Here is a 49,792-nt window from a genome sequence, read left to right as displayed (position 1 = left end):
CGGGGGCAAACCCCGGCTTGACTTCTACTCCAGCCAACCCGCTAGCATATGGCCGCCCTGATCCAGAGCAACCCTGCAAACTTACCTGAACCAAACTCGCAAGGCAAGCCGAGCCAGGTAGATCTTTTACGGGGTGGTGCCGCCATGGTTCCGGCCGCGCCCACGCGTCATCCACCCTGAGGTGGGGAGATCGGGGAGATGGCCGGTCGGTTGCCGACAGGAAAAGATTAGCAGGGTTCCGGAGGTCCTCGATCCAATACGGGTCACGATCAAGGGAAGCCCTTCCGGCGGGGCGCGGACGGCAGTACAACAGGCGGATACGTGCGGCGAGGCTCCGATCCGAGCGAGGCGACAGCGTGAACGAACGAGCGGTACCCCGGGCCCTGATCGTGTTGCTGACCGGTGCGGCCGCCATCGTGATTCTCGCGGGGATCAAGGCGGTGAGCTCCATCGTGGGGCCGTTGCTGCTGGCACTGGTGCTTACGGTGGCGGTCGATCCGATCAGGGACTGGCTGGCGCGCCGGGGGGCGCCGCACTGGCTGGTGGTGGGGGTGCCGTTCGCGGCGGTCATCGTGGTGCTGCTGGGGATGGTCGGCATCCTCACCGCGGCGGTGGTGCAGATGGCGGTGCTCGCGCCGAGTTACGCGCCGCAGTTCAACCGGCTGGTGGCGGACCTGCAGCGGCTGGCGGCGGAGCACGGGCTGGCGCCGCAGGTCAGCAAGGCGATCCAGTCGCTGGACCCTGGCAAGATCTTCGAGTTCGCGCAGGGACTGCTGTCCAGTGTGCTCGGGGTGGTGTCCAGCCTGCTGCTCATCGTGGTGCTGCTGCTGGCGATGAGCCTGGACGCGCCGATCGTCTCGCGGGTGCTGGACGCGGCCGCGGCGGAGCGGCCGGCGTTCGCGGCGGCGTTGAGCACGTTCGCGCGCCGGACCCGGCGTTACCTGCTGGTGTCCACGGTCTTCGGGATCATCTGCTCGGTGCTGGACGTGATCGCGCTGTTCTTCGTCGGTGTGCCGCTGCCGCTGCTGTGGGGCGTGCTGGCGCTGATCACCAACTACATCCCCAACATCGGCTTCGTGATCGGCCTGATCCCGCCGGCCCTGCTCGCGCTGCTGACCGGCGGGGTCCGGCCGATGATCCTGGTGATCGTGGCGTACATGGTGATCAACGTGGTGGTGCAGTCGTTCATCCAGCCGAAGTTCCTCGGCGACGCGGTGGGCCTGACCACGACGGTGACGCTGGTGTCGCTGATCATCTGGGCGACCGTGCTCGGGCCGCTCGGCGCGCTGCTGGCGATCCCGCTGACGTTGCTGACCCGGGCGCTGCTGATCGACAGCGACCCGTCGGCGAAGTGGTCCGCGGCGCTGATCTCCGGGGAGGTCCCGAAGACCGGCGGACCCGGCTGATCAGGACGTCGACGCGCGCACCGGTGAGCGGGGCTGGTCGTCGACGGACGTGTCCAGGACGATGCCGCCGGTCCGGCGGGCGCCCCAGGGCAGTGCGGCGGCCAGCACGGGCAGCAGCACGATGGAGCTCATCGCCCATGGCGCGTGCAGCGCGGCCCAGTCGGCGGCGGTGTACTGCGTGAGGTACAGGTACCCGATCGCGGCCCATGTGCTCGTGCCGATGATCGCGGGCCAGGCCAGGCGGGTGGGCCGGGCGACGAGGAACGGCATGAACCACAGCAGGTACTGCGCGCCGAGCCGCGGGGTGACGACCATGAAGGTGAGCAGCAGCGCGGTGGTGAGGTCGATGGGGTCGGCGCGGCGCCACAGGATGCCGACGATCAGCAGGGAGCCGTAGATCATCCATTGGCCGTACCGGGCGAGGTCGGCGTCCAGCGTCCAGTGCCCGCCCACGGCGATGGCCGTCCAGCCCCATTCGCCGATGATGGGGCGCACGTCGCCGATGGTCTTGATGACCTCGGGGAGCTGGGACAGCGAGGTGCCCGCGCCGATCGGCAGGGTGGCGAGGAAGAACAGCGGCGGGACGCCGGTGGCGAAGAGGCCGTACAGGCGGGAGCGCAGGCCGGGCAGGAAGAGCAGCATGCCGGGGACGAGCCAGATGGGCCAGCTCTTGGCGCACAGCGCGAGGCCCATGAGCAGGCCGGCGACGATGGCGTTGCGCACCGGGCGGGAGGTCCTGGCGTTGCGTGCGACGACGAACGCCGCGACGCCGAACACCAGGGACACCGGCTCGACCTGCCCGTGGATGGACGCCACGAGCAGGGCCAGCGGGTTGCAGGCGTACTGGAACGCCCGCAGCCTGCCGTCCCCGCGGCCGGCGAGCTTGCCGACCAGGGGGATGAGGATGATGTCGGCGACGACGGTGACCAGGCGCCCGGCGATCTCCCAGGGGATGTTCAGCCAGAGCAGCAGCCCGTAGATGTAGGGGATCGTCGGCAGGAAGTGCCACCCGCCGTTGCTCTCCAGTACGGGGTCCTTGTGGGCGAGGATCGCCTCACCGGCCGGTTTGAAGCTGTTCACGAAGTCCACCGGCTGCCACACGCTGATGACGGCCAGGATCATGATGGCCACGCGGAAGCCGATGCCGACCGCGAGCGTGACGGCGAACGACGGCTTCCAGCCCTTCCACTGAGCGAGGAGGGCGAGCACGACACCGGTGACGAGGAGGCACCCCGTGAGGATTGCGTTGTCCATGACGGTCCCTAGCCTGCCGGACGACGGGCCAAACCGACCACTCGGGCACCAAGATTGCCATCATCTATCCAGAATTGCTCCGTCAAAGAACCCTTTTGAGGCCTTTGGTGGACTTCGTCATGCGGTGTACGGCCCGCACGCTCCGTGGGGGGTCGAAGGCGTGCGGGCCGTACGATCCGGGGACCCGGCGGCGGGTGGCCGGCCGAGGGCCCGCGGTGGCGGGACAGGCGGTGATCCCGCGCCGGACGAGAGTGGCCGGGCCGGCCGGAACCCGCGGTGGCCGGGACAGGTGGGTGAGGGACGAGGAGGGCGAGGAGGGGTCAGAAACCGGCGGTGATCGAGGTGAACTGCCAGTCGTTCTGGGCGATGCCGCTGCAGGCCGCCTGGACGCCGCCGCCGGGGCAGCCGCGGTCGCGGTTGACCGACCAGAAGGCGAGGCGGGCGAGCCCGCGGGCCTTGGCCCAGTCGCGGATCTGGGTCCAGGTGGAGGGGGTGGTGAGCTCCTGCTGGTCGGACAGGCCGTTCATGCCCGAGATGCCCATGTGGGCGTAGGCGGTGGCGTCGGACCAGCCGAAGGCGGTCTTCAGCGCGTTCTTCAGGCCCTCGGAGGCGTTGACGGTGCTCTGGTACATGTCGGCACCGCCGCCGAAGTCGAACGGCATGATCGTGAACACGTCGATGTTCGCACCGAGCGCGGCGGACTGGTTGATGAGGCGGGTGCCCCACCAGCTCGGCCCCGAGGTGGTCGTGCCGAACGTGATGATCGTCTTGATGCCGGGGTTGTTCTGCTTGACGATCTTCAGGGCGTTCAGGATGCGGTCCTGCACCGCCTCGTTCTCGAACTCGTCGGTGTTCTCGATGTCGATGTCGATCATCTTGAGGTTGTAGGCGTTGATGACCTGCTGGTAGGCGGTGGCGAGCGCCTGCGGCGTCGAGCAGTTCGGCCCGAGCTTGTTGCCGCTCCAGCCGCCGAACGACGGCACGATGTCGCCGCCCGCCGCCTTGATCTGCGCGATCGTGGAGGCGTCCACGCCGCCCTGGAGCGGCCGCTGGCCGTCCCACGCCGGGGTGCAGCCGCCGCCGGACAGGATGAACGCCATCGTGAACCACTTGACCCCGGTCGCGTTCATGACCGTCGCGGGGCTCGGCGGGTTGCCCCAGCCGAGGTACAGGTACGGCGCGCCGCGGCCGCCGGGCTGCGGGTTGGTGCAGCCGGTGGTGGTGCCGGTGACGGAGCCGCTGGCGGCCGACTCGCCGGTGGAGTTGTACGCCCGCACGGTGTAGGTGTGCGTGGTGCAGGTGCCGAGCGACCCGATGGTGGCCGTGGTGCCGGTCACGGTGGCGCGCACGGTGGTGCCCTCGTACACCCGGTAGCCGGTGACCGTGCCGCTGGACGCGGTCCAGGACAACGAGATCGAGGAGTTGCCGGAGGCGGTGACGGTGGGCGTGCCCGGGGTGCCGGGGGCGCCTGGGTTGGTCGTGCCGCCGGAGCAGGGGGCGCCGTTCAGCGTGCAGTTGGTGGGGGCGCCGAAGTCGCCTGGGCTGCCGTTGAAGCCGAAGCTGATGCTCGCGCCGGGGGCCAGGGTGGGTGCCCAGCTCGGGTTGGCGAAGCTGAAGCGCTGGCCGTTCCTGGTCATGACCGCGTCCCAGGCGGTGGTGACCTGGTAGCCGGAGGGCAGGTCGAACGCCACCGTCCAGCCGTTCATCGTGGTGGTGGTGCCGTTGGTGATCGTGTACTTGCCCTCGAAGCCGGTGCCCCAGTCCTGGGGCTTGGTGAACACGGCGGTGGCGGGCGCCGCGAGGGCGGGTGTGCCTGTCATGACGAGTACGGCGGCCGCGGCGACCAGGGCCGCGACGCACAGTCGGATGAACCGCATGAAAGCTCCTCGGCGGGCCGGCACGGCCGGGGCGTGCACGTGCCGGCGGTGGGGGGGTGTCGGCCGTGAAGGCCGGGGAGATCGAGGCGAAGTCGTACGGGTGTGGCCGTTGCCGTCGCGCGATGGGCATATCTTTTAGGAAAGTTTCCTAAGAGTTGTGCCCGATCGTAGCCCCGCCCCCATCCCGCCACAAGACCCAAACTCCCCGCTTTTCCCCGAGACAGGATTTCTGTCCACACACCGGATGATCGGTACGTCCAGCCCACCCGCCCCTGCGGAATCGGGCGGACTTTACCGATATATGGTGATGAGCCGTAACTGAGCACGGAGTCAGGCGGCACATTGTTCCTCGGCATCACCAACATCTGGGCGTACACCGTCGGCGCGTTTCTGATCATCTTGCTGCCCGGCCCGAACTCCCTGTTCGTCCTGTCGGTCGGCACGCGGCGCGGCGTGCGCGCCGGATACCGGGCCGCCGCCGGTGTCTTCCTCGGCGACACGGTGCTGATGGCGCTGTCGGCGGCCGGGGTCGCGTCGCTGCTGCGCTCCACGCCGATGTTGTTCAACATCGTCAAGTACGCCGGGGCCGGCTACCTGGCGTGGATCGGCCTGTCCATGATCCGTGCGGCGTGGCGCTCGCGGCGGGAGGCGGCCGAGGGGGCGCCCGCGCCGGTGGCGGACCTGTCCGACCCGTTCCGCAAGGCGCTGACGATCAGCTTGCTCAACCCGAAGGCGATCCTGTTCTTCGTGTCGTTCTTCGTGCAGTTCGTGGACCCCGGGTACAGCGCGCCCGCGCTGTCGTTCCTCGTCCTCGGCGCGATCTGCCAGCTCTTCAGCGTGCTCTACCTGTCGACGCTGATCTTCACCGGCGTGCACCTGGCCACCCAGTTCCGGCGCCGCCGCGGGCTTTCCGCGGGGCTGACCTCGGGCGTGGGGGCGGTGTTCCTCGGCTTCGGCGCCAAGCTGGCGACCACTAGTCTCGGCTGACCGGCGTCTCGCGGTTGGCCTTCAGGGCTACGCTGACCAGCGACAGGAACATCTCGACGTCGTTCTGGTCCTCGATCTCGACCTTGACCCACCCGTCGGCGTGCCCCTGGGTGACACGCTGCGAGCCCGCGAGCACGCGGGCCCAGCGGTCGATCACGGAGGTGGTCAGCAGGAGCTCCGCCGTGTGGTCGCCGGGCATACGAATGATCTCCCGGCCCATGGTGCGGAACCTGACGACGTTGCGGGTATGGCTCACCGCGAGGTCGGGCCAGCGCGCGAGCTGACCGGCGACGTCGGCCACGCACGCGGCCGATCGACCTGTGCGTGAAAGCACTGCCATGCCTTCATGGTCCCGGTACGCTCCCTATCCGGAAACCCCCCGTTTCCGAACCGTTATTGGATGTTCAACCACAACAGAAGGGTAAGCGTCACCGCAGGTCACGACATTGATCTTTTATTACCGCCGTTATCCTGCATGTGCGCCGGTCAACGGGACGCCGGGCCTGGGGTGTCGCCGATGAGATCCCATAGGCGTTTCGCCCTGGTTTTGGCAATCCGCTCTCAGGGTAGGCGCCGAAGCTCTAGCGTCGGTCTTCCGCCGTTCCTGGGAGAAGCATGAACACCCCGTCGGTCAAACTCCCGCGGATCACCACGTTGATCAGGCAAGCCGTACCCCGGCTCCTCGAAGGCGTCGTCGCCCCTCTCGCCGTGTTCTACGCGGCGCTGGCGTTGCTCGGCCTGGACGGCGCCCTCATCGCCGCCGTCTCCTGGGTGTACGCGGGGGTGGCCTGGCGGCTGGTCCGCCGCCGCCCGGTGCCCGGCACGATGGTGCTCGCGGCCATCGCCATCACGGCGCGGGCGGCGCTCGGCTGGTGGACCGGCAGCGCCGTCGTCTACTTCCTCCAGCCCGAGCTCGGCACCATCTGCATCAGCATGGCGTTCCTGGCGTCGGTGCGGCTCAACCGGCCGCTCGTGCAGAAACTCACACTCGATTACATCCACCTGCCGTCGACCGTGCTGCGGCACGAGCGGATGCGGCGGTTCTTCGCCCGCATCACGCTGCTGTGGGCGTTCGTGCTGCTGGCCAACTCCACGGTCAGCATCTACCTGCTGCTCCACCAATCGATCGGCACGTACCTGCTGGTGCGCACCTCGGTGGTCGCCGTCATCAGCGGCGTCGCCGTCGCCGTCTCGATCTACGCCTTCCGCCGCGTGTTGCGCCGCCTGCACGAGCCCCCCGCCCTCCCGGCGGCCGCCTAGCCGCCTGACCGCCGTCCCATCCGGGCGATCTCCGTCACATGACCTGACGGCGCCGAAGCGCCCTGTGGCCTGACGGTCAGGGAACGGGATCGTCGCGTCCCCGGTCGTGTCGCGGGATTTCATACTCCGTTGATTTCAACAGGTGATGAGTTTATCGTGGAGTCAGACGCGCGGACCCATGCCGGAGGCCGCCCCGCCTCCTCCGCACGCCGCGAGGAGGGCACCATGACCGAGACCCAGAGCAACCACCAGGACACCGTCACCGGGCCGCTCGTGCTGAGCCTGCGGGACGTAGGGACGGACATGCTGCCGCTGGCCGGCGGCAAGGCGGTCAACCTCGGGGTCCTCCTCCGCGCGGGCCTGCCCGTCCCTCCCGGGTGCTGCCTCACCACCGAGGCGTACGGCCGGGTGGCGGCCGCGGCCGGGCTGGAGGACGTGCTCGCGGGCCTCGCCGCCACCGCGCCCGGCGACACCGCCGCGCTGGCCGAACTGGCCGGACGGGCCCGCGCGCTCGTGCTCGCCGCCCCCGTGCCGGACGACATCGCCGCCGCCGTGCGCGGTGCGGCACGCGGCCCGGTGGCGGTGCGGTCCTCCGCCACCGCCGAGGACCTGCCGGACGCCAGCTTCGCGGGACAGCAGGACACCTACCTCAACGTCACCGGGCCGGAAGCCGTGCTCGACGCGGTGCGCCGCTGCTGGGCCTCGCTGTGGACCGACCGGGCCGTCGCCTACCGCGCGGCCAACGGGATCGACCAGGGCGCCGTGCGACTGGCCGTGGTGATCCAGGAGATGGTGCCGGCGCGGTGGCCGGGGTGATGTTCACGGCCAACCCGGTGACGGGGCGGCGCCGCGAGACGGTGATCGACGCCGCGCCGGGGCTCGGCGAGGCCGTGGTCTCCGGGGCGGTCAACCCCGACCACTTCGTGGTGAGCCCAGAGGGAAGGATCACCACCCGCCGCCCGGGGGACAAGGCCGTCGCGGTCCGTCCCCTGCCGGGCGGCGGCGTCGAGCACGTCCCGGGCACCGGCACCGGCGAGCCGTGCCTCACCGACGCGCAGGTGATCGCGCTGGCGGAGCTCGGCGGGCGGGTCGAGGCGCACTACGGCGCGCCGCAGGACACCGAGTGGGCGATCGCCGAGGACGGCGGGGTGTGGCTCACGCAGGCCCGGCCGATCACCACGCTGTACCCCCGGCCGCCGGAGCGGGCGGGCGCGGAGGGGCTGCGGGTGTTCTTCTGCTTCAGCCTGGCGCAGGGGCTGCACCGGCCGATCACCCCGATGGGCGTGTCGGTGTTCCAGGCCCTCGCCGCCGGGGTGCGGCGGCTGTACGGCGTGCGTCCGGCGGCCGACCCGGTGGTCGAGGTGGGGATGCGGGTGTTCGCGGACGTGACGGGGATCATGCGCAGCCGCATGGGGCGGCTGGTGATGCCGAAGGTGTTCGACCTGATGGAAGCCCGGTCGGCGGTCGTCGTGCGCGGGCTGTTCGGCGACCCGCGGCTCGCGCTGGAGCACCGCTCGCCGTTACCCGCGCTGCGGCGTCAGCTCCGGCTGGCGGGGCGGTACCGCATCCCGCTGCGGATCGTCCAGATCATCGCCCGCCCCGAGCGGGCCGGGGATCGCGTCGCCGAGGTGGGGGAACGGCTCGGCACGATGCTGGCGGCGCCGCCCGCCATGACGCCCGCCGAGCGGCTGGACCATGTGGAGCGGGTGCTCGGGCGGCTGGCCACGCTGGCCCCCCTCCTGTTCCCCTCCCCCGCCGCGGGGCTCGTGACGTTCGGCCTGGCCGCCCGCCTGCTGCGCGGCCGGTCGAGGCCCGGTGAGCTGCAGACCGTGCTGCGCGGGCTGCCGCACAACGTCACCACCGAGATGGACCTGGCGCTGTGGCACGCGGCCACCCGGATCCGCGCGGACGAGGCGTCCGTGCGGGCGCTGAGCGGGCCGGGCCTGCCCGGCCCCGGTGAGCTGCCGCCGGTGCTGCGGCGCGAGCTGGACGGTTTCCTCGCCCGGTACGGCCACCGGGCCGTCGCGGAGATCGACGTGGGGGTGCCGCGCTGGTCGGAGGACCCGGCGCACGTGCTCGGCGTGCTCGCCAACTACCTGCGGCTTGACGACCCGGCGCTCGCGCCTGACGCGGTGTTCGAGCGGGGCGCCCGGGAGGCCGAGGCGATGGCCGAGGAGCTCGGGCGGCGGGCCGGAGGGCTGCGGGGGCGGGTCGTCCGGTTCGCGCTCGGCCGCGCCCGGCTGCTGGCGGGATACCGCGAGACGCCGAAGAACTATCTGATCGTCACGCTGGGCGAGGTCCGCGAGCACCTCCGGGCCGCCGGCGCCGACCTGGCCGGGCGGGGGCTGCTGGACGAGGAGGGCGACGTCTTCATGCTGACCCTCGCCGAGGTCCGCGCGGCGCTCGGCGGCGCCGACCACCGCGGGCTGGTGCGGGACCGCCGGGCCAGGTACGCCCGCGAGTCGCGCCGCCGGCACATCCCGCGCGTCCTGCTGTCGGACGGCACCGAGCCGGAGGCGGTGGCCTCGGGCACACCCGCCGCGGACGGCGCCCTGACCGGCACGCCCGCCTCGCCGGGGACGGTCACCGGGCCGGCCCGCGTGGTGCTCGACCCGGTGGGCGCGCGTCTCACACCCGGCGAGATCCTCGTGGCGCCGTCCACCGACCCCGGCTGGACGCCGCTGTTCCTCACCGCGGGCGGGCTGGTGATGGAGATGGGCGGCGCCAACTCGCACGGCGCGGTGGTGGCCCGCGAGTACGGCATCCCCGCCGTGGTCGGCGTCGCGGACGCCACGTCCCGCGTCACCACCGGACAGACGATCACCGTGGACGGCACGTCCGGCGCGGTGCTGTTCCCGGACGACGAAGAGAAAGATCGGTAAAATACAGGAATGCGAGGGGTGATCGTGCTCGTGCTCGGGGTCGCGGCGGCGGGATGCGCCGCCGCGCCCGGCTTCACCGACACCGCCCGCATCCTGCGCGAGGACGGCACCACGCTGAGCCGCATCGACCTCACCGGCAAGCACGTCGAGGCCGTCGTGAACGCCACCGGGTGCCCGCCCGGCGCCCGCCGCGCCGTCTACACCATCACCGGCGACCTCGCCCCGGGCGGCACGTCCGCCGCGGTGACCTCCGCCCTGGCGACGGAGTTCCAGCGCATGGGCTACCAGGAGGGCGAGGGTCCGGGTGCCCGCTTCGGGGTGAACGTGAGCGTCCTGGAGAAGACCTCCCTCGGCATCACCTTCACCGTCACCCTGCGCTCCGGCCGCCCCAACGTGGAGATCGCCGGCCGCACCGGCTGCCACGCCTCCTGAGCGCTACAGGTGCTCGCGGAGGAAGGCCGTGGTCTCCTCCACCGCCCGGGTGACGTGGGGCTCGGTGTCGTAGAGGTCGATGTGGAGACGGGTGTCGAGCCAGACGATCTTCTTCGGGCCGTCCATGCGCTTGTAGGCCTCCTCCGCGCCTTCGGGCGAGCAGAAGCGGTCCACCACGCCGTGCACGACGAGGCCGGGTTTGGGGCCGAGGAAGTCGGCGCCGATCATGTTGTCCACGGTGATCAGTTCGCGGACCGAGGCGCGGGTGACCTCGTTGGCCCAGGTGGGGGCGGCCGAGCGGCCGGTGCCGTAGTAGGCCCACGGCTCGTCGCCCGCCATCGCGGCCTCACCCGACTCGGCGACCGCGGGGAGGTACTCGGGGGCGGCGCCCTGGTCCTGGCGCTCCAGTTCCGCGGTGAAGGCGGCGAGGGTGGCTTCGTAGCCGGCGGGGGTCATGCCGGCGCGCATGGCGTAGGGGGTGTTGTAGGCGCCGGCGATCCCGGCGAACACCTTTACGCGGGGGTCGAAGGCGGCGAAACGCAGGGCGTAGCCGCCGCCCAGGCAGATGCCGACGGCGCCGAGGCGGCCGCCGTCCACCTCGGGGCGGGCGCGCAGGTAGGACACGGCGGCCCGCAGGTCGTCCAGTTTGCCCTGGGGGTCCTCGTGGTGGCGCGGGGTGCCGCCGGAGGCCCCGAAGTTGCGGTGGTCGAAGGCGAGGGTGACGTAGCCGGCCTCGGCCAGCCGGGCCGCGTAGGTGCCGGTCACCTGCTCCTTGACGCCGGTGAACGGCCCGGTGAGCACCAGCGCGGGGTGCGGGCCCTCACCGGGAGGTGTTCTGAGGTCGCCGGCCAGCGTGACGCCTCCGGCGGCGAACTCCACGTGCTCGATCATGCCGACCAGTCAACCCGATCGCGGGGCGTCCCGCCGCGGCCGGCGTCTATTCGGTGAGCCAGCGGGTCAGCCAGTCCGTGACCGCCTCCACGAAGGCGATCTTGTTGGCGGTGCGGACGGTCTCGTGGCCCTCGTCGTCGAACAGCAGGTAGCGGCACGGTACGCCGCGGGCCGTCGCGCCCGCGACCACCTGTTCGGCCTCGTACACCGGCACGTTGGTGTCCTGCGCGCCGTGCACCACCAGCAGGGGGGCGGTCAGGCGGTCGAAGGAGTGGATGGGGGACAGGGCGCGCAGCAGCTCGCGGTCGGTCACGGGGTCGCCGTACTCCCCGACCGCGGCGGCGGCGATCCACGGCTCGGTGAGGGCGTAGAACGTCGCGAAGTCCGCCATGCCGCACACGTCCACCCCGGCGCGGAACAGCTCGGGGTACGTCACCAGCGCGGCCAGCGTGAGGTAGCCGCCGTAGGAGCGGCCCATGCAGGCCACCCGCGCCCGGTCGGCCACCCCCGCGCCCACCAGGTAGGCCACGGTGTCGGCGACGTCGTCGATGGCGTGGAACCGCAGCGCGTGGTTGTCGGCGTCCTGGAACGCCCGCCCGAACCCCGACGAGCCGCGGACGTTGGGCGCCAGCACGCTGAACCCCGCCGCGAGCAGCCCCTGGAACAACGGGTTGTAGGTGGGCCGCTCCTGGCTCTCCGGCCCGCCGTGCAGCCAGATCACGCACGGCATGGGGCCGGGTGCCGCGCGGTACAGCCACCCGGTGAGCTCCAGCCCGTCGCGGGCCTGGTAGCGCACCAGCTCCGCGTGCGGCGGGTCGGCGAGCGGTTCGTCCCCCGCGACCCGCAGGTACGTGCCGCCGGCCACGTCGAACAGCAGCACGTGGGACGGCGCGCTCGGCGACTCGGCGGCCAGCACCGCGAGCGAGCCGTCCTTGGACAGCCGCGCCGAGCCGATCACCTCGGCCGGCGGCGGAGGCAGCTCCCGCGTGACGCCCTCCACCAGGTCGGCCATCTCCAGCTCCGACCGCCCCGCGACGTTCCACACCAGCAGCGCGACCCGGCCGTCGTGGCTGACCGTGAAGCGGTCCAGCTCGGCGTCGGGCCGCTCGGCCACCACCATGGGGGCCTCACCGGTCCGCAGCGCCATCAGCGCGGCCCGGTCGCGCCCGGCGTTGGAGCGGACGTAGGCGACCTCGCCGTCCGGGGACAACGCGCCGAGGTCGGTGGTGGGCGGCAGCAGCAGCCGCTCACGGCCGAACGGCAGGTCGGCGACGGTCATCTCGCGCATGCCGCGCGGCCCCTGGCGCAGCAGCGCCCGGCCGCGGTCGTGGCTGACGGCGCTCGGCCACATCAGGTGCCCGGCGGCGATGGTGTCGCGGTTGCCGAGCTCGGCGTCGATCAGCACCGCCTCGGTCATGCCGGTGGGCGCCAGCTCGGCGACGAGCAGGGTGTGGCCGTCGCCGATCCAGCGGACGAACACGGCCGAGCCGCGGGCGAGTGCCCCGTCCGGGCCGGCCAGCATGCGGCGGTCGGTGCCGTCGGGCCGTACCGCCCACACCTGCGTGTGCTCTCCCCCGCCGGGCGCCACCTGGACGGCCAGCCACTCCCCGTCGGGGGACCAGAGCACGTTGGTGACCGGCTCGGGGCCGGTGTCGATCACGCGGGCCGCGTGCGGCCCGAACCGGCCCTGGGCGTAGGGGAACCGCACCGGGGCCAGCGAGGCTTCCTGGCCGGTCTGGCCGGCCTGGCCGGTGTGCCCGGCGAGGGGCTGGACCCAGACGCGGGGGGTGCCGTCACGGTCGCACACGTACGCGATCGCGTCGTCGCCGGGGGCCAGGGTCGGATGCCGGCAGATCCACGAGACGTCTACTTCAGACTCCTTGCGCTTGCAGCCACAGTTCCAGGAGACCAAGTTGCCACAAAGCGTTGGCTCCCAGGGTGGTTCTGTGCGCATCGGGCGCGGCGAGCAGTTCATTGACCATGGCGGGCTGGAAGAGCCCTCGCGAGCGCGCCGCCGGGGACGTGAGGGCGTCCCGCACGAGCCGCAGGAACGGCCCGTGGATGTGCCGGATCGCCGGGACCGGGAAGTACCCCTTCGGCCGGTCGATGACCTCGTCGGGCACCAGGCCGCGCGCGGCTTCCTTGAGCACGCCCTTGCCGCCCTGGGCCAGTTTGAGCTCCGGCGGGCACGTGGCGGCCAGCTCCACCAGCTCGTGGTCCAGGAACGGCGTGCGTGCCTCCAGGCCGAAGGCCATCGTCATGTTGTCGACGCGTTTGACCGGGTCGTCCACCAGCATGACCGTGGTGTCCAGGCGCAGCGCGGCGTCCAGCGCGGTCTCGGCGCCCGGAGCGTCGAGGTGGGCACGGGCGAAGGCGCCGCTGACGTCCTCCCGCACCAGGTACTCGGGGCGCAGGATGCCGGCGAGGTCCTCGTGCGGCCGGTCGAAGAACACCTTGGCGTACGCCTCGGCGACGTCGTCGCGGGAGACGGACTCCAGCGGCGGGTACCAGTCGTACCCGGCGAACACCTCGTCGGCGCCCTGGCCGGACTGCACGACCTTGACGTACCTGGAGACCTCCTCCGACAGCAGGTAGAAGGCCACGCAGTCGTGGCTCACCATGGGCTCGTTCATCGCGCCGACGGCGTCGTGCAGGGACGGCAGCAGCCGCTCGTCGCCGACCATGATGCGGTGGTGGTCGGTGCCGAACCGGTGGGCGATCAGGTCGGAGTAGGCGAACTCGTCCCCCGATTCGCCGCCCGCCGCGGTGAAGCCGACGCTGAAGGTCGCGAGGCCGCGCTGCCCCTCGTCGGCGAGCAGGGCGACGATCAGGCTGGAGTCCAGGCCGCCGGACAGCAGCACCCCGACCGGCACGTCGGCGACCGTGCGGCGGCGCACGGCCACCCGCAGGGCCTCGCGCACGGCGTCGCGCCACTCCTGCGGGGACGGCGGCGGGCCGTCCGGGCGGGCGAACGGCGGCCACCAGTAGCGCTCGTCGCGCGTGGTGCCGTCCGCCTCGACGGTGCGGACGGTGGCGGGCGGCAGCTTCTCCACGCCGGTCAGGATGGTGCGCGGCGAGGGCACCACCGAGTGGAAGGTCATGTAGTGGTGCAGCGCCACCCGGTCGATGTCGGTGGACACCCCGCCGCCGGCGAGCAGCGCGGGCAGCGCCGACGCGAAACGCAGCCGGTCGGCGTCCCTGGTGACGTAGAGCGGCTTGATGCCGAGCCGGTCGCGGCCGAGCACGAGCCTGCCGGTGGCGCGCTCGGCCACGGCGAACGCGAACATGCCCTTGAAGCGGTCGACGCAGCGGGCGCCCCAGTGGCGGTAGGACTTCAGCAGCACCTCGGTGTCGGAGGTGGAGAAGAACCGGTAGCCCTCCCGCACCAGCTCCTCGCGCAGCTCGCGGTAGTTGTAGAGGCAGCCGTTGAACACCCCGGTGAGACCCGCGTCGGCGTCCACCATGGGCTGGGCGCCGCGCTCGGACAGATCGATGATCTTGAGGCGGCGGTGGCCGAGCGCGACCGGCCCGCTGGACCAGACGCCGACGCCGTCCGGGCCGCGGCGCGTCATGGCGTCGGTCATCCGGGCCACCGCCGCCACGTCGGCCGCCTCGCCGTCGAAACGGATCTCCCCCGTGAGGCCGCACATCAGGCGATCTCCTTCATCAGCCAGGTGTCCTTCGCCCCGCCTCCTTGCGAGGAGTTGACGATCATGCTGCCGGCGGGGGCGACGCGCGTGAGGGCGACCTGCGGCACGACCGCGGTCTCCCCCAGGCAGACGAACGCCCGCAGGTCGATGACGTGCGGCCGCATGTACTCGCCGTCGAACGTCGGGTGGGTGGACAGGCCGACCGTCTCCTGGGCGACCCACCGCTCGGGGGCGGTGAGGATCTCGTCGCGCACGGCCTTCAGCTCGGCCTCCGAGGCGTACTTGCCGATGACGACGCCGTGGCCGCCGAAGCCGTCCACCGGCTTGATCACCAGCTCGGCGAGCCGGTCGAGCACGTGCTCGCGGTCCTCGGGGTCGCGGCACAGGTAGGTGGTGACGTTGGCCAGCAGGGGCCGCTCGCCGAGGTAGTAGTCGATCAGCCGCGGCACGTAGCGGTACAGGCTCTTGTCGTCGGCGACGCCGTTGCCGAAGGCGTTGGCCATGGTGACCGCGCCACGCTCCACGGCGTCCAGCAGGCCGGGGCCGATGGGGCTCGCCAGCAGCTCGTCCTCGTGGATGCGGCGGTACAGCACATCCACCCGCTGCCCGGACGCGTGGACGACGCCGTCGCGGATCTCCAGGTCGGACGGCTCGGCGATGACCACGCCCATCTCCTCGGCGAGCATGCTGTGCTCGTAGTAGGCGGGGTCGCGCGGCCCGCCGGTGAGCACACCGAGGCGGGGGTCGTCCACGGGCGGCGCGGCGAGCAGGGCCTGGCGCAGCACGGCGGCGGTGCCCTCGGGGTCGTTGACCATCGAGCGGTCCAGCTCAGGCAGGGTGTGCGCGGCGAGGCGGCGGTTGGCGACGCCGTAGCCCATGCCGGACGGCACCCGCAGGTTGTCCTCCAGCACCATCCACCGCCCGGCGCCGTCCCGCGCCACGTCGAGCCCGGCCACGGTGCACCTGATGGCGCGGGGGTGCACGCGGCGTCCGGCCGGCCGGTAGCCGGGGCACTCGTCGACCACCCAGGAGGGCAGCACCCGGTCGTGGATCACCTCGCGGCGGCCGTACACGTCACCCAGGAACGCCTCCAGCGCGCGGACCCGCTGCGGCATGCCGCCCTGGATGCGCTTCCAGTCGCTCGCGGAGATCATGCGGGGCACCAGGTCCACGGGCATCTTGTCCCGGGGCTCCTGGCCGTACGCCCGCAGTCCCTCGGCGCGGAACAGCATGCCGGTCTCGTCCATGTAGCGGTCGCGGACGTTCTCGCGTTCCTTCAGCTCCACCGGCCCGAGCCGGTCGAGCACCCGGAACACCGCCTGGTACGGCTCGCGCAGGATGCCCTCGATGACGGCCTCGTCCTTCACCGCCTCGTAGCCCTTGAGCAGGCCGGTCTCCAGGCGCGGCACCGGGCCGCCGAACGCGGGGTGCCAGCCGTCCAGCCGGGTCTCGGCGACCAGCATGTCGACCACGCCGGCGAGGTCGCCGCCGCGTTCGACCAGGCGCCGCTGGCGGGCCGCCGAGCTGCCCCGGGCGAGGGCGTCCTTGGCGAGCGAGGTGACGAGGTCCCAGTCGCCGGTGCTCTCGAGCTGGGGCCGCAGGCCGTCGAGCATGCGGCCGATCACCTCGGCCGCGGGCATGGGGGTGCCCTCCACGGGGTCCACCAGCGCGCCCTCCAGGCCGGAGCGGGCCGAGCGCCAGGTGGCGGCGCGGACCATCTCCATCGGTGTCTCGCGCGTCGGGATGCCCTCCTCGATGGCGTGCAGCTCGCGCAGCACCACGGCGCGGAACACGCCGGCCAGCAGCACGACGTCCTCGACGCGGGGGCAGGCGTCGCACATGCGCATCTCGACGGTGGGGACGTGCGCGGAGGGCCGCACGTCGAAATAGATCATGCCGGGGTCGCTGATCACCCCGGACGCCACGAGGTCCGTCACCATGCGGTCGTACTCGGCGGCCGAGGTGAAGCGGCGCACCGGGCCGGTGGTCGGCCAGCGCTGCCACGCCAGGGTGCGGGAGCTCGCGTAGCCGCTGTCGGCCCCCATCCAGTACGGCGAGCTGGCGCTGAGCGCGAGCAGCGGCGGCAGCCACCGGGCCACGCGGTGGGCCACCTCGACCGCGAGGTCGCGGTCGGCGACGTCCACGTGCACCTGCGCGCCGCAGATGAGCTGCTCGCGGGTGAGGAGCTGGTAGTCCTCCTGCATCTGCATGTAGCGGGCGTCCGGAGAGATCTCCAGCGCCGCCGGGTCGACCAGCGGCACCGCCCCGGCCGCGACGATACCGAGGCCGAGGCCGTCGGCGGCCTCGACGACGGTGCGGCGCAGCGCCGTGAGATCGTGCCCGAGGTCCTCCAGGCGGACGTAGGGGCGGCTGTTGGCCTCCACCACCGACCGCTGCAGTTCCTCGGTGAAGCGCTGCTCCGGCAGCCGCTGGAGCAGGTGACCTGCCCGCGGCACCAGGTGGCGCGTCTCCAGGTCGACGACGTGAAACTCCTCTTCGACGCCGACGGCGACCGACTCCGCGAGACCCGACATCCCATCAACCCTTCGGTCCTGGACCCAGGGGGGTCGCCGAAACCGGGCACTGGCCCGGCGAATACTTGGTGTTATGTGGGGCTTCTGCCCATGAATGCCCACATATGCACGTAACGGCGGCAGTCTTCGCGTTGTGAATTCCCCATGACGTGGCGGAGAAATACCCCCCGATCAGGAGTCGAAGCCCAGTCCCAGCCGGTCCAGGGTCCGCAGCCACAGGTCACGGCGCCCCTCGTGGGCGTCGGCGCGGGCGATGGAGCGCCGGGTGAGCTGGATCACCCCGGACCGCATCGGCTCGGGCGGGAACGGCACCGGCTTCTCCCGCACCATCCGCAGGCCGGTGCGTTCGGTCACCTCGTCCGACAGCAGGTCCAGCATCACCTCGGCGCCGAACCGGGTCGCGCCCACCCCGAGCCCGGTGTAGCCGGCCGCGTAGGCCAGCCGCCCGCCGAACGCGCGGCCGAAGAACGCGCTGAACCTGCTGCAGGTGTCGATGACCCCGCCCCAGCGGTGGGTGAAGCGCACGTCGCGCAGGTGCGGGAAGGTCCGCTGGAAGTTGGCGGCCAGCTTCAGGAACGTCTCGTCGCGCTGGTCGTACTCCGGCCGCACCCGGCCGCCGTTGTGGTACACCGCGTCGTAGCCGCCCCAGAGGATCCGGCCGTCCGCGGTGAGCCGGTAGTAGTGGAACTGGTTGGCCAGCTCCCCCACGCCCTGCCGGTTCCGCCACCCGATGGAGGCGAGCCGGTCCGCGCCGAGCGGCTCGGTCACCAGCACGTAGTCGTACACCGGCACGAGGAAGTGCCGCAGCCGCCCGAGCAGCGGCGGGAACACCCCGGTGCCGAGGGCCACCCGGGCGGCCCGCACCGTGCCGTGCGGGGTGGCGAGCTCCAGGCCAGGCGGGGCGGAGGTCAGGGAGCGGACGGGGGTGTTCTCGTGGATGCGCACCCCGGCGGCCAGGCACGCGTCGCGCAGGCCCCAGGCGAGGCGCGCCGGGTCCAGCATGGCGCAGCCGTCCCGGTCGAACGTGCCGCCGGCGTACAGCGGGGAGTCGACCTCGGCACGCAGCGCGGCGGCGTCCAGCAGACGCACGTCCCCGCCGAGCCGCCGCGCCGCCTCCGCCTCCTCGGCGAGGCCGTCGAGCTGCCACGGCGCGGTGGCCACGTGCAGCTCGCCGGTGCGCTCGAAGCCGCAGTCGATGCCGTACCGGGCGACGGCCTCCTCGATCGCGTCGAGGTTCTCCCGGCCGAGGCGTGCCAGCGCGGGCATCTCTTCGGGCCAGCGGGACATGCCGTTGGCGAAGCCGTGGGTGATGCTGGCGGCGCAGAAGCCGCCGTTGCGCCCGGTCGCCGCCCAGCCGACGCGGCGGGCCTCCAGCAGGACGACGTCGCGGGCGGGGTCGCGTTCCTTGGCGAGAAGGGCGCTCCACAGGCCGGAGAACCCGCCGCCGACCACGGCCAGGTCGGCCGCGGTCGTGCCGGACAGAGGGGGTAGGGGATCGGGCCGGTCGGGGGTGTCCAGCCAGTAGGGCTCACGCCTGGCACCTGCCAGCGCTTCCAGCGGTTCCACTTTCACGTCCTTGTGCGACGCATGTCGTGCCACCGGTCAGGCGCGGCGCCTCGCGGTGACGGAGTTGATCACGGCGATGGCCACGCCGACCGCGAAGATCAATGTTCCGAGGATGTTGACCTGGGGCGGCACGCCGATGCGCACCGCTCCGTAGATCCACAGCGGGAAGGTGATGGTCGCCCCGCTGGTGAACTGGGTGATGACGAAGTCGTCGATGGACAGCGCGAACGCCAGCAGCGCGCCGGAGACCACACCCGGCAGGATCATCGGGAAGGTGACCCGCCAGAAGGTGATCCAGGTGGACGCCCCGAGGTCGCGGGCGGCCTCCTCGATCGACCGGTCCAGGCCCACCACGCGGGCCCGCACCGTCACCGCGACGAACGACACCGCGAACAGCACGTGCGCGAGCACGATGGTCAGGTAGCCGGTCTGCACGCCGAGGCTGACGAACAGCGACAGCAGCGACGCGCCCATGACCAGTTCCGGCGAGGAGATGGCGGCGAACATCACCAGGTTGGTGGCGGCCTGGCCGCGGAAACGGTAGCGGCCGAGCGCGATGCCCATCAGGGTGCCGAGCACGGTGGTGACGATCGTGGCGAGCAGCGCGATCGTGATCGAGTTGACCACGGCGGTGGTGAGGTCGGGGTAGTCGCCGAGGCGTCCCCACCACTTGAACGTGAAGCCCTGCCAGCTCACGTTCGACTTGCTCTTGGTGTCGTTGAAGCCGAACGCGATCATGACGGCGATCGGCGCGAACAGCCACAGCAGGATCAGCCACGTGTAGCCGTACAGCAGCCGGTCGCCCCACCGCACGCGCCGGCGCCGCACCGGGCCCTGCTCGGGCGCCTGCCGCGCCGAGGCGGGCACCGCCGGGCTCACCGGGCCGCTCATCGCGCCGCCGCCTCGAGGACGTTCTCGGTGCCGAGGGCCCTGGCGTAGGCGAAGATGCCGATCAGCATGGCGGCCATCAGCGTGAACGACAGCGCCGCGCCAGCCGGATAGTCGTTGTTCACGAGGTACTCCGTCTGGATGATGTTGCCGATCATCGTGTTGGCGGGACCACCGAGGATGGCGGCGTTGACGTAGTCCGCGGTCATCGGGACGAACGTCATCAGCACGCCGGCGAACACCCCGGGCAGCGACAGCGGGAGCACCACGCGGGTGAAGGTGTCGCGCCGGGTGGCGTACAGGTCGGCGGACGCCTCGACGATCCGCGGGTCCACCCGCTCCAGCGCCACGTAGATCGGCAGCACCATGAACGGCAGGTAGTTGTAGGTGAGGCCGCCGACGACGGCCACGGTGGTCTGCAGCACGTGGAAGTCGGCCGGCAGCAGACCGGCGTCCTTGAGCGGCTGGAGCAGGATGCCGTCGTCGGCGAGCAGGAACTTCCACGACACGGTGCGCAGCACGAACGACACGAAGAACGGCAGCAGCACCAGCAGCAGGTACGTGGACTTGCGGGCGCCCGCCTTGAACGCGATCCAGTACGCCATCGGGTAGGCCAGCGCGATCGCGAGCACCGTGCCGGCCAGGCCGTACCCGGCCGAACGCAGGAACTGCGTCTTGTACTCCACCAGCGCGTCGATGTAGTTGGCGATCCGGAACGTCTGCGCGAACCCGTTCACGACGTCGCCCTCCTGGGTGGAGACCGACGCCATGAACACCAGCGGCACCACCAGGAAGACCACCAGCCACAGCCCGCCCGGCAGGACGAGGAGATACGGCGCGATCCTGCGTCTCATCGCGCTAGCCCTGGGTGATCGGCTGGAAGATGCCCTCGAAGACCTTCTCCTCCGCGGTCGTCAGGGTCTTGTAGGAGCGCAGCTTGGCGAGGTCGGACTCGGCCGGGTAGATCAGCGGGCTGGCCGCCATCAGCTCGAGCGCCTGCTTGTCCTCACCGGTCGCCTCCGACGCCTGCTTGCGCACGATGTCCTGGGTGGACGGCACCGGGGTGATGTAGGTGATGTACTCGGCGAGCTGGGCCGCGATCTCGGGCTTGTAGGCGAAGTCCATCATGGCGAGCGCGTCGACCGGGTTCTGCGCGGTCTTCGGGATGCACATGTTGTCGGTCCAGATGTTGCCACCCTCCTGCGGGATGACGAACTTCAGGTTCTGGCCCTCGGCGATCTGCTGGTAGACGTCCCCGGACCACGCCATGGTGATCCAGATGTCGCCGCGCACCAGCGCGTCCACGTAGTCGTTCTCGTAGTACTTGCGGACCAGGCCCTGGTCGCGCTGTGCCTGGAGCTTCTCGGCGGCCTTGCGCCAGTCCGCCTCGGCCGACTTGTCGGGGTCGATGCCGAGCGCGAACATCGCGAAGTTGGCGATCTCCTGGCTGTCCAGCAGCATGCCGACCTTGCCCTTGTACTTCGGGTTCCACAGCTCCTGGATGCTGGTGACCTCGCCCTCGACGTACTTGGGGTTGTACGCGATGCCCGTGATGCCCGACTGCCACGGCACGGTGTAGGCGTTGCCGGGGTCGTAGGACGGGTTCTTGTACTTGGCGCCCGCGTTGGCGGCGAAGTTCGGCAGCTTGGTGTGGTCCAGCGGCGCCAGGTAGCCGAGCGCCATCGCGCGGCCGAGCTGGATGCCGTTCGTCATGACCATCAGGTCGTAGCCGATGTCCTGGTTCGCGGCGAGCTGCGGCTGGATCTTGCCGAACCAGGTGGAGTTGTCCTGGATGGCCTCCTGGTAGGTGACCTTGATGCCGGTCTCCTTGGTGAAGGCGTCCAGCGTCGGGTAGTTCTTGCCGTCCTTGTCGATGTACAGCGGCCAGTTGGCGAAGCGCAGCGTGTTGTTCTGCTTCTTGCCCGTCCAGTAGGACGCGAGGGCGTCCTGCGACTGCTGCGGGGCGGCGGCCTTCTTGCCCTGCACACCACAGGCCGCGAGGCCGAGGGCGGCGGCGGACAGGCCCGCCAGGCGCAGCGCGTCGCGCCGGGTCACGCCGCCGGAGCGGCCGCGGGGCTGGGTGAGGCCGCGCAGGAACGCGAGGTCACGAGAAGGGTTGGTCATGAGTGGGGTCAACTTCCAATCGCGTACGAGTGCTGGGGCTGCCACCAGAGCCACACGGAGTCACCGCGCTCGGCCGTGATGCTGCTGTCCCGGGCGTTCTGCTCGAAGACCGTGAACTCGGTCCCCCCGGCGAGGTCCACCGAATAGCTGTTGTAGGTGCCGAGGTAGACGACCTCGGCCACGGTGCCACGCACGGCGCTGACGTCGCCGGGCGGCTCCTCGGCCGAGATCCTGATCTTCTCCGGCCGTACGGTGACCTCGACCTCGCCGCCGGTGCCCGCACCGTCCGCGACCGGGACCAGGACCCGGCCTCCCTCGCCGTACCGCAGCGTGGCCGTGCCGTTCCCGACGTGGTCCACGGTGCCGCTGAGGAGGTTGGAGGTGCCGATGAAACCGGCGACGAACTTGGTGGCCGGCCGCTCGTAGATCTCCCGCGGCCCGGCGAGCTGCTCGACCAGGCCGTCGTTCATGACGGCGATGCGGTCGCTCATGGTCAGCGCCTCGTTCTGGTCGTGCGTGACGTACACGAAGGTGATGCCGACCTCGCGCTGGATGCGCTTGAGCTCGATCTGCATCGCTTGGCGCAGCTTGAGGTCCAGCGCGCCGAGCGGCTCGTCGAGCAGCAGGGCGCGCGGGTGGTTGACCAGTGCCCGCGCCAGCGCGACCCGCTGCTGCTGCCCGCCGGACATCTCGCGGGGGCGGCGCTTCTCGCGGCCGGTCAGGTCGACGATCTCCAGCATCTCGCCGACCCTGCGTGTGATCTCCTGGTCGGGCACGCGCTTGCGTCGCAGCCCGAACGCGACGTTCTCCCAGACGTTCATGTGCGGGAACAGCGCGTAGGACTGGAACACCATGTTCACATCGCGCTTGTTCGGCGGCACGTCGGTCACGTCCTGACCGTGCAGCCGCACCGTGCCCCGCGACGGGTCCTCGAACCCGGCGATCATCCGCATGGTGGTGGTCTTGCCGCAGCCGGACGGCCCCAGCATGGAGAAGAACTCGCCCTCCGCGATCGCCAGGCTGACCCCCTTGACCGCCTGGACGACCTCACCGTGCGCTATGTATTCCTTGACGACCCCGTCGAGCTCGATGGCGGGCACCCGTGAAGTGGCGGAGGCGGCCTCGCCCGCCTCCGTGCCCGCCTGGATTTCCGTCATTCCAGGCTATCCCTCTTCTATGTCGGCAGACGTTCGCCGTAGTGCGTATATGTCGTTCCCCGAGTCACTCGCCGATGTAGTGCATGACGTGCTTCACCCGGGTGTAGTCGTGCAGGCCGAAGACCGACAGGTCCTTGCCGTACCCGGAGTGCTTGAACCCGCCGTGCGGCATTTCCGACACGAAGGGTATGTGAGTGTTCACCCAGACCACGCCGAAGTCCAGGCGCTGCGACATGCGCATCGCCCGGCCGTGGTCCGACGTCCACACCGACGCCGACAGGCCGTACTTCACGTCGTTGGCCATCGTCAGCGCCTCGGCGTCGTCCCCGAAGGTCTGCACCGTGATGACGGGGCCGAACACCTCGGTCTGGATCATCTCGTCGTCCTGCTTCAGGCCGTCCACGACGGTCGGCTCGAACAGGAAGCCCTTGTCGCCCACCCGCTTGCCGCCGGTGACCACCTTCGCGTGGCTCGGCGCCCGCTCCAGGAAGCCCTCCACGCGGGCGAGCTGACCGGCGTTGTTGAGGGGGCCGTAGTAGGCCTCCTCGTCGTCCAGACCGCCGGTCCTGGTGGCCGCCGCCGCCTCGGCCAGCGCGGCGAGGAACGGCTCGTGGATGCTCTCGTGCACCAGCACCCGGCAGGCCGCCGTGCAGTCCTGGCCGGCGTTGTAGAGGCCCGCGCCCGCGATCGCCTCGGCCACCGCCTTGACGTCCCTGACGTCCTCGAACACCACGACCGGGGCCTTGCCGCCGAGCTCCAGGTGCACGCGCTTGAGGTCGTCGGCCGCCGACTTGGCGACCTGCACGCCCGCGCCCACCGAGCCGGTGATCGCCACCATGGACGGGGTGTCGTGCGCGACCACCAGGGCGCCGGTCTCGCGGTCGCCGGTGACCACGTTGAACACGCCCGCCGGGAGCACCTCGCCGATGACCTCGGCGAGCTTCACCGTGGAGACCGGCGTCGTGTCCGACGGCTTCAGCACCACGGTGTTGCCTGCCGCGAGGGCCGGGGCGATCTTCCAGACGGCCATCATCAGGGGGTAGTTCCACGGGGTGACCTGGCCCACGACGCCGATCGGCTCGTGGCGGATCACCGAGGTGTGGTCGGCGAGGAACTCACCGGAGGTCGGGCCCTCCAGGGTGCGGGCGGCACCGGCGAAGAAACGGAAGTGGTCGGCCGCCGGCGGGATCTCGTCCTCGGCCATGCGGGCCCGGGGCTTGCCCGTGTTCCGGCACTCCGCCTCCACGAGCTCGTCGGCCCGTGCCTCGATGGCGTCAGCGATCTTCAACAGGTGACCGGCCCGCTCGCCCGGCGTCATGCGGCCCCACGTCTCGAACGCGGCGGCGGCCGCGGCGTAGGCCGCGTCGACGTCCTCCGGGCCGGAGATCGGCGCCTGGAGGTAGGACTCACCGGTACACGGGTCGATCACATCGGAGAACCGGCCGCTTTTGGCGTCCACCAGTTCACCGTTGATGAAGTTCTGCAGACGGGTGGTCAACGTTGACCTCCTCGGGAGGTGGCTGAGTTGTCGCGACTCTGACAGAGCGTCGGAGCTACGACAAGGGATTTCGTCGCGAATATATCAAATTGCTACGAAATCGCTTGACAGACCCCGAGGAGCTGACAACATGTCGCACCAGGACGGCAACATCGCGGGAACCACCCCGTAATCACTGTGCGGTAGGCCGTCGGGGCGCGAGGAGGACGCACGGAGATGACGACGCCGCCGAAGGCGCGCCGGGACAACAACCATGACGGGAAGCCCGGTCCCGTGGTGCTGGACGATATCTCCAAGCGCATCATCGAGGAACTGCAGGCCGACGGCCGCAAGCCCTACGCCGCCATCGGCAAGGCCGTCGGCCTCTCCGAAGCGGCCGTCCGCCAGCGTGTCCAGCGCCTCCTCGACGCCGGCGTCATGCAGATCGTCGCGGTCACCGACCCGCTCACGCTCGGCTTCCCCCGCCAGGCCATGATCGGCATCAAGTGCGAAGGCGACCTGGAGATGGTCGCCGACAAGTTGTCAGCCATCGAAGAGATCGACTACGTCGTCCTGACCGCAGGGTCCCTGGACATCATGGTGGAGGTCGTCTGCGAAGGAGACAACCACCTGCTGGAAATCCTCGGCAAAATCCGCGCCATCCCCACCGTCCGCGCCACCGAGACCTTCGTCTACCTCAAACTCCGCAAACAGACCTACAGCTGGGGCACCCGCTGACCCGCCGGTTCCCGGGTACCCCCCTGACCGCCGGGACGGCTTCCCGTCCGCCGCCGTGGCACTCTCACGGCGCCGGGACGGCGGGATCCCCGTACGGCGACATCGGAGCCCCCGTACGACGGTCCACCACTCCGGCGATCTCGGTGAGGAAGGCGTCCACCTGCGCGACCGCGTAGCCGGGTTTGAACATCACGGTGGAGAACGTGGCCTCGCGGATCTCGTCGGCGGTCAACGGACGGTCCGTGGTGCCGCGGAGCGTCGCGACGACGCGATCGAGGAAACCGTCCACCTCGTCCTCGTTGTACCCCGACCCCAGGCGGCCGGGACGGAACGAGACACGCTCCACGCGAACGGCCTGGGACTCCAGCCACGCGGCCGTCATGGCGTCCGCGACGTTCTCGGTCTCCCCGAGCCCGGGAAGCGTCGGGGCGTCGTCGTCCTCCCCGGAGACCGCCGTGACGGGCACCGCCTGCTCCACCGCCCGCGTCTCGATGGCGATGACGAACGCCTCCAGGGCGAAGTCCACCGCCAGCTCGTGATAACCCCCGAGCCGGATCTCGAACCGCGACATGCGGATCTCGTCGGCCGTCACCGGAGGGCCCTCCAGCGTCCCCCGGCCGAGCGTCGCCTCGATGCGCCGGATGAGCACGTCCACCTGCTCGGGGTCATAGCCGTTGCGTAACCCGTGCACACGCGGAAAGCGGTTCACCCTTTGACCTCCCGGATCAACACCCCCGTATCAACTTTTGCTTCTTTACCATTCTGGGCAAATGCCTTGACGAAATCCAGAAGGTGACGGGGACCCCGGTAAGCTCCTGGATCATGCGGCTCGCCAACGTCTCCTTCCGGTACGGCCGCCGCGCCCCCTGGGTCCTGCGCGACGTCGATCTCGAGCTCCCCGAGGGCACGGTGGCCGAGGTCGCGGGGCGCAACGGCGCGGGCAAGTCCACGTTGCTGCGTGTGCTGGCCGGCGTCGCGCGCCCCAGCCGCGGCTCGGTCACCGGCCGTCCCGCGGTCGTCGGGTACGCCCCGGAGATCTTCCCCACCGCGCAGCCGTTCACGGTGTCCGCGTACCTCCGGCGGATGGCCGCCGTCCGCGGCCTCCCCGCGAGCGCGGCCGACCCCTGGGTGGAGCGCCTCGGCATGACCACCCTGCTCGGCACCCCCCTGCCCGACCTGTCCAAGGGCAGCGCCCAGAAGGTCGGCCTCGCCCAGGCGCTGCTCGCCTCCCCCGGCCTGCTCATCCTGGACGAGCCGTTCGCGGGCCTGGACCGGCAGAGCCGCGCCGAGCTTCCCCTGGCCGTCGAGGAGGTCCGCGCGGCCGGCGGCATCGTGGTCGTCAGCGACCACCAGAACGGCCTCGCCGACCTCCCCCGCACCCTGCACGTGGCCGTCGAGGACCACACCGCCGAGATCCGCGCCACGCGGGACACCGCGCCGCCGGCCGCGTCCGCCGTCATCGAGGTGCGGGTGCCGTCCGGCGACGCCGACGCGGTGCTGCGCAAACTGCGCGCCGAGGGCTACGAAGCCGACCTGCGGGAGGACGCGTCATGACAGGTGCCAGGCCGGTGCTCGCCCTCACCCGGTTCAAGCTCGCCGCCTACGTCGGGGCGCACCGTGTCGTCCAGCCGTTCATCGGCCTGCTGGCCATCATGATCTTGCTGTACTCCACGCGCGTGACCCCGGGCCAGGAACTGGCCACGTACTCCGACTCGGCCGCGCTGCTCGTGCCGGTCTTCGCCTGGGCGGTGCGCGGCCTGCTCGACACCGAGCCGGACGTGCAGCGGCTGATCTCGGCCACCGCCGCGGGCCGCCCCGGGCGCGAGGTCGCCGGGGGTCTGCTCGCGGGCGCGGCCGTCGCCGCGTGCCTCGCCCTGCTGGCCCTGCTGGTCCCGCTCGGCATCGGCTTCACCGCGTTCCCCGGCGGCGAGGTGCTCGCCGGCGGCACCGCGCTGCACGTGCTGTCCCTGGTCACCGGCACCGCGCTCGGCGCCCTCACCAGCCGCCCGATCCTGCCGGACCCGGCGGTGTCCACGCTCTCCCTCATCGGCGGCTACGCCGCCGTCCTGCTGATCAGCCTCGCCCCGGTCACCTGGCTGACCGTGCCGGTCATCGGCTGGATCCGCGCCGCGAACGAGCCGTCCTTCCTGACCGCTTCGCTGCCGGGCCTCGCCGCCCCCACACTCGCCTGGTGCGCCGTGGGCCTGTTCGTCTACATCCGGCTGCGCCGCGCTCATCCCTGACTGTCCCGCTGGGCCGCCACCCCGCCCCGGTGGTGCCGGGGGCGCCGTGGAACTCACCGGCACGCGGACCACGTGATACTCATGGTGCCGCTAATCGGCTCATGTCTCCATTTGTCTTGACGAATTTCGGCGTCACTGGATTCGTGAACGGTCCGCTCACGGAAAACGTGTTCCCGCACCGGCTTCCCGACCGGAGGGCCGGGGCACCTCGGGCCGCGACTCCTCCGCCACCGGTTCTCCGGCCTGGCGAGACCCGCCAGCCCTGGTCGGCCCCATCGGTCGAGCGCGGAGCCCGCCGCGCCATCCCAGCAGGCCATTTTTTATATCCATACATATCGCGTTCGGTCCTGTATCACCCCGGCGATCGGTCAGGCATTCGCCGTTCACGCGCGTCGGCAGTCGAATAAATTCGGTGCGGGAAAATCGTTTACCCGAGGCGGGAGTGCGCATGGACGGTTCCCACGGCCGCGTCATGATGATCATCCTGGTCGCCACCGCGCTGTTCCTCGCCGGGCGGCGCTTCCAGCGCACGATGGACACCTGGGCGGGATGGGGCAAGGCGGTGAAGACGGCCGCCGACGCGGCCGGGAAGGTGCCGGGGGCGAAGTCGGCGGCGTGGGGGGCGTTCTGGCGCATGGTCGCGGTGGGGGCGATGACGCTGCTCTTCCTCGCGCTCGTCGCGAACACGATCCGGCACATGTAGCGTCTCATTATTCGATACAAAACTTCTCGATATATGGTCACCGGACTACGCTCGACCGTGTTGACCCCGAACGAGGAGGTTGAGATGTCCTCATCACGTGCCGTCTACACCCACGGGCACCACGCGTCGGTGCTGCGGTCGCACACCTGGCGGACGGCGGAGAACTCCGCGGCGTACCTGCTGCCACACCTGCGGCCGGGGATGTCGGTGCTGGACGTGGGGTGCGGGCCCGGGACGATCACGGCGGACCTGGCGCGGCTGGTGGCGCCGGGGCGCGTGGTGGCGGTGGACGCGGCCGAGGGGATCGTGGAACAGGCCCGGGAGCTGATGGCGTCCCAGGGGCTGGAGAACGTGGTCTGCGAGGTGGGGGACGTGTACGACCTCGGGTACGACGCGGGGTCGTTCGACGTGGTGCACGCGCACCAGGTGCTGCAGCACGTGGCCGATCCCGTCGGGGCGCTGGCGGCGATGCGGCGGGTGTGCCGGCCGGGAGGTCTCGTCGCCGCCCGGGACTCCGACTACGCCGCCTTCACCTTCCACCCCGAGGTTCCCGAGCTTGCCGAGTGGTCCGGCCTGTACCACCGGCTGGCCCGCGCCAACGGCGGGGAGCCGGACGCGGGCCGCCGCCTGCTGTCCTGGGCGCGGGAGGCCGGCTTCACCGAGGTCACCCCGTCGGCGTCCGCTTGGTGCTTCGCCACCCCCGAGGACCGCGCGTGGTGGAGCGAGGTCTGGGCGGAACGCGTCACCGCGTCCGCCATGGCCGACCAGACGCTCGCCTACGGCTTGGCCACCCGTGCCGGCCTGGAACGCCTCGCCTCCGGCTGGCGCGCCTGGGGCGCGGCCCCCGACGGCTGGTGCGCCGTGCTGCACGGCGAGATCCTCTGCCGCGTCTGACCGCTGAGCCGGCCGGCCACCGTATGACGGCGCCGGATTCGCCGCACACCGTCCCACCGCGTCGGCGCCGGATCAGTGGTCACACATGAGCGTGGAACGCACCGGACGTGCGGCGGAACGTACGGGGCCTGCGGCGGGTCACGCCTCCGAGGTGGCGGAACGCACCGGACATGCGGCGGTTACGCCTCCGGGGTGGCGGAACACCGGACATGCGGCGGAACACACCAGGCAGGCGGCGGGTCACGCCTCCGAGGTGGCGGAACGCACCGGACATGCGGCGGAACACACCAGGCAGGCGGCGGGTTACGCCTCCGGGGTGGTGGCGGCCAGTTGGCCGCAGGCGCCGTCGATCTCGCGGCCTCGGGTGTCGCGGACGGTCACCGGGACGCCGTGGGATTCGAGGCGGCGGACGAAGGTGCGTTCGTCCTCGGGGCGGGAGGCGGTCCACTTGGAGCCGGGGGTGGGGTTCAGGGGGATGAGGTTGACGTGGGCGAGCTTGCCCTTCAGGAGGCGGCCCAGCATGTCGGCGCGCCAGGACTGGTCGTTGATGTCCTTGATGAGGGCGTACTCGATGGAGACGCGGCGCTTGGTGCGGGCGGCGTAGGACCAGGCGGCGTCGAGGACCTCGTCGACCTTCCAGCGGGTGTTGACGGGGACCAGCGTGTCGCGCAGCTCGTCGTCGGGGGCGTGCAGGGAGACGGCCAGGGTCACCGGCAGGCCCTCATTGGAGAGCTTCTCGATGGCGGGGACCAGGCCGACGGTCGAGACGGTGACGCCGCGGGCGGAGATGCCGAGGCCCTCGGGGGCGGGGTCCACGATGCGGCGGACGGCGCCGATGACGGCCTTGTAGTTGGCCAGCGGCTCCCCCATGCCCATGAACACGATGTTGCCGACCCGGCCGGGACCGCCGGGCACCTCGCCGCGGGACAGGGCCCGGGCGCCGGCCACCACCTGCTCGACGATCTCGGCGGTGGACATGTTGCGGGTCAGCCCGGCCTGCCCGGTGGCGCAGAACGGGCAGTTCATGCCGCACCCGGCCTGCGACGACACACACATCGTCACCCGGTCGGGGTAGCGCATCAGCACCGACTCCACCAGCGCGCCGTCGAACAGCTTCCACAGCGTCTTGCGGGTCGTGCCGCCGTCGCAGGTGATCTCACGGACGGAGGTGAGCAGCGTGGGCAGCAGCCCCCCGGCCAGCCGCTCACGGGACGCGGCGGGCAGGTCGGTCATCGCGGCCGGGTCGTCGGTCAGCCGTTCGAAGTAGTGCCGGGAGAGCTGCTCGGCGCGGAACGGCTTCTCCCCGAGCTCGGCCACGGCCGCGCGCCGTTCGGCCATGGTGAGGTCGGCCAGGTGCCGGGACGGCTTGGCACGCCGGGGGGCGACGAACGTGAGCTCCGCAGACATGTCCTTCTCTTAACGGTTTGCCGGAAGCTGCATTGGACAGCCATTCCGTGTGATCTATTGCGATCAGCCATCGCTCGGCCGAACGGGGAAATGTCCACCGGAAAGGCGGATGAAGCCTTGGGCACCACCGATGTCATTCTCACCGACACCAGTCCGTACGGCAGCCGGGCGGTGACCGTGGAGACCGACGGGGTGTCGTCGGTAGCCTACCTGCGCGACGCCCATGGGGGGATCCACGGGGCGGTCTGGCTCGCCAACCACGGGAACGCTCCCGTCTCCTCCGCTCACCTCGACCCGGCCGCCCCCTGGCGGTCTCCCGTGATGCCCGCGGAGGGCACCCGGACACCGGGGGGCACCCCGCCGCCGGTCGCCGGGGAACTGGCCGTGTTGTGGTTCGAGGAGGGCGACGGCGCCGCCCTGTACCGCAACGGCGAGTTGCTGGCCGTGATTCCCGGCTGGGCCGACCTGGAGCGCGGCATGCCGGGCTACGCGCGCGACGCCGTCGGGGAGTCGCCGCTGGCCTGGTCGCTCGACGAGGCGCTCGAAGGGCTGGCGCCCCGCATCGCCAAGGCGCGGGCGTACTGGGAGTGGCGGGCGGGGGACGGGTCGTGGCCGTCGTTCCAGCAGTTCGTGATGAGCCACCTGGACGCCAGGGTGGGGCCCGCGGACCGGTACTGGGACCTCGGGAGCGCCCTCCCGACGGTCGGCGTCACCGAACGGCCGAGAGACGGCTACACGGTGGTGTCCACGGTGGGCATGAGCTGCCAGCGCATGCCCACGGTCGAGCAGTACATCGAACGCCCGGACGGTCTGGCCCGGATCGAGCTGGCCCTCGCGACCCGCGTCGAGGTGACCAAGGCCGCCCAGGTGCTGGTGTGGCTGGCCCGGTACCCCTGGCAGGCCGTCACCTGGCTCGGCCACGGCCACACGGCCCGGTGGTACGGCGACCCGGGGTCGTTCCCGCTCGGCCCGGACTACGACGGCGTGATCCTGCTGGACTCCATGCCAGGCTTACCGGACTTATCAGGATTCGCCTTCGGCGGTGACGAGGTCCGCTGGTTGTGGACGGTGCCCCTCACCCCGGCCGAGCTGCGGATCGCCACCGAGCAGGGGCACGACATGCTGAGCCTGGGCGGGCGAATCCCCTGACGGCTCAGGCGGGGACGAAGGCCGCGAGCATCAGCCAGACGGGGAACAGCGTGACGAGCAGCGAGTCGAGGCGGTCCATCATGCCGCCGTGGCCGGGGAGCAGGCTCCCCATGTCCTTGATGCCGAGGTCGCGCTTGATGACCGACTCGATGAGGTCGCCGAGGGTGGCGAACACGGCCACCACGGCACCCACCACGGCGCCCTGCCAGTACGCGCCGTCCAGCAGGAACCGCACCAGCAGAGCCCCGCAGATCACGCACGCCAGCACGGAACCGGCGAAGCCTTCCCACGTCTTCTTCGGGCTGATCGCCGACATGGGGTGCCTGCCGAACAGGATGCCCGCGAAGTAGCCGCCGATGTCGCTGCACACGGTGACCGCGACGAAGATGACCACGCGGTGCGCGCCGTCCTCCTCCATCAGCATCAGCGGCACGAACCCGGCGATCAGCGCCGGGTAGACCGACGTCAGCACGCTGGCCGTCGCGTCGCGGACGTAGCCCTCCTGGCCCTGGAACATACGCCACGTCAGCAGCACCAGCACGGTGAGCACGAAGGCCCCGAGCAGCCAGACCGGGCCGCCCCAGTAACCGCCGGCCTGCATGGCGACCAGCCCCGCCAGCACCGGCGCCACCGGGACCCTCATGTCCCGCGTGCCGAAGGCCCGGCTGAGCTCCACCACGCCGAGCCCCACGGCGGCCAGCACCACCGCCAGGAACGCCACCTTGACGGTGTAGAGAGACGTGATGACCAGCGCCCCCAGCACCACCCCCACCGCGATCGCGGCGGGGAGGTTACGCCCGGTACGGATGCCCTTGGGCCGCTCGCCGGAGCCGTCCCGCACCGGGTCCCGCTCCACGGGCGGCACCCGGTTCACGTCGGGACCGCTCACCGGCGGCACCCGGTTCGCATCAGGAGCGCTCACCGGCGGGACTCCGTTCGCATCGGGACCGCTCACCGGCGGGACCCCCTCCGCTTCGGGGCCGCTCACGGGCGGGAGCCCGTCCGCCGCGGGGCCTCCCACCGGCCCTGGGCCGCCCGCCGTACCATCCACTGTGATCCCAACTCTCCTACCGGCCCGGTCCCTCCATGCTCGCACCGCCGACCGGCGCGCACGTCACGGGCCCGGACGTGGCGAGGGCGCCTCCGCTTCGGCCGGTTACCGAAGCGGAGGCGCCCGAACCTGACTTCGACGCGCTCAGACTTCGAGCAGCTCGGATTCCTTGTGCTTCAGCAGCTCGTCGATCTTGGCGACGTGCTTCTGGGTGAGGTCGTCGAGCTCCTTCTCGGCGCGACGCACCTCGTCCTCGCCGGCCTCGCCGTCCTTGACCATCTTGTCCAAGGTCTCCTTGGCGTGGCGGCGGATGTTGCGCACCGAGACCTTGCTGCTCTCGGCCTTGTTCCGCGCGATCTTGATGTACTCCTTGCGGCGCTCCTCGGACAGCTCGGGGAACACCACGCGGATCACCGCGCCGTCGTTGCCGGGGTTCACGCCGAGGTCGCTGTCGCGGATCGCCCGCTCGATCGCCCCCATCGACCCCTTGTCGTACGGCTGGATGATCACCATGCGCGCCTCGGGGACATGGAACGACGCGAGCTGCTGCACCGGGGTGGGCGACCCGTAGTAGTCAACGGTGATCTTGTTGAACATCGAGGGGCTGACCCTGCCGGTGCGGATCGCCGCGAAGTCCTCCTTGGCGACCGCGACCGCTTTGTCCATCTTTTCCTCGGCTTCGAGGAGGGTTTCGTCGATCACAGCGGCTCCCTATTTCCCTGCCGGACTCACCAGCGTGCCGATCTTTTCACCGCGGACCGCCCGCAGAATGTTGCCTTCGCCCATCAGATCGAACACGACGATGGGCAGGCCGTTGTCCATGCACAGGCTGATCGCCGTGGAATCCATCACCCCGAGGCCCCGCCTGAGCACCTCGCTGTAGTCGAGCTGGTCGAACCGGACGGCGTCGGGGTTCTTGCGCGGATCGGAATCGTAGACCCCGTCCACCTGCGTGCCCTTGAGCAGCGCCTCCGCACCGATCTCCAGTGCGCGCTGCGCGGCGCAGGTGTCGGTGGAGAAGAACGGGGAGCCGAGACCGGCTCCGAAGATGACCACACGCCCCTTCTCCAGGTGGCGGATGGCGCGGCGGGGCAGGAACGGCTCGGCGACCTGCTGCATCGTGATGGCCGTCTGCACCCGGGTCTCCACGCCGCGCTTCTCCAGGAAGTCCTGCAGGGCGAGGCAGTTGATGACCGTGCCGAGCATGCCCATGTAGTCGGCGCGGGCGCGGTCCATGCCCCGCTCGCTCAGCGCGGCGCCGCGGAACATGTTGCCGCCGCCGACCACCACCGCGACCTGCACGCGTTCGCGCACGGCCTCGGCGATGGAGTCGGCGAGCTTGGCCACCACCACGGGATCGATGCCGAGGGGCTCGCCCCCGGCGAAGGCCTCACCGGACAGCTTCAGCATGACGCGCTTCCACCGCAGCGGCCAGTTGTACGACGAAGCCGCCGGCGTAGCGGGTGGTTGGTTCTCCTGCACGGCGGCGGCCTCCTCGATCTCGGTTTCGAAGCTGGTCAGATCGCTCTTGGGGATAAGCCTATGCCTGACCGACCTTGTAGCGGACGAAGGCCAGCACCTTCACGCCCGCCTCGGCGGCGTACTTGCCGACCGTCTTCTTGTTGTCCTTGACGAACGCCTGCTCAAGGAGGGTGAAGTCCTTGTACCAGCCGTTGATGCGGCCGTCGACGATCTTGGCGATCGCGGCCTCCGGCTTGCCCTCCTCGCGGGTCATCTGCTCGAAGACCGTGCGCTCCTTCTCGACCACGTCGGCCGGGACGGAGTTGGGGCTGAGGTAGCGGGGGGCCATGGCGGCGGCGTGCTGCGCGACGTTCTTGGCGACCTCGGCGTCCGGGCCGTCGAGCTGCACGAGGACACCCACGGCCGGAGGGAGCTGCGGGTCGGTCTTGTGCATGTACGACACGATGTAGCCGCCGTCGAGCACGGCGAAACGGCGGATCTCGATCTTCTCACCGAGGGCCGCGTTGGCCTCGTCCAGGTGCTCCTTGACGGTCTTGCCGTCCAGGTCGGACTCCAGCAGGGTCGGCACGTCGGACGGCCGGGAGGTGAGCACGTGCGCGACGACCTTGGCGGCCAGCTCCTGGAAGCGCTCGCCCTTGGCCACGAAGTCGGTCTCGCAGTTGAGCTCGAGCAGCGCGGCGAGCGAGTCGCCCTCGTGCTTGACGGCGATCAGGCCGTTGGACGCGGTGCGCGCCTCGCGCTTGCCGACGTCCTTGGCGCCCTTGACCCGCAGGATGTCGACGGCTTTGTCGATGTCGCCGCCGGCCTCCTCAAGGGCCTTCTTGCAGTCCATCATGCCGGCGGCGGTCAGCTCACGGAGCCGCTTGACGTCGGCCATGTTCACGGAAGCCATTGTGTTTCCTCGTCGAGTTCGTCGTGGATCGGGTGGACGTGCTCGGGGTCGAGCACGCCCACCCGTGAAGAGCCAGGCCCGCGGACCCGGTGTGGATCCGGGTCGCGGGACGAACGTCAGCTCTGCTGCGCGGTGCCCTCGCCGGCCTCGGCCTCGGGTGTCGCGGCGGTCTCCTCGGCGACGGGCTCGGCGGCGGGGGTCTCGGTGGCGGGCTCAGGAGCGGCCTCGGCGGCAGCCTCGGGAGCAGCCTCGGCGGCGGCCTCAGGAGCGGCCTCGGGGGCGGCGGCGTCCTCCTCGGAGCGGGCGAGGAGCTCGCGCTCCCACTCGGCCAGCGGCTCGGCCACCGGGCCGGCCGGCTTGTCGTCCCCGCCGCGGCTCGCGCCGGCGCGGGTCATCAGGCCGTCGGCCACCGCGTCCGCGATCACCCTGGTCAGGAGGCTGACGGCGCGGATGGCGTCGTCGTTGCCCGGGATGGGGTAGTCGACCTCGTCGGGGTCGCAGTTGGTGTCCAGGATCGCGACGACCGGGATGTTCAGCTTGCGCGCCTCACTGATCCCGATGTGCTCCTTCTTGGTGTCGACCACCCACACCGCGCTCGGCACACGGGCCATGTCCCGGATGCCGCCGAGGGTGCGCTCCAGCTTGTCCTTCTCGCGGCGGCGCATGAGGAGCTCCTTCTTGGTGAGCCCGGAGCCTGCCACGTTGTCGAAGTCGAGCTCCTCGAGCTCCTTGAGGCGCTGAAGCCGCTTGTGCACGGTGGAGAAGTTGGTGAGCATGCCGCCCAGCCAGCGCTGGTTGACGTACGGCATGCCGACCCGCGCGGCCTGCTCGGCGATGGCCTCCTGGGCCTGCTTCTTGGTGCCGATGAACAGGATCGTGCCGCCGTGGGCGACGGTCTCCTTGACGAAGTCGTAGGCGCGGTCGATGAACGACAGGGACTTCTGCAGGTCGATGATGTAGATGCCGTTGCGCTCGGTGAGAATGAAGCGCTTCATCTTCGGGTTCCAGCGACGGGTCTGGTGCCCGAAGTGCACACCGCTTTCCAGCATCTGCCGCATGGTGACGACGGGGGCCATGAGTTATGGTCCTCCTGGGTAGAGCGCCGGCCAAGGCGCGTGTCTCGGTTGTCTGCGAAGGCCTGCGGCCCCCGCCCTGACGCCCTTGAGCCGCCCCATCCAGACCGGCGGCCTGGACCGAGAGGACGGCCCGCATTGTGGGCGTGCGAAGTTGGCCCGTTCAAACGAGCCATCTGAAAGTGTACCCGTAACCCGGCCACCCACGGCCCGGTCCTCGACGCCCTACCCCTTGGCGGGCGGCCGGGGGTAGAGGTGGATGACCCCCTGGATCACCCGGGCGTCCGGCGGCGCCTCCTCCGGCCCGCGGGTGCGGGTCAGGTACGGCTCAAGGATCTCGGTCACCCGGCGCCCGATGTCCGCCAGCTCCTCGGCGTTCACTCGCAAGATCATCTGGCTGAGCGTCACCGCCTGCCGCCACTCCTTGGACTCGCGCGCACTGGAGTCCAGGTACCGGCGCACGTCCTCCGCCATGCCGTCGAGCACCACCTTGGCCAGCACGTTCTTGGCCTCGACCATCTCCGGCGTCTGCTCGTCCGGCTCCGGCACCGTGAACCCCCGATACGGCGCCCGCCACACCCGTTCCCGCCCGTCCCCCCGCGCGGGTGCGTCCTCGACGAACCCGTACTTGGCCAGCATGCGCAGGTGATAACTCCCCGCGCTGGGCGATATCCCCGCCACCGCGGCACACTCGGTGGCCGTCGCGGCCCCTTCGAGCTGAAGCCGCTTGAGTATGGCCAGCCGAGCCGGATGCGCCAACGCCCGCATGGCCCGCGGATCCTCGACCAGCTTGTTCCGCCAACTCATACACCGAACGCTACTGCGTCCCCCCACCCGCCACCTCCCGCCGGCCGCGCTCGCCGAGAACCCCCACCGCCTGCCATCCCTCCCACCCGATCAAGCCCGGATCCCCTCATATATAAAGGCTAGCTTTCACGATTATGAAGCACTACCTTCATAATCGTGATCGACGCCACCCCCCTCCGAAGGCAGCGCGACTACCGGCTGCTGTGGACCGCCCGTGCCGTGTCCGAGACCGGCAGCGAGGTATCGCGCCTCGCCGTGCCGCTGACCGCCGCCGTGCTGCTGGGCGCGGCGCCCGTGCAGATGGGGATGCTCACGGCGGCGGCCACCCTGCCGTACCTGCTCATCGGGCTGCCCGCCGGGGCGTGGGCCGACCGGCTGCGCCGGAAGCGGCCCGTCCTGGTGGGGTGCGAGCTGGTCGCGGCCCTGGCCATGCTGACGGTGCCGGCGGCCTGGCTTGCGGGGGTGCTGAGCGTGGCGTGGCTGATCACGGTCGCGTTCGTCGTGGGGACGTGCACGGTGGTGTTCCGCGCGGCCTGGTTCCCGCACCTGCCGAGCGTCGTCGCCGACCACCAGCGCACCGCCGCCATCGCGGGCTTCCAGAGCGTCTACTCGACGGCGAGCGTCCTCGGCCCCGGTCTCGCGGGCCTGCTCGTCCAGACGCTCACCGCTCCCTTCGCCCTCCTGGCGGACGCCGCGTCGTTCCTGCTGTCGGCCCTGTGCCTGCGCTCGCTGCGCTCCCCCGAGCCCGCCGGCCCCCCTCAAGACGCGGCCCGGCCCCGGGGCGGCCTGACGGCCGACATCAGGGACGGGTTGCGCATCGTGCTCACCCACCCGGTCCTGCGCACACTGATCACGGCCGGTGTACTGATCAACTTCGCGTCGGCCGCGCAGCTCGCGCTGTACGTCCTGTTCGCGGTGCAGGTGCTCGGCCTGCCCGCCGGGATCATCGGCCTGCTGACGGCGTCCTTCGGCGTGGGCGGCATCATCGGAGCGGCCGTCACGCCCCGGCTCACCGCCCGCTTCTCGGAGAACAGGACGCTGCTCGTCGCGGGCACCGTCCTGCCCGCCGAGATGCTGGTCCTCGCCGCCGCGCACGGTTCCCCCGCCGTGGTGGTCCCCCTCGTGACGGGCGGCTACCTGCTCAGCGGCCTGTCCGCGGTGATCTTCTCGGTCTGCTACGGCAGCATCCAGCTCCGCGAGTCCCCCCGTGACGCCGTCGGCCGCGTGAACTCCGTCCTCAGCGTCTCCACCATGGGCGTGATGACCCTCGGCGGCCTCGTCGGAGGCGTCCTCGGCGACCTCATCGGCCTGCGTCCCGCCCTGTGGACCTGCGCCGCCCTGGTCTGCCTGGCCCCTGTCCGCGTGTGGCTCTCCCCCCTCCGCCGCCTCACCACCGCGGCGGAGCAGCCCGGCAGGACCCCCTCGAACCGAAAGTGATGCGCCGTATTGTCGATAGCAGCTTTCAGTTATCGTCGATCCGTGAGTGATCGGGAAGAGGTCCGGCGGCGCATCATCGATGCCACGACCAAGCTGCTCAGGGACAAGGGCCGAGAAGGAGTGACGACGCGCACCGTCAGCGCGGCGGCCGGCGTGCAGGCCCCCACGCTCTACCGCCTGTTCACCGACATGAACGGCCTGCTCGATGCGGTCACGGCCGACGGGTTCGTGCGCTACCTCGCGCAGAAGCACAGCCAGGTGCTCTCCGAGGACCCCGTGGAGGACCTGCGCCGCGGCTGGGACACACACATCGGCTTCGGCCTGGAGAACCCGGCGCAGTACCTGCTCATGTACGGCCGGCCCACCCCCGGGTCCCGGAGCCCCGCCGTCGGGCAGTCGTTGGACCGGCTGCGCGTGCTGGTCGAGCGTATCGCCGTCGCGGGCCTGCTCTCCGTCGGCGTCGAGGCCGCCGTCGGCATGGTGCACGCGGCGGGCGTCGGCCTGACGCTGAACCTCATCGGGACGCCTCCCGAGGAACGCGATCCGGCCCTCCCCGGCCGCCTGCGCGAGGCCGTCATCGCGTCGATCACCGTCGCGGACCCGGGCAGCGCCCCGAGCGCGGCCCAGCGGGCCGTGGCGCTGAAAGCCGTACTCGGGGAGGTGGCGGACCTGTACAGCCCCGGCGAGCGGGCCCTCCTGAACGAGCTCCTCGACCGCGCCGCGAACCACACCCCCGCCCGCTGACCCGGCCGGGCGCCGGCGGACGGACGTCCCCGGACGTCCCTCTTCCGGCGCATACGGCGAATCAGAGCAGCTTGTCCTGGGTGAAGGGGACGTCCCGGAGGCGGCGGCCGATGGCGTGGTGGATCGCGTTGCCGATCGCCGCGGGCACACCCGTCCCTGGTGTCTCGCCGAAGCCGCGAGCGCGGAGCGCGGCGCTGTCCGGGTCCGGCCGGTCCACGAACAGGGCCTCCACCGACGGCGTGTCCGCGCAGACCGGGACCAGATAGGTGGACAGGTTCGGGTTGACGACCCGCGCCGTGTTCGGGTCCACCGTCGTGTGCTCCATCAGCGCGAAGCCGATGCCCCAGGTCACGCCGCCGATGACCTGACCGCGCGCGGTCCGGTGGTTGAGCACCCGTCCCGGGTCGTGCGCGGTCACGACCCGGGTCACGCGCAGCCTGCCCAGCCTGGGCTGGATCCGGACCTCCACGAACACCGCGCCGAACGAATGCCCGGGCGTGTTGGTCCCGCGTCCGAGGACCTCGACGGTGCGGCCGTGGCGCGCCATGACGTCGCGGTAGCTGTCCCCGCGTCCGCGGTCGCCGCGGGCGAACAGGCGGCCGGCCTCGGTCACGACGTCCTCGGCGGGCAGGCCGTGCAGCGGGGAGCGCGGGTCGGCCACGGCGAGCGCGATCACGGCGTCCCGCGCGCTCCGCGCCGCGTCGGACACCGGGCCGACCACGCTGGGCATCGTGGACGACCCCGCCGACACCGACGCGGGCGGGTACGTGGTGTCGCCGAGCAGCGTCGTGACGTGGTCCAGCGGCATGCCGAGCCCGTCCGCGGCGACCTGGGTGAGCACGGTGTAGGTGCCGGTGCCGATCTCCTGGGAGGCGACGCGCAGGGTGGCCCGCCCGTCCAGCCCGATGGTCAGGCCGGCCTCGGACTCGATCCAGGCGTAGGTGTGGGCCTCGGTGGCCATGCCCCAGCCGACGTACTCGTCGCCGTCCCTGGTCGTCCCCGGCCTGGGGTCGCGCCGGGACCAGCCGAACGCCTCGGCCGCGGCCCGGTAGCACTCCAGCAGGTGCTTGCCGGCGTAGGGCTCGCCGGTCCGCGGGTTGACCGCGTTGTGGTTGCGTACGCGCAGCTCCACCGGGTCGATGCCGAGCTCGTGACTCAGCTCGTCCATCGCGGTCTCCAGGCCGAAGTGCGCGGTCGTCTCCGGTGAGCGCATGTAGCTCGACGTCGGCAGGTCCAGCCGCACGCCCATCTGCCGCACGTGGACGTTCGGGCAGGCGTACAGGTGGAGCATGGAGTCGCTGCTGTTGTAGATGTTCTCGTCGATGCGGGTCACCTGCGCCGTCGAGGTGCCGGCGATCGCGGTCAGGACACCCCGCCGGGTGGCGCCGAGCCGGATGTGGTGGCGGTACTCGGCGCGGTGACCGTTGGAGCTGTACATCTGCGCGCGTGACAGCACCAGCTTCACCGGCCGGCCGGCGAGTCGCGCCGCCGCCGCGGTGAGCAGCGTGTGCGGGTAGGTGGGACCCTTGGCGCCGAAACCACCGCCCAGATAGGGCGAGATGACCCTGACCTGGTCCGGGCTCATGCGGAACGCGTCCGACACGGCTTTTCTGGTCAGGATCACCCCCTGTGTGCTCTCGTACAGGATCAGCGTGCCGCCGTCCCAGACGGCGGTGGTGGTGTGCGGCTCGATCGGGTTGTGGTGCTGCGCCGGGCTGCTGTAGGTCCGGTCGACGCGCACCTCGGCCTGTTCGAGCGCCGCGGCGGCGTCGCCGCGGACGGTCTCGTTGTGCCTGTTGCGGAAAGCGTCCGGCAGGAACGCCTCGTCGAACGCGTCCGCCAGCCGCGTGACAGGGGCCTCCGCCCGGTAGCGGACCTTCACCAGGTCGGCGGCCTCCTGCGCCTGCTCCAGGGTCTGGGCGAGGACGTAGGCCACCGGCTGCCCGTTGTGGTGCACCCGCGTGTCCTGCATGGGGATGTAGGGCCGGTTGTACGGGAACTGCGGCAGGGTCAGCTTCGGCATGTCGGCGTGGGTGTAGACCGCGACGACACCGGGACGCGCCAGCGCCGCCCTGGTGTCGATCTCCAGGACCTCACCGCGGGCGATCGTGCTCATCACCAGGAAACCGTGCAGCACGCCGGTCACCTGGTTGTCCGCGGCGTAACGGGCCGCGCCGGTGACCTTCGCCCGGCCGTCCACCCGCGCCACGCCGCGCCCCACCAGCCCGCTCATCGAAGCCCTCCCAGATCGCTGAGGATGCTCACCAGCGCTCGCTGGACGAGCTCGACCTTGAACCTGTTCCCCTCGCGCGGCTCGGCGTCCCGGACCAGGAGCCGGCCCGCCGCGGCGATCGCCTGCCCGGTCAGCGGCCGTCCCCGCAGCGCCGCCTCGACGCGGGTGTCCCGCCACGGACGGGTGCCCACGCCTCCGAACGCCAGCCGTACGTCCTGCACCATGCGCCCCTTGGTCCGCAGCGCGGCCGCCACCGACACCACCGCGAACTCGAACGTGGCCCGATCGCGCAGCTTCAGGTAACGCGACCGCCCGGCGAGGGGCGTGCGCGGCACGTCCACCCGGGTGATCAGCTCGCCCAGGCGCATCGCGGTCTCCTGTTCCGGCGTGGACCCGGGAAGGAGGTAGAAGTCGGCGATCGGCACGGCCCGTTCGCCGCCGGGGCCGAGCAGGCGCACGGTCGCGTCCAACGCGACCAGCGCCACCGCCAGGTCCGAGGGGTGCGTGGCGATGCAGTGGCCGCTGCCGCCGAGGATCGCGTGTCCCCGGTTGTGCCCGCTGATCGCCGGGCAACCGCTGCCAGGGACCCGCTTGTTGCACGGCGAGGCCGCGTCGCGGAAGTATCCGCACCTGGCGCGCTGCAACAGGTTCCCGCCGATCGAGGCCATGTTCCGTACCTGCGGGGACGCCGAGGCCAGCAGTGCCTCCGACAGGACCGGGAACTCCCGCCGCACGGCGGCGTGCTCGGCGACCTGGCGCATCCTGGCGGACCCTCCGACGCGCAGCCGCCTGGAGTCGACCGCCACATCGCCCATGCCGAGACGGTTGACGTCGACGAGGTGGTCGTGGGTCTCCGCGCCGTCCCGCATCAGGTTGAGCAGGTCGGTGCCGCCTGCCACGTACGTCGAGCCGGGGGTGCGTGTGGCGATCCGTACCGCCTCGGCCGGGTCGCCGGCGACCGTGTAACCGAAGGCCCTCACCGCCGCACCTCCTTCGCGGCGTCGGCGACCGCGGCGACGATGTTCTGGTACGCCGCGCAGCGGCACAGGTTCCCGCTCATCCACTCGCGGATCTCCGCCTGGGAACCCGTATGCCCCTCATCGATACAGGCCACGGCGGACATGATCTGGCCAGGCGTGCACGCCCCGCACTGGAACGCGTCGTGCCGGATGAACGCCTCCTGCACCGGGTGCAGTTCCCCACCCCGCGCCAGCCCCTCCACCGTGGTGACCTCGGCCCCCTGCCGCATCACCGCCAGCGTCAGGCACGACTTGACCCGCTCGCCGTCGACCAGCACCGTGCAGGCCCCGCACTCACCCCGGTCACAGCCCTTCTTGGTGCCGGTCAGGCCGAGCCGCTCCCGCAACGCGTCCAGCAACGTCACCCTCGGCTCCAGGACGACCTTGCGCGGTTGCCCGTTGACCGACAAGGCGACCTCCACGGAGGCCCCGGCGGCGACGGCGTACGCGGGCGCGGCCGCCGCCGGACCGGCCGCGGCGGCCGGGGCGGCGGAGACGAGGCCGACGGCGGTGCCCGTCCCCGCCGCGGTCGTCACCGCGATGGCCTTGAGCACCGTACGGCGAGTGTGCCTCCCGGGTAAGGGGTCGTGGTCCGCCGGCGCCTCCCGCAGGCGTCGACGCAGTTCGGCCATCTTCGTGCCCGTCTCCGGATCCGGGTCGTCGGTCAGGTCGAACGACGCGGACCTCTCGACCAGCGGCCGTAAGAACCGGTCGGCGCGGCGGCGCCCAGGATGCGTCAGATACTGCTGGTAGCCCTCCAGGTCCCCGATGACGAAGACGGCGCCCCACTCGTACTCGCCGCTGTGGTCACGGCCGACGGCGACGGATTCCACCGACGGAATGACCCGTCCCAGGTCGCGCAGGCTTTCCAGGGCCCTGGTCCGTTGTTCCGGTGGCACATCCGGTCTGAAGGTGAATCGGCTGCCGTGATAGATCATCGTCGTCCTTTCTCCGTACGGACCGGTCCCGGCGTGCGGCGAGGTCGAGCAGTTCACGGGCGGGCCTACGCCCTCAGGGAATTGCGCATGCCGGCACAGGCGGTGTGACCGGGCCACACACCAGGTTCCGGCGGCGACATAGCGGTGTAGGCACTGATAGCAGTATCTCGTTATCAACGCTTACACGTCAATAGATGCTAACGGCAATGTGTTAGCGCTGAAATCACCGGCGATGCCGAGCATGTCGCGGGACGAGACGTGGTCGCCCGCCGCCAGGCGCACATCGGCGCCGAGCACCAACTCCCCGAGCCCTGGCGGCGGGATCCGGCAGCCGTCGGAACAGCCGATACGGAGAACCGGACTCAGTTGCCCACGCCGAGATTCGACATGAACGCGGACGGGTACCGGTCGCCGCGCGCCGCGCCCGGTGGCACCGCCTTCTCGATCTCCGCGAGGTCGTCCGCGGTGAGGGTCAGCTCCACCGCGGGCAGCGCCTCGGCCAGCCGCTCGCGGGTGCGAGCGCCGACCAGCGGCACGATGTCCTCGCCCTGTGCGGCCACCCAGGCGATGGCGAGCTGGGCGACGGTGCACCCCTTCGCCTCGGCGACCCGGCGCAGAGCGTCCACGAGGGCGAGGTTGTGTTCCACGTTCCCGCCGGAGAACCGCGGGCTGAAGCGGCGGTTGTCGCCGGGGCCGGCGGTGTGGCCGGCGGTCCAGTGCCCGGAGATGAGGCCGCGGCTCAGGACGCCATAGGCGGTCAGGCCGATGCCGAGCTCCCGCAGCGTGGGCACGACGTCCGCCTCCACCGCCCGGGAGATCAACGAGTACTCGATCTGCAGGTCGGCGATCGGGTGCACGGCGTGCGCCCGGCGGATCGTCGCCGCATCCACCTCCGACAGGCCGATGTGCCGCACGTACCCGGCGTCGATCATGTCCTTGATCGCGCCCACCGTCTCCTCGATCGGTACCGCCGGGTCCAGCCGGGCAGGACGGTAGATGTCGATGTGGCCGGTGCCCAGCCGGGTCAGCGAGTACGCCAGGAAGTTCTTCACCGCCTCGGGACGGCAGTCCTGCCCGCCGAACTCGTGGCCAGGTCCCCGCACCATGCCGAACTTGACGCTCAGCTGGTAGCTGTCGCGATCCCGGCCGCGCAGCGCCTCGGCGAGCAGCAACTCGTTGTGGCCCATGGCGTAGAAGTCGCCGGTGTCGATCAGCGTGACGCCGCTGTCCAACGCGGCATGCACGGTGGCGATGCTCTCCGCGCGGTCGGCCACGCCGTAGGCGCCCGACATGCCCATCGCACCCAGGCCCAGCGCGGAAACCGCCGGCCCACTGCGGCCCAGAGTTCGTCTCTGCATCACGTTCTCCCTCGTCGTCGATGTCGTCCCCCATGACTCTCGGCCCGGCTCGGGACGCGCGGAAGTGGAGCGTTCATCGTGGGAGAGCCGCTCCCTGGCTCGGCTCGCCGGCCGCGCGGCAGTGGAGCGTTCATCGTGGGAGAGCCGCTCCCTGGCTCGGCTCGCCGGCCGCGCGGCAGGATGAAGCCATGCAACGTGCCGACCTCGCCGACTTCCTGCGCCACCGCCGCGAAGCGATCCGTCCGGCCGAGGTGGGCCTGGCCGACGGTCCTCGCCGCCGCACCGCCGGCCTGCGCCGGGAAGAGGTGGCGATGCTCGCCGGTATGTCGGTGGACTATGTCGTACGCCTCGAGCAGGGGCGCAGCAGTCAGCCCTCGACCCAGATGCTCGGCGCGCTGGCCCGGGCGCTGCGCCTGTCCGACGACGAGCGCGACCATCTGTTCCACCTGGCCGGCCACCGGCCCCCGCCCGCCGACGGGGTGGCCCGCCTGGCGCGCGCCGGCTTGGTGCGCATGCTCGACCTGCTCGGCGACACCCCGGCCCTGGTGCTGTCCGACCTCGGGGAGGTCCTCGCCCAGAACCGCGCGTCCCACTTGCTGACGGGCGACCACACCGGCTTCTCCGGCGACCGGCGTTACGTCGTGTACCGCTGGTTCACCGATCCCGCCACCCGCGCCGTCTGCCCTCCCGATGAGCAGGAGCATCAGGCCCGTCAGATCGTGGCCGACCTGCGTGCCACCGCCGGCCGCCGATCCGCCGACCCCGTGGTCGCCGGACTCGTCGATCGTCTGCAGGCCGCGAGCGCCGACTTCCGCCGGCTCTGGGCCGAGCACGAGGTGGCGGTCCGGCGCGCCGCCCGCAAGACCCTGCTGCACCCGCGGGTAGGCCGCCTGCTCCTGGACTGCGAGACCCTGGTCACTCCCGACCAGCGACAGCAGTTACTGGTACTCACCCCGGCCGACACCGAGACCCGCGAGCGACTGGACCTGCTGCGCGTCCTCGGCATCGAGGATTTCCCCATGAAAGCAACAGGCACCCCCGAACGCTGAAACCACCGATCAGCGGCACCAAATACCCGGCGCCCCGGCAGGCGAAGCAGCCGCCCTCACCCCACAAAATCGCTGAGTAACCAACTAGCAAGACCCGCGTCCACCGCAACCAACTCACGCCTCCACCAACCTCACACACCCCCGCCCCCCCGAACACACGCCCCAACCACCTCCCCGAACGCACGCCCCAGCCACTCCCAACACACCCCCCGGCCACCCCCCGAACACAGGACCCAACCACCTCCCCGAACGCACGCCTCAGCCACCTCCCCAACCCACGCCCCGACCACCTCCCGAACGGGCGGCCCAGCCACCTCTCGAATGGGCGCCACTTATCCACAGAACCTCTTTCGGTCGCCCCTGCCGGAGCCCTGTGCGCCACCCTGCACCACATGCCCCCGTACCCCTTGCCGTTCCCACGGCCCCGCCCACCGCTCAGCGCGATCTCACCGCTCCTACTCCCGCTGCTGCTCCTCGCTCTCGCCATGCCGGCCACACCACCCCCCCTTCCCCGCCCCCCCCCGCCCCCCACGCCACCCCCCCGCCCCCATCGAACCCGCAGCGCACACGCCCTCCCGAACGACGATCCCCTCTCGCGAGCGCTCCACAGGCGACCACCCCTGAACAGCACGCCGGAAACCGGCCGTGCCATCCAGAACAACGACCCCCCACCACAAGCCCTCCGACGACAATCACGCGTGGACGGGTCGCCGGACACCGGCCGTGCCACCCGAAACGACGACCCCCCAGCCCAGACCCTCGGATGGCGATCACCCCTGGACGGCTCGCCGGACGTCGGCCGCCCCTTCGCCCCACCGCCGTACCCGTGGCTGCGTGGCCACCGTGGCACGGACCTCGCCGCACGCCCCGGTCAGCCCGTCCACGCCGCCGGTCCCGGTGTGGTCCGGTACGCGGGGCGACTCGCCGATCGCGGAGTGGTCTCGATCGTCCACACCGGCGGCCTGCGCACCACCTACCTTCCGGTCCGGCCCACCGTGCGACATGGGCAGCGAGTGACTCCCGAAACGGTGATCGGAGTCGTCGAACCCCACCCGGCACACTGCCCGTTCACCTGCCTCCATTGGGGCTTGATCTCCCCGGACCGCTACCTGGATCCCCTTCTCCTCATCGCGCGAGGACGAGTACGCCTCCTCCCGCACTGGAACGCCCTCACCGGCCCCCTCGCGACGCCTCCTGGAGGCCCGTGACAGCTATCGGACAGGCCCCACGATCAAGCCCTTGACCTGCGGATTTCCAGGTACGGCGCACAGGTACGGCGATAGGCCGGAGAGGGCTGGCAGGAAGCGGTCACGCTCATGCAACTTGCTGACTCCGTTTCATCTGGTTCATGGGTGGCAGAAACCGCAGAGTTGGTTGTGCAAGAGCAAGCACACCCGAAAAGGTGAACAGAAATGATTCCTCTCGCGAACACCACGGCCGACCGCACCTTCGTCACCAAGGTCTCGACCGCTCTTATTACCGGCGCCATTTCCTTCGCCATCGCCCTCGGAATCTCCGCCGGCAGCGGCACCACCTGGGACACCCCCTCCCCCGTCGCCGGCACCACGTGGGACACCCCCTCCACCACCAAGATCCTCGCCGCCGACGACGACGGCACCACCTGGGACTCCGCCCCCGCCGACGACGACGGCACCACCTGGGACACTCCCCCGGCCTCCACCGACGGCACGACCTGGGACTCCGCCTCCGTCCTCGCCGCCGCCCCCGCCTCCACCAACGGCACCACCTGGGACTGATCCCCTGGACTCCCGATCTCCGACCTACCCACAACATCCCTCAGACCAGCGAGTCCACCTCTCGAACCAACCCTCCGCGCCAACCCCACGACCCGGCCGACCCGAACCGATCACCCGAACCCGCTGATCAGAAATCCACCAGCCCGGCCCGAAGAGCCCGGCGACCGAGATCGAACCCCCAGCACGACAGCACCACCGGCTGGAACCTCCAGGCGACGACCTGAGAGAGCCCCCAGGGGCACACCCCTCCCACCAGCCCGGCCGCGAAATCCTGACGTAAGTCCCATTCTCCGGCCGTCAGAAAACGCAACCTCCCAATCAATCAGCACCACAATTCGAAATACCTCCTTGCCTCCACCGCGACCGCATATAGGCAGCTTCCGAACGGCTCCACCTCCGTGCCCGGATGAGGACACAGAGCAATCGCCCCTTCTCCGCTCCGAACAGAGGAAAGCCCAGACAGCCCGCCTCCGCACCTGGTCCACCACCTGCGACTGCCACCCAATCCCCGATCCCCATCCCAAATCCTCCCCCAGACCGACCTCACCCCCTCCGGAACCGACCCTCGCTTCGACCCCTGCGCCGAAGCCAACCACAACGGCTACGGCCCCTACAGCCTCGACATCGACCCCGAGTACCACTGGTACCAGGACCGCGACAACGACGGCATCGACTGTGAACGCTGAACCCGACCTCCATGTGAGCACCGGTACGGGCCGTGTGAACCGTGGCGGGTAGCCGGGGCGGGTCAGGTCGTGGCCGGGGCAGGTCAGGTGCTTCGGCGTAGGCGCCAGCCGTTGTCGGTGCGTTCTACGTAGCCGGCGGCGGCCAGCGCGCCCAGGTGGCTGAGGGTGGTCATCAGGTCGACGCCTGCGGCGACGGCGATGGTGGCCGGGCCGGCGCCGGAGCGGGACGGGACGGCTTCCAGGACGCTTCGGGACTCGGCGTCCAGGCGGTCTCTCGGGAGGACGGGGGCGCGGGGCTCAGGACTCAGGTCGTCGCCTATGGCGGCCATCAACTCGATCACCTCGCGGGCCGTGGTGACGCAGACGGCTTCGGCGCGGCGGATGAGGCGGTGGCAGCCGACGGAGTTGTCGGAGGTGATGGGACCGGGGACGGCTGCCACGTGGCGGCTGAGCTTGACCGCGTGGCAGGCGGTGCTCAGGGCGCCGCTACGGAGGGCGGCCTCGACCACCACGGTGCCCCGGGTCAGGGCGGCGATCAGACGGTTGCGGACGAGGAATCTGAGCCGGGTCGGGCGCACGCCCGGCGGGCATTCGCTGACCAGGAGACCTCGTGCTCGCATGCCCTCGAACAGACCGTGATTCCCCGCCGGGTACGCGACGTCGGTGCCGCACGCCAGCACCGCGATCGTCTCCGCGACGCCCGCCAGGGCCCCGCGATGCGCCGCCGCGTCGATGCCGTAGGCCCCTCCGGAGACAATCGTCCAGCCGGCTTCGCTGAGCCCCGCCGCGAGTTCGGCCGCGACGTGCACACCGTAGGGAGTCGCGGCCCGCGAACCCACGATGGCGACGGATCGCAGGCAGGCGAAGCGCAGATCGGCGCTCCCATGGAGCCAGAGCCCGAGCGGTCGTTCGTAACCAAGGTCATCGAGCTGTGTCGGCCACTCGACGTCCCCAGGCACGACCAAGCGGGCACCGAGTTTCTCCCCCCGTTCCAGATCACCCTCGGCATCGACATAGGGCAGCCGCGCCCGCCAGGCAGCCAACCGCCGCTCGGGATCGACCGGTTTCCCCCGCATGGCCGCAAGCTCAGCAAGGAAACCCGGATCGAGTTCGCCCGTTCGCACCTGCGCGAGCGCCCCCTCGGCTCCAGATCCCGCGACCAAACGCCCCATGAGGGCATCGCCAGCGTCCACGATCCGCATCAACGCCACCCGCGCCAGCCTCACCGCGTCCCCTGTCCCCCCTGCCGACGTCTCGGCCGGAACCGCCGCTCCTGGAACCGCCACCACGGGAGTCTCAGCAGCGCAGCGTTCCTCCGCCAGGGTCTCCGCCGGCGAGGGCACCACTGACGGGGCATCTGCAGAGACTTGCCTTAAGTCGCAGGCTGAGCCCATCACGGGCGGGCCGCATGCGGACACAGGTGAGCCGAAGGCGGACGCAGGTGGACCGGACGCGGCCCCAGGTGGACCCGACGCAGACCCAGGTGGACCCGACGCGGACCCAGGTGATCCTGACGCGGGCACGGATGGACCCGAGGCAGACACAGGTGAACCGGACGCGGGCACAGGTGAGCCAGAGGCGGGCACAGCTGGGCCCGACGCGGACGCAGGTGATCCCGACGCGGGCACAGGTGAACCGGAGGCGGACGCAGGTGGATCGGACGCGGGCACAGGTGGATCGGACGCGGGCGAGGAGCAGTTCGGGGGTGACGTGGGCAGGTCGGGGGCGGGTGCAGGTGGGGGGAGGG

The 49,792-nt window shown here is 71.1% G+C and carries 42 protein-coding genes and 1 pseudogene; 16 read left to right on the top strand and 27 right to left on the bottom strand.

Going from position 1 to position 49,792, the window contains the following annotated elements; all coding sequences use genetic code 11:
• Window positions 1-356 precede the first annotated feature (356 nt).
• A complete protein-coding gene (locus ABGB17_RS34825) occupies window positions 357-1,406 on the top strand; it encodes an AI-2E family transporter (protein WP_347637862.1) in 1,050 nt (349 codons plus the stop codon).
• Here the strand turns inward: ABGB17_RS34825 and ABGB17_RS34820 are convergent, their stop codons facing one another.
• Complete coding sequence (locus ABGB17_RS34820) at window positions 1,407-2,660, bottom strand: hypothetical protein (protein ID WP_347637860.1); 1,254 nt, start codon at window positions 2,658-2,660, stop codon at window positions 1,407-1,409.
• Window positions 2,661-2,980: 320 nt separating this feature from the next.
• Window positions 2,981-4,537 (bottom strand): cellulose binding domain-containing protein, encoded by a 1,557-nt coding sequence (locus tag ABGB17_RS34815; RefSeq protein ID WP_347637858.1) that lies wholly within the window; start codon window positions 4,535-4,537, stop codon window positions 2,981-2,983.
• A gap of 342 nt (window positions 4,538-4,879) precedes the next feature.
• Here ABGB17_RS34815 and leuE point away from each other — a divergent pair, with 342 nt between their 5' ends.
• Window positions 4,880-5,524, top strand: a complete 645-nt coding sequence (leuE, locus tag ABGB17_RS34810) for a leucine efflux protein LeuE (RefSeq protein WP_347637856.1) — start codon at window positions 4,880-4,882, stop codon at window positions 5,522-5,524.
• Here leuE and ABGB17_RS34805 read toward each other — a convergent pair.
• Window positions 5,511-5,864, bottom strand: a complete 354-nt coding sequence (locus ABGB17_RS34805) for a luciferase family protein (RefSeq protein ID WP_347637854.1) — start codon at window positions 5,862-5,864, stop codon at window positions 5,511-5,513. The two genes, leuE and ABGB17_RS34805, sit on opposite strands and share 14 nt — an antisense overlap.
• 275 nt (window positions 5,865-6,139) lie before the next feature.
• On the opposite strand from ABGB17_RS34805, the gene ABGB17_RS34800 reads away from it, so the two are divergent.
• From ABGB17_RS34800 to ABGB17_RS34785, 4 genes and pseudogenes are all read left to right on the top strand, one after another.
• A complete protein-coding gene (locus ABGB17_RS34800; protein ID WP_347637852.1) occupies window positions 6,140-6,784 on the top strand; it encodes a VC0807 family protein in 645 nt (214 codons plus the stop codon).
• Between the two features lie 225 nt (window positions 6,785-7,009).
• Window positions 7,010-7,911, top strand: a pseudogene (locus ABGB17_RS34795) (PEP/pyruvate-binding domain-containing protein); the annotation flags it as partial.
• Between the two features lie 150 nt (window positions 7,912-8,061).
• On the top strand, window positions 8,062-9,666 hold the full coding sequence (locus ABGB17_RS34790; RefSeq protein ID WP_347637866.1) for a PEP-utilizing enzyme: 1,605 nt from the start codon (window positions 8,062-8,064) through the stop codon (window positions 9,664-9,666).
• Between the two features lie 9 nt (window positions 9,667-9,675).
• The gene (locus ABGB17_RS34785) at window positions 9,676-10,098 is read left to right on the top strand and encodes a hypothetical protein (RefSeq protein ID WP_347637850.1); all 423 of its coding nucleotides are present in this window, start codon (window positions 9,676-9,678) and stop codon (window positions 10,096-10,098) included.
• Between the two features lie 3 nt (window positions 10,099-10,101).
• On the opposite strand, the gene ABGB17_RS34780 is transcribed toward ABGB17_RS34785, so the two are convergent.
• From ABGB17_RS34780 to ABGB17_RS34735, 10 genes are all read right to left on the bottom strand, one after another.
• Complete coding sequence (locus ABGB17_RS34780) at window positions 10,102-10,989, bottom strand: alpha/beta hydrolase (protein WP_347637848.1); 888 nt, start codon at window positions 10,987-10,989, stop codon at window positions 10,102-10,104.
• 46 nt (window positions 10,990-11,035) lie between these two features.
• Entirely contained in the window at window positions 11,036-12,901 is a 1,866-nt protein-coding gene (locus ABGB17_RS34775; RefSeq protein WP_347637846.1) for an alpha/beta fold hydrolase, read from the bottom strand.
• The gene (locus ABGB17_RS34770; RefSeq protein ID WP_347637844.1) at window positions 12,861-14,639 is read right to left on the bottom strand and encodes an N-acetylglutaminylglutamine amidotransferase; all 1,779 of its coding nucleotides are present in this window, start codon (window positions 14,637-14,639) and stop codon (window positions 12,861-12,863) included. The genes ABGB17_RS34775 and ABGB17_RS34770 overlap by 41 nt, the downstream gene beginning before the upstream one ends.
• Complete coding sequence (locus ABGB17_RS34765) at window positions 14,639-17,173, bottom strand: carboxylate--amine ligase/circularly permuted type 2 ATP-grasp protein (RefSeq protein ID WP_347637842.1); 2,535 nt, start codon at window positions 17,171-17,173, stop codon at window positions 14,639-14,641. The genes ABGB17_RS34770 and ABGB17_RS34765 overlap by 1 nt, the downstream gene beginning before the upstream one ends.
• A 171-nt stretch (window positions 17,174-17,344) precedes the next feature.
• Complete coding sequence (locus ABGB17_RS34760) at window positions 17,345-18,739, bottom strand: FAD-dependent oxidoreductase (protein WP_347637840.1); 1,395 nt, start codon at window positions 18,737-18,739, stop codon at window positions 17,345-17,347.
• A 36-nt stretch (window positions 18,740-18,775) separates the two neighbouring features.
• A complete protein-coding gene (locus ABGB17_RS34755) occupies window positions 18,776-19,630 on the bottom strand; it encodes an ABC transporter permease (protein WP_347637838.1) in 855 nt (284 codons plus the stop codon).
• Window positions 19,627-20,481 (bottom strand): ABC transporter permease, encoded by an 855-nt coding sequence (locus ABGB17_RS34750; RefSeq protein ID WP_347637836.1) that lies wholly within the window; start codon window positions 20,479-20,481, stop codon window positions 19,627-19,629. Before ABGB17_RS34750 ends, ABGB17_RS34755 begins: the two co-directional genes overlap by 4 nt.
• A 4-nt stretch (window positions 20,482-20,485) precedes the next feature.
• Window positions 20,486-21,751, bottom strand: a complete 1,266-nt coding sequence (locus ABGB17_RS34745) for a spermidine/putrescine ABC transporter substrate-binding protein (protein ID WP_347637834.1) — start codon at window positions 21,749-21,751, stop codon at window positions 20,486-20,488.
• A gap of 8 nt (window positions 21,752-21,759) precedes the next feature.
• On the bottom strand, window positions 21,760-22,908 hold the full coding sequence (locus ABGB17_RS34740) for an ABC transporter ATP-binding protein (RefSeq protein WP_347637832.1): 1,149 nt from the start codon (window positions 22,906-22,908) through the stop codon (window positions 21,760-21,762).
• A gap of 64 nt (window positions 22,909-22,972) precedes the next feature.
• A complete protein-coding gene (locus tag ABGB17_RS34735) occupies window positions 22,973-24,406 on the bottom strand; it encodes a gamma-aminobutyraldehyde dehydrogenase (protein WP_347637830.1) in 1,434 nt (477 codons plus the stop codon).
• Window positions 24,407-24,622: 216 nt separating this feature from the next.
• On the opposite strand from ABGB17_RS34735, the gene ABGB17_RS34730 reads away from it, so the two are divergent.
• Window positions 24,623-25,123 (top strand): Lrp/AsnC family transcriptional regulator, encoded by a 501-nt coding sequence (locus ABGB17_RS34730; RefSeq protein ID WP_347637828.1) that lies wholly within the window; start codon window positions 24,623-24,625, stop codon window positions 25,121-25,123.
• A 64-nt stretch (window positions 25,124-25,187) separates the two neighbouring features.
• Here the strand turns inward: ABGB17_RS34730 and ABGB17_RS34725 are convergent, their stop codons facing one another.
• Window positions 25,188-25,832, bottom strand: a complete 645-nt coding sequence (locus ABGB17_RS34725) for a DivIVA domain-containing protein (RefSeq protein ID WP_347637826.1) — start codon at window positions 25,830-25,832, stop codon at window positions 25,188-25,190.
• A 113-nt stretch (window positions 25,833-25,945) separates the two neighbouring features.
• On the opposite strand from ABGB17_RS34725, the gene ABGB17_RS34720 reads away from it, so the two are divergent.
• From ABGB17_RS34720 to ABGB17_RS34705, 4 genes are all read left to right on the top strand, one after another.
• Entirely contained in the window at window positions 25,946-26,677 is a 732-nt protein-coding gene (locus ABGB17_RS34720; RefSeq protein WP_347637824.1) for an ABC transporter ATP-binding protein, read from the top strand.
• Complete coding sequence (locus ABGB17_RS34715) at window positions 26,674-27,366, top strand: hypothetical protein (RefSeq protein WP_347637822.1); 693 nt, start codon at window positions 26,674-26,676, stop codon at window positions 27,364-27,366. Before ABGB17_RS34720 ends, ABGB17_RS34715 begins: the two co-directional genes overlap by 4 nt.
• A 448-nt stretch (window positions 27,367-27,814) precedes the next feature.
• On the top strand, window positions 27,815-28,069 hold the full coding sequence (locus ABGB17_RS34710; RefSeq protein ID WP_347637820.1) for a hypothetical protein: 255 nt from the start codon (window positions 27,815-27,817) through the stop codon (window positions 28,067-28,069).
• 84 nt (window positions 28,070-28,153) lie between these two features.
• Window positions 28,154-28,963 (top strand): methyltransferase domain-containing protein, encoded by an 810-nt coding sequence (locus ABGB17_RS34705; protein WP_347637818.1) that lies wholly within the window; start codon window positions 28,154-28,156, stop codon window positions 28,961-28,963.
• Window positions 28,964-29,266: 303 nt separating this feature from the next.
• Here ABGB17_RS34705 and rlmN read toward each other — a convergent pair whose 3' ends face one another.
• The gene (rlmN, locus tag ABGB17_RS34700; protein ID WP_347637816.1) at window positions 29,267-30,370 is read right to left on the bottom strand and encodes a 23S rRNA (adenine(2503)-C(2))-methyltransferase RlmN; all 1,104 of its coding nucleotides are present in this window, start codon (window positions 30,368-30,370) and stop codon (window positions 29,267-29,269) included.
• Window positions 30,371-30,487: 117 nt separating this feature from the next.
• Here rlmN and ABGB17_RS34695 point away from each other — a divergent pair, with 117 nt between their 5' ends.
• Entirely contained in the window at window positions 30,488-31,519 is a 1,032-nt protein-coding gene (locus ABGB17_RS34695; protein WP_347637814.1) for a suppressor of fused domain protein, read from the top strand.
• A 4-nt stretch (window positions 31,520-31,523) separates the two neighbouring features.
• On the opposite strand, the gene ABGB17_RS34690 is transcribed toward ABGB17_RS34695, so the two are convergent.
• The 6 genes from ABGB17_RS34690 to ABGB17_RS34665 all read right to left on the bottom strand — a co-directional run bounded on the left by ABGB17_RS34690 (window position 31,524) and on the right by ABGB17_RS34665 (window position 36,824).
• Complete coding sequence (locus ABGB17_RS34690; protein WP_347637812.1) at window positions 31,524-32,441, bottom strand: phosphatidate cytidylyltransferase; 918 nt, start codon at window positions 32,439-32,441, stop codon at window positions 31,524-31,526.
• Between the two features lie 273 nt (window positions 32,442-32,714).
• Window positions 32,715-33,272 (bottom strand): ribosome recycling factor, encoded by a 558-nt coding sequence (gene frr, locus ABGB17_RS34685; RefSeq protein ID WP_347637810.1) that lies wholly within the window; start codon window positions 33,270-33,272, stop codon window positions 32,715-32,717.
• Between the two features lie 9 nt (window positions 33,273-33,281).
• Window positions 33,282-33,980, bottom strand: coding sequence for a UMP kinase (gene pyrH / locus ABGB17_RS34680; protein ID WP_347637864.1), 699 nt, complete (start codon window positions 33,978-33,980; stop codon window positions 33,282-33,284).
• Window positions 33,981-34,110: 130 nt separating this feature from the next.
• Window positions 34,111-34,944 carry a translation elongation factor Ts gene (gene tsf, locus ABGB17_RS34675; protein WP_347637808.1) on the bottom strand — a complete coding sequence of 278 codons (834 nt, stop codon included), beginning with the start codon at window positions 34,942-34,944 and terminating at the stop codon, window positions 34,111-34,113.
• Between the two features lie 116 nt (window positions 34,945-35,060).
• Window positions 35,061-36,020 carry a 30S ribosomal protein S2 gene (gene rpsB, locus ABGB17_RS34670; protein ID WP_347637806.1) on the bottom strand — a complete coding sequence of 320 codons (960 nt, stop codon included), beginning with the start codon at window positions 36,018-36,020 and terminating at the stop codon, window positions 35,061-35,063.
• A gap of 222 nt (window positions 36,021-36,242) precedes the next feature.
• Entirely contained in the window at window positions 36,243-36,824 is a 582-nt protein-coding gene (locus ABGB17_RS34665; RefSeq protein ID WP_347637804.1) for a winged helix-turn-helix domain-containing protein, read from the bottom strand.
• A 156-nt stretch (window positions 36,825-36,980) separates the two neighbouring features.
• On the opposite strand from ABGB17_RS34665, the gene ABGB17_RS34660 reads away from it, so the two are divergent.
• Together ABGB17_RS34660 and ABGB17_RS34655 are read left to right on the top strand one after the other, a co-directional pair.
• On the top strand, window positions 36,981-38,261 hold the full coding sequence (locus ABGB17_RS34660) for an MFS transporter (protein ID WP_347637802.1): 1,281 nt from the start codon (window positions 36,981-36,983) through the stop codon (window positions 38,259-38,261).
• A 42-nt stretch (window positions 38,262-38,303) separates the two neighbouring features.
• Entirely contained in the window at window positions 38,304-39,005 is a 702-nt protein-coding gene (locus ABGB17_RS34655; protein WP_347637800.1) for a TetR/AcrR family transcriptional regulator, read from the top strand.
• 61 nt (window positions 39,006-39,066) lie between these two features.
• Here the strand turns inward: ABGB17_RS34655 and ABGB17_RS34650 are convergent, their stop codons facing one another.
• The 4 genes from ABGB17_RS34650 to ABGB17_RS34635 form a co-directional block, all read right to left on the bottom strand.
• Window positions 39,067-41,238 carry a xanthine dehydrogenase family protein molybdopterin-binding subunit gene (locus ABGB17_RS34650; RefSeq protein WP_347637798.1) on the bottom strand — a complete coding sequence of 724 codons (2,172 nt, stop codon included), beginning with the start codon at window positions 41,236-41,238 and terminating at the stop codon, window positions 39,067-39,069.
• On the bottom strand, window positions 41,235-42,218 hold the full coding sequence (locus ABGB17_RS34645; RefSeq protein WP_347637796.1) for a xanthine dehydrogenase family protein subunit M: 984 nt from the start codon (window positions 42,216-42,218) through the stop codon (window positions 41,235-41,237). The genes ABGB17_RS34650 and ABGB17_RS34645 overlap by 4 nt, the downstream gene beginning before the upstream one ends.
• The gene (locus ABGB17_RS34640) at window positions 42,215-43,195 is read right to left on the bottom strand and encodes a 2Fe-2S iron-sulfur cluster-binding protein (RefSeq protein ID WP_347637795.1); all 981 of its coding nucleotides are present in this window, start codon (window positions 43,193-43,195) and stop codon (window positions 42,215-42,217) included. Before ABGB17_RS34640 ends, ABGB17_RS34645 begins: the two co-directional genes overlap by 4 nt.
• A gap of 362 nt (window positions 43,196-43,557) precedes the next feature.
• Window positions 43,558-44,553, bottom strand: a complete 996-nt coding sequence (locus tag ABGB17_RS34635) for an aldo/keto reductase (RefSeq protein WP_347637794.1) — start codon at window positions 44,551-44,553, stop codon at window positions 43,558-43,560.
• Window positions 44,554-44,741: 188 nt separating this feature from the next.
• Here ABGB17_RS34635 and ABGB17_RS34630 point away from each other — a divergent pair, with 188 nt between their 5' ends.
• Window positions 44,742-45,602 carry a helix-turn-helix transcriptional regulator gene (locus ABGB17_RS34630; protein ID WP_347637792.1) on the top strand — a complete coding sequence of 287 codons (861 nt, stop codon included), beginning with the start codon at window positions 44,742-44,744 and terminating at the stop codon, window positions 45,600-45,602.
• 770 nt (window positions 45,603-46,372) lie between these two features.
• Here ABGB17_RS34630 and ABGB17_RS34625 read toward each other — a convergent pair.
• The gene (locus ABGB17_RS34625; RefSeq protein ID WP_347637790.1) at window positions 46,373-46,555 is read right to left on the bottom strand and encodes a hypothetical protein; all 183 of its coding nucleotides are present in this window, start codon (window positions 46,553-46,555) and stop codon (window positions 46,373-46,375) included.
• Between the two features lie 459 nt (window positions 46,556-47,014).
• Between ABGB17_RS34625 and ABGB17_RS34620 the strand changes: the two genes are divergently transcribed.
• Window positions 47,015-47,359 carry a hypothetical protein gene (locus ABGB17_RS34620; protein WP_347637788.1) on the top strand — a complete coding sequence of 115 codons (345 nt, stop codon included), beginning with the start codon at window positions 47,015-47,017 and terminating at the stop codon, window positions 47,357-47,359.
• A gap of 769 nt (window positions 47,360-48,128) precedes the next feature.
• Here the strand turns inward: ABGB17_RS34620 and dprA are convergent.
• Window positions 48,129-49,121, bottom strand: coding sequence for a DNA-processing protein DprA (gene dprA, locus ABGB17_RS34615; RefSeq protein WP_347637786.1), 993 nt, complete (start codon window positions 49,119-49,121; stop codon window positions 48,129-48,131).
• Window positions 49,122-49,792: the final 671 nt, after the last annotated feature.

This window comes from Sphaerisporangium sp. B11E5, assembly GCF_039871875.1.
Lineage (GTDB): Bacteria > Actinomycetota > Actinomycetes > Streptosporangiales > Streptosporangiaceae > Sphaerisporangium.
The sequence above is the reverse complement of the archived record's forward strand: the minus strand, read 5'-3'. Positions and strand labels throughout refer to the sequence as shown.

Bases quoted from the DNA above. Each gene is read 5' to 3' on its own strand.
- ABGB17_RS34820 (WP_347637860.1), bottom strand. From the start codon at position 2,660: ATGGACAACGCAATCCTCACGGGGTGCCTCCTCGTCACCGGTGTCGTG.
- ABGB17_RS34815 (WP_347637858.1), bottom strand. From the start codon at position 4,537: ATGCGGTTCATCCGACTGTGCGTCGCGGCCCTGGTCGCCGCGGCCGCC.
- ABGB17_RS34805 (WP_347637854.1), bottom strand. From the start codon at position 5,864: ATGGCAGTGCTTTCACGCACAGGTCGATCGGCCGCGTGCGTGGCCGAC.
- ABGB17_RS34800 (WP_347637852.1), top strand. From the start codon at position 6,140: ATGAACACCCCGTCGGTCAAACTCCCGCGGATCACCACGTTGATCAGG.
- ABGB17_RS34790 (WP_347637866.1), top strand. From the start codon at position 8,062: ATGGGCGTGTCGGTGTTCCAGGCCCTCGCCGCCGGGGTGCGGCGGCTG.
- ABGB17_RS34785 (WP_347637850.1), top strand. From the start codon at position 9,676: ATGCGAGGGGTGATCGTGCTCGTGCTCGGGGTCGCGGCGGCGGGATGC.
- ABGB17_RS34780 (WP_347637848.1), bottom strand. From the start codon at position 10,989: ATGATCGAGCACGTGGAGTTCGCCGCCGGAGGCGTCACGCTGGCCGGC.
- ABGB17_RS34770 (WP_347637844.1), bottom strand. From the start codon at position 14,639: ATGTGCGGCCTCACGGGGGAGATCCGTTTCGACGGCGAGGCGGCCGAC.
- ABGB17_RS34765 (WP_347637842.1), bottom strand. From the start codon at position 17,173: ATGTCGGGTCTCGCGGAGTCGGTCGCCGTCGGCGTCGAAGAGGAGTTT.
- ABGB17_RS34755 (WP_347637838.1), bottom strand. From the start codon at position 19,630: ATGAGCGGCCCGGTGAGCCCGGCGGTGCCCGCCTCGGCGCGGCAGGCG.
- ABGB17_RS34750 (WP_347637836.1), bottom strand. From the start codon at position 20,481: ATGAGACGCAGGATCGCGCCGTATCTCCTCGTCCTGCCGGGCGGGCTG.
- ABGB17_RS34745 (WP_347637834.1), bottom strand. From the start codon at position 21,751: ATGACCAACCCTTCTCGTGACCTCGCGTTCCTGCGCGGCCTCACCCAG.
- ABGB17_RS34740 (WP_347637832.1), bottom strand. From the start codon at position 22,908: ATGACGGAAATCCAGGCGGGCACGGAGGCGGGCGAGGCCGCCTCCGCC.
- ABGB17_RS34730 (WP_347637828.1), top strand. From the start codon at position 24,623: ATGACGACGCCGCCGAAGGCGCGCCGGGACAACAACCATGACGGGAAG.
- ABGB17_RS34720 (WP_347637824.1), top strand. From the start codon at position 25,946: ATGCGGCTCGCCAACGTCTCCTTCCGGTACGGCCGCCGCGCCCCCTGG.
- ABGB17_RS34715 (WP_347637822.1), top strand. From the start codon at position 26,674: ATGACAGGTGCCAGGCCGGTGCTCGCCCTCACCCGGTTCAAGCTCGCC.
- ABGB17_RS34710 (WP_347637820.1), top strand. From the start codon at position 27,815: ATGGACGGTTCCCACGGCCGCGTCATGATGATCATCCTGGTCGCCACC.
- ABGB17_RS34705 (WP_347637818.1), top strand. From the start codon at position 28,154: ATGTCCTCATCACGTGCCGTCTACACCCACGGGCACCACGCGTCGGTG.
- rlmN (WP_347637816.1), bottom strand. From the start codon at position 30,370: ATGTCTGCGGAGCTCACGTTCGTCGCCCCCCGGCGTGCCAAGCCGTCC.
- pyrH (WP_347637864.1), bottom strand. From the start codon at position 33,980: ATGCTGAAGCTGTCCGGTGAGGCCTTCGCCGGGGGCGAGCCCCTCGGC.
- tsf (WP_347637808.1), bottom strand. From the start codon at position 34,944: ATGGCTTCCGTGAACATGGCCGACGTCAAGCGGCTCCGTGAGCTGACC.
- rpsB (WP_347637806.1), bottom strand. From the start codon at position 36,020: ATGGCCCCCGTCGTCACCATGCGGCAGATGCTGGAAAGCGGTGTGCAC.
- ABGB17_RS34665 (WP_347637804.1), bottom strand. From the start codon at position 36,824: ATGAGTTGGCGGAACAAGCTGGTCGAGGATCCGCGGGCCATGCGGGCG.
- ABGB17_RS34650 (WP_347637798.1), bottom strand. From the start codon at position 41,238: ATGAGCGGGCTGGTGGGGCGCGGCGTGGCGCGGGTGGACGGCCGGGCG.
- ABGB17_RS34640 (WP_347637795.1), bottom strand. From the start codon at position 43,195: ATGATCTATCACGGCAGCCGATTCACCTTCAGACCGGATGTGCCACCG.
- ABGB17_RS34635 (WP_347637794.1), bottom strand. From the start codon at position 44,553: ATGCAGAGACGAACTCTGGGCCGCAGTGGGCCGGCGGTTTCCGCGCTG.
- ABGB17_RS34630 (WP_347637792.1), top strand. From the start codon at position 44,742: ATGCAACGTGCCGACCTCGCCGACTTCCTGCGCCACCGCCGCGAAGCG.
- ABGB17_RS34620 (WP_347637788.1), top strand. From the start codon at position 47,015: ATGATTCCTCTCGCGAACACCACGGCCGACCGCACCTTCGTCACCAAG.
- dprA (WP_347637786.1), bottom strand. From the start codon at position 49,121: ATGCGGGGGAAACCGGTCGATCCCGAGCGGCGGTTGGCTGCCTGGCGG.